The 57,671-nt window shown below is 53.6% G+C and carries 54 protein-coding genes and 4 tRNA genes (1 of these 58 running past the window's edge); 45 read left to right on the forward strand and 13 right to left on the reverse strand.

The window, feature by feature from the left end; translation table 11 throughout:
* Positions 1–272 precede the first annotated feature (272 nt).
* The 4 genes from HMPREF0574_RS00625 (at position 273) to HMPREF0574_RS00640 (ending at position 2,244) form a co-directional block, all read left to right on the forward strand.
* Positions 273–818, forward strand: coding sequence for a cytidine deaminase family protein (locus HMPREF0574_RS00625; protein WP_004006724.1), 546 nt, complete (start codon positions 273–275; stop codon positions 816–818).
* A gap of 306 nt (positions 819–1,124) precedes the next feature.
* Positions 1,125–1,292, forward strand: a complete 168-nt coding sequence (locus HMPREF0574_RS09745; RefSeq protein WP_236585973.1) for a CD1845 family protein — start codon at positions 1,125–1,127, stop codon at positions 1,290–1,292.
* 86 nt (positions 1,293–1,378) lie between these two features.
* Positions 1,379–1,741 (forward strand): DUF7010 family protein, encoded by a 363-nt coding sequence (locus tag HMPREF0574_RS09750; RefSeq protein WP_004006726.1) that lies wholly within the window; start codon positions 1,379–1,381, stop codon positions 1,739–1,741.
* Between the two features lie 299 nt (positions 1,742–2,040).
* Positions 2,041–2,244, forward strand: a complete 204-nt coding sequence (locus HMPREF0574_RS00640) for a hypothetical protein (protein ID WP_004006728.1) — start codon at positions 2,041–2,043, stop codon at positions 2,242–2,244.
* Between the two features lie 282 nt (positions 2,245–2,526).
* Here HMPREF0574_RS00640 and istB read toward each other — a convergent pair whose 3' ends face one another.
* The 3 genes from istB to HMPREF0574_RS09590 are packed head-to-tail and all read right to left on the reverse strand — an operon-like array spanning position 2,527 to position 4,485.
* The gene (gene istB / locus HMPREF0574_RS00645) at positions 2,527–3,279 is read right to left on the reverse strand and encodes an IS21-like element helper ATPase IstB (RefSeq protein WP_004006729.1); all 753 of its coding nucleotides are present in this window, start codon (positions 3,277–3,279) and stop codon (positions 2,527–2,529) included.
* 3 nt (positions 3,280–3,282) lie between these two features.
* Positions 3,283–4,023 (reverse strand): Mu transposase domain-containing protein, encoded by a 741-nt coding sequence (locus HMPREF0574_RS00650; RefSeq protein ID WP_236585893.1) that lies wholly within the window; start codon positions 4,021–4,023, stop codon positions 3,283–3,285.
* A 54-nt stretch (positions 4,024–4,077) separates the two neighbouring features.
* A complete protein-coding gene (locus tag HMPREF0574_RS09590) occupies positions 4,078–4,485 on the reverse strand; it encodes a hypothetical protein (RefSeq protein WP_115255749.1) in 408 nt (135 codons plus the stop codon).
* Positions 4,486–4,561: 76 nt separating this feature from the next.
* Between HMPREF0574_RS09590 and HMPREF0574_RS00655 the strand changes: the two genes are divergently transcribed.
* A complete protein-coding gene (locus tag HMPREF0574_RS00655; protein ID WP_236585892.1) occupies positions 4,562–5,131 on the forward strand; it encodes a GNAT family N-acetyltransferase in 570 nt (189 codons plus the stop codon).
* Here the strand turns inward: HMPREF0574_RS00655 and HMPREF0574_RS00660 are convergent.
* A complete protein-coding gene (locus tag HMPREF0574_RS00660) occupies positions 5,128–5,553 on the reverse strand; it encodes a hypothetical protein (RefSeq protein WP_245527314.1) in 426 nt (141 codons plus the stop codon). The two genes, HMPREF0574_RS00655 and HMPREF0574_RS00660, sit on opposite strands and share 4 nt — an antisense overlap.
* Positions 5,554–5,705: 152 nt before the next feature.
* On the opposite strand from HMPREF0574_RS00660, the gene acnA reads away from it, so the two are divergent.
* The gene (gene acnA, locus HMPREF0574_RS00665; protein WP_036324808.1) at positions 5,706–8,390 is read left to right on the forward strand and encodes an aconitate hydratase AcnA; all 2,685 of its coding nucleotides are present in this window, start codon (positions 5,706–5,708) and stop codon (positions 8,388–8,390) included.
* 182 nt (positions 8,391–8,572) lie between these two features.
* Positions 8,573–10,540 (forward strand): 1-deoxy-D-xylulose-5-phosphate synthase, encoded by a 1,968-nt coding sequence (dxs, locus tag HMPREF0574_RS00670; RefSeq protein WP_413230953.1) that lies wholly within the window; start codon positions 8,573–8,575, stop codon positions 10,538–10,540.
* Here dxs and HMPREF0574_RS00675 read toward each other — a convergent pair.
* From HMPREF0574_RS00675 to HMPREF0574_RS00700, 6 genes are all read right to left on the reverse strand, one after another.
* Entirely contained in the window at positions 10,524–11,762 is a 1,239-nt protein-coding gene (locus HMPREF0574_RS00675) for an HRDC domain-containing protein (RefSeq protein ID WP_236585891.1), read from the reverse strand. The genes dxs and HMPREF0574_RS00675 overlap by 17 nt on opposite strands.
* 104 nt (positions 11,763–11,866) lie before the next feature.
* Positions 11,867–12,442 (reverse strand): DUF3000 domain-containing protein, encoded by a 576-nt coding sequence (locus HMPREF0574_RS00680; protein WP_004010623.1) that lies wholly within the window; start codon positions 12,440–12,442, stop codon positions 11,867–11,869.
* An 87-nt stretch (positions 12,443–12,529) separates the two neighbouring features.
* Positions 12,530–14,674, reverse strand: coding sequence for a glycogen debranching protein GlgX (gene glgX / locus HMPREF0574_RS00685; RefSeq protein ID WP_004006738.1), 2,145 nt, complete (start codon positions 14,672–14,674; stop codon positions 12,530–12,532).
* A 52-nt stretch (positions 14,675–14,726) separates the two neighbouring features.
* A complete protein-coding gene (locus HMPREF0574_RS00690; protein WP_004006739.1) occupies positions 14,727–15,818 on the reverse strand; it encodes an SGNH/GDSL hydrolase family protein in 1,092 nt (363 codons plus the stop codon).
* A gap of 291 nt (positions 15,819–16,109) precedes the next feature.
* On the reverse strand, positions 16,110–16,307 hold the full coding sequence (locus HMPREF0574_RS00695; RefSeq protein ID WP_370446365.1) for a hypothetical protein: 198 nt from the start codon (positions 16,305–16,307) through the stop codon (positions 16,110–16,112).
* 37 nt (positions 16,308–16,344) lie between these two features.
* Positions 16,345–16,626 (reverse strand): hypothetical protein, encoded by a 282-nt coding sequence (locus HMPREF0574_RS00700; protein ID WP_004006741.1) that lies wholly within the window; start codon positions 16,624–16,626, stop codon positions 16,345–16,347.
* A gap of 313 nt (positions 16,627–16,939) precedes the next feature.
* On the opposite strand from HMPREF0574_RS00700, the gene HMPREF0574_RS09325 reads away from it, so the two are divergent.
* The 4 genes from HMPREF0574_RS09325 to HMPREF0574_RS00710 all read left to right on the forward strand — a co-directional run bounded on the left by HMPREF0574_RS09325 (position 16,940) and on the right by HMPREF0574_RS00710 (position 17,964).
* Complete coding sequence (locus HMPREF0574_RS09325; protein WP_004006742.1) at positions 16,940–17,170, forward strand: hypothetical protein; 231 nt, start codon at positions 16,940–16,942, stop codon at positions 17,168–17,170.
* 53 nt (positions 17,171–17,223) lie between these two features.
* Positions 17,224–17,361, forward strand: coding sequence for a hypothetical protein (locus HMPREF0574_RS09330; protein WP_004006743.1), 138 nt, complete (start codon positions 17,224–17,226; stop codon positions 17,359–17,361).
* A 71-nt stretch (positions 17,362–17,432) separates the two neighbouring features.
* Positions 17,433–17,708: a hypothetical protein gene (locus HMPREF0574_RS00705; RefSeq protein ID WP_004006744.1), complete on the forward strand. Its 276-nt coding sequence runs from the start codon at positions 17,433–17,435 to the stop codon at positions 17,706–17,708.
* A 25-nt stretch (positions 17,709–17,733) separates the two neighbouring features.
* Positions 17,734–17,964 carry a helix-turn-helix transcriptional regulator gene (locus HMPREF0574_RS00710; protein WP_004006745.1) on the forward strand — a complete coding sequence of 77 codons (231 nt, stop codon included), beginning with the start codon at positions 17,734–17,736 and terminating at the stop codon, positions 17,962–17,964.
* A gap of 313 nt (positions 17,965–18,277) precedes the next feature.
* On the opposite strand, the gene HMPREF0574_RS00715 is transcribed toward HMPREF0574_RS00710, so the two are convergent.
* Positions 18,278–18,352 (reverse strand) — tRNA-Val (locus HMPREF0574_RS00715).
* Positions 18,353–18,594: 242 nt separating this feature from the next.
* Here HMPREF0574_RS00715 and HMPREF0574_RS00720 point away from each other — a divergent pair.
* The 20 genes from HMPREF0574_RS00720 to HMPREF0574_RS00815 all read left to right on the forward strand — a co-directional run bounded on the left by HMPREF0574_RS00720 (position 18,595) and on the right by HMPREF0574_RS00815 (position 37,436).
* On the forward strand, positions 18,595–19,593 hold the full coding sequence (locus HMPREF0574_RS00720; protein WP_004006747.1) for a LacI family DNA-binding transcriptional regulator: 999 nt from the start codon (positions 18,595–18,597) through the stop codon (positions 19,591–19,593).
* 85 nt (positions 19,594–19,678) lie between these two features.
* Positions 19,679–19,751: transfer RNA gene (locus HMPREF0574_RS00725), tRNA-Gly, on the forward strand.
* A gap of 128 nt (positions 19,752–19,879) precedes the next feature.
* A tRNA-Cys gene (locus HMPREF0574_RS00730) sits at positions 19,880–19,950 on the forward strand.
* 4 nt (positions 19,951–19,954) lie between these two features.
* Positions 19,955–20,031: transfer RNA gene (locus HMPREF0574_RS00735), tRNA-Val, on the forward strand.
* 311 nt (positions 20,032–20,342) lie between these two features.
* Positions 20,343–22,352, forward strand: a complete 2,010-nt coding sequence (gene thrS / locus HMPREF0574_RS00740) for a threonine--tRNA ligase (RefSeq protein WP_004006748.1) — start codon at positions 20,343–20,345, stop codon at positions 22,350–22,352.
* 1 nt (position 22,353) lies between these two features.
* Complete coding sequence (locus HMPREF0574_RS00745) at positions 22,354–22,911, forward strand: HIT family protein (RefSeq protein ID WP_004006749.1); 558 nt, start codon at positions 22,354–22,356, stop codon at positions 22,909–22,911.
* Positions 22,912–22,954: 43 nt separating this feature from the next.
* Positions 22,955–23,428 carry a Cys-tRNA(Pro) deacylase gene (gene ybaK, locus HMPREF0574_RS00750; RefSeq protein ID WP_004006750.1) on the forward strand — a complete coding sequence of 158 codons (474 nt, stop codon included), beginning with the start codon at positions 22,955–22,957 and terminating at the stop codon, positions 23,426–23,428.
* 58 nt (positions 23,429–23,486) lie between these two features.
* On the forward strand, positions 23,487–24,386 hold the full coding sequence (gene pdxS, locus HMPREF0574_RS00755) for a pyridoxal 5'-phosphate synthase lyase subunit PdxS (RefSeq protein WP_004006751.1): 900 nt from the start codon (positions 23,487–23,489) through the stop codon (positions 24,384–24,386).
* Positions 24,387–24,445: 59 nt separating this feature from the next.
* On the forward strand, positions 24,446–25,072 hold the full coding sequence (gene pdxT, locus HMPREF0574_RS00760; protein WP_004006752.1) for a pyridoxal 5'-phosphate synthase glutaminase subunit PdxT: 627 nt from the start codon (positions 24,446–24,448) through the stop codon (positions 25,070–25,072).
* A gap of 23 nt (positions 25,073–25,095) precedes the next feature.
* Positions 25,096–25,737, forward strand: a complete 642-nt coding sequence (locus tag HMPREF0574_RS00765) for an NUDIX hydrolase (protein WP_004006753.1) — start codon at positions 25,096–25,098, stop codon at positions 25,735–25,737.
* A gap of 157 nt (positions 25,738–25,894) precedes the next feature.
* Positions 25,895–27,334 (forward strand): L-serine ammonia-lyase, encoded by a 1,440-nt coding sequence (locus HMPREF0574_RS00770; RefSeq protein ID WP_004006754.1) that lies wholly within the window; start codon positions 25,895–25,897, stop codon positions 27,332–27,334.
* Between the two features lie 149 nt (positions 27,335–27,483).
* A complete protein-coding gene (locus HMPREF0574_RS00775; protein WP_004006755.1) occupies positions 27,484–28,242 on the forward strand; it encodes a YebC/PmpR family DNA-binding transcriptional regulator in 759 nt (252 codons plus the stop codon).
* 11 nt (positions 28,243–28,253) lie between these two features.
* Positions 28,254–28,895: a crossover junction endodeoxyribonuclease RuvC gene (gene ruvC / locus HMPREF0574_RS00780; RefSeq protein ID WP_004006756.1), complete on the forward strand. Its 642-nt coding sequence runs from the start codon at positions 28,254–28,256 to the stop codon at positions 28,893–28,895.
* Between the two features lie 36 nt (positions 28,896–28,931).
* Positions 28,932–29,516 carry a Holliday junction branch migration protein RuvA gene (ruvA, locus tag HMPREF0574_RS00785; RefSeq protein WP_004006757.1) on the forward strand — a complete coding sequence of 195 codons (585 nt, stop codon included), beginning with the start codon at positions 28,932–28,934 and terminating at the stop codon, positions 29,514–29,516.
* The gene (gene ruvB, locus HMPREF0574_RS00790; RefSeq protein ID WP_004006758.1) at positions 29,509–30,546 is read left to right on the forward strand and encodes a Holliday junction branch migration DNA helicase RuvB; all 1,038 of its coding nucleotides are present in this window, start codon (positions 29,509–29,511) and stop codon (positions 30,544–30,546) included. The genes ruvA and ruvB overlap by 8 nt, the downstream gene beginning before the upstream one ends.
* A gap of 72 nt (positions 30,547–30,618) precedes the next feature.
* Positions 30,619–31,089 carry a preprotein translocase subunit YajC gene (locus HMPREF0574_RS00795; protein WP_236585890.1) on the forward strand — a complete coding sequence of 157 codons (471 nt, stop codon included), beginning with the start codon at positions 30,619–30,621 and terminating at the stop codon, positions 31,087–31,089.
* A 51-nt stretch (positions 31,090–31,140) separates the two neighbouring features.
* Complete coding sequence (secD, locus tag HMPREF0574_RS00800) at positions 31,141–33,306, forward strand: protein translocase subunit SecD (protein ID WP_004006760.1); 2,166 nt, start codon at positions 31,141–31,143, stop codon at positions 33,304–33,306.
* A complete protein-coding gene (gene secF, locus HMPREF0574_RS00805) occupies positions 33,303–34,418 on the forward strand; it encodes a protein translocase subunit SecF (RefSeq protein WP_004006761.1) in 1,116 nt (371 codons plus the stop codon). Before secD ends, secF begins: the two co-directional genes overlap by 4 nt.
* The gene (locus HMPREF0574_RS00810; protein WP_004006762.1) at positions 34,415–34,960 is read left to right on the forward strand and encodes an adenine phosphoribosyltransferase; all 546 of its coding nucleotides are present in this window, start codon (positions 34,415–34,417) and stop codon (positions 34,958–34,960) included. The genes secF and HMPREF0574_RS00810 overlap by 4 nt, the downstream gene beginning before the upstream one ends.
* Before the next feature lie 133 nt (positions 34,961–35,093).
* On the forward strand, positions 35,094–37,436 hold the full coding sequence (locus HMPREF0574_RS00815; protein WP_004006763.1) for a RelA/SpoT family protein: 2,343 nt from the start codon (positions 35,094–35,096) through the stop codon (positions 37,434–37,436).
* 60 nt (positions 37,437–37,496) lie between these two features.
* Here HMPREF0574_RS00815 and HMPREF0574_RS00820 read toward each other — a convergent pair whose 3' ends face one another.
* Complete coding sequence (locus HMPREF0574_RS00820; RefSeq protein ID WP_004006764.1) at positions 37,497–39,011, reverse strand: DUF349 domain-containing protein; 1,515 nt, start codon at positions 39,009–39,011, stop codon at positions 37,497–37,499.
* 150 nt (positions 39,012–39,161) lie between these two features.
* On the opposite strand from HMPREF0574_RS00820, the gene HMPREF0574_RS00825 reads away from it, so the two are divergent.
* From HMPREF0574_RS00825 to HMPREF0574_RS00850, 6 genes are all read left to right on the forward strand, one after another.
* Entirely contained in the window at positions 39,162–39,872 is a 711-nt protein-coding gene (locus HMPREF0574_RS00825) for an MBL fold metallo-hydrolase (RefSeq protein WP_004006765.1), read from the forward strand.
* Between the two features lie 19 nt (positions 39,873–39,891).
* Positions 39,892–41,211 carry a histidine--tRNA ligase gene (gene hisS / locus HMPREF0574_RS00830; RefSeq protein WP_004006766.1) on the forward strand — a complete coding sequence of 440 codons (1,320 nt, stop codon included), beginning with the start codon at positions 39,892–39,894 and terminating at the stop codon, positions 41,209–41,211.
* Complete coding sequence (locus tag HMPREF0574_RS00835) at positions 41,204–42,901, forward strand: dynamin family protein (protein WP_004006767.1); 1,698 nt, start codon at positions 41,204–41,206, stop codon at positions 42,899–42,901. Before hisS ends, HMPREF0574_RS00835 begins: the two co-directional genes overlap by 8 nt.
* Positions 42,901–44,772 carry a GTPase family protein gene (locus HMPREF0574_RS00840; protein WP_236585889.1) on the forward strand — a complete coding sequence of 624 codons (1,872 nt, stop codon included), beginning with the start codon at positions 42,901–42,903 and terminating at the stop codon, positions 44,770–44,772. Before HMPREF0574_RS00835 ends, HMPREF0574_RS00840 begins: the two co-directional genes overlap by 1 nt.
* Positions 44,773–44,914: 142 nt before the next feature.
* Complete coding sequence (gene aspS / locus HMPREF0574_RS00845) at positions 44,915–46,714, forward strand: aspartate--tRNA ligase (RefSeq protein ID WP_004006769.1); 1,800 nt, start codon at positions 44,915–44,917, stop codon at positions 46,712–46,714.
* Positions 46,715–46,825: 111 nt separating this feature from the next.
* The gene (locus tag HMPREF0574_RS00850; protein WP_004006770.1) at positions 46,826–47,449 is read left to right on the forward strand and encodes an L-threonylcarbamoyladenylate synthase; all 624 of its coding nucleotides are present in this window, start codon (positions 46,826–46,828) and stop codon (positions 47,447–47,449) included.
* Positions 47,450–47,452: 3 nt separating this feature from the next.
* Here HMPREF0574_RS00850 and HMPREF0574_RS00855 read toward each other — a convergent pair whose 3' ends face one another.
* Entirely contained in the window at positions 47,453–49,795 is a 2,343-nt protein-coding gene (locus HMPREF0574_RS00855; RefSeq protein WP_236585888.1) for an MMPL family transporter, read from the reverse strand.
* 50 nt (positions 49,796–49,845) lie between these two features.
* Here HMPREF0574_RS00855 and HMPREF0574_RS00860 point away from each other — a divergent pair, with 50 nt between their 5' ends.
* From HMPREF0574_RS00860 to HMPREF0574_RS00895, 8 genes are all read left to right on the forward strand, one after another.
* Positions 49,846–51,183 carry a replication-associated recombination protein A gene (locus HMPREF0574_RS00860; RefSeq protein ID WP_004006772.1) on the forward strand — a complete coding sequence of 446 codons (1,338 nt, stop codon included), beginning with the start codon at positions 49,846–49,848 and terminating at the stop codon, positions 51,181–51,183.
* Between the two features lie 138 nt (positions 51,184–51,321).
* Positions 51,322–51,942, forward strand: coding sequence for a 30S ribosomal protein S4 (gene rpsD, locus HMPREF0574_RS00865; RefSeq protein ID WP_004006773.1), 621 nt, complete (start codon positions 51,322–51,324; stop codon positions 51,940–51,942).
* A gap of 59 nt (positions 51,943–52,001) precedes the next feature.
* On the forward strand, positions 52,002–52,415 hold the full coding sequence (locus HMPREF0574_RS00870) for a DUF948 domain-containing protein (protein ID WP_236585887.1): 414 nt from the start codon (positions 52,002–52,004) through the stop codon (positions 52,413–52,415).
* Positions 52,416–52,423: 8 nt separating this feature from the next.
* The gene (locus HMPREF0574_RS00875) at positions 52,424–52,717 is read left to right on the forward strand and encodes a hypothetical protein (RefSeq protein WP_004006775.1); all 294 of its coding nucleotides are present in this window, start codon (positions 52,424–52,426) and stop codon (positions 52,715–52,717) included.
* A gap of 105 nt (positions 52,718–52,822) precedes the next feature.
* Positions 52,823–55,510: an alanine--tRNA ligase gene (gene alaS, locus HMPREF0574_RS00880; protein ID WP_004006776.1), complete on the forward strand. Its 2,688-nt coding sequence runs from the start codon at positions 52,823–52,825 to the stop codon at positions 55,508–55,510.
* Positions 55,511–55,569: 59 nt separating this feature from the next.
* Positions 55,570–56,028 (forward strand): Holliday junction resolvase RuvX, encoded by a 459-nt coding sequence (gene ruvX, locus HMPREF0574_RS00885; RefSeq protein WP_004006777.1) that lies wholly within the window; start codon positions 55,570–55,572, stop codon positions 56,026–56,028.
* A 24-nt stretch (positions 56,029–56,052) separates the two neighbouring features.
* Positions 56,053–57,531, forward strand: coding sequence for an endolytic transglycosylase MltG (gene mltG / locus HMPREF0574_RS00890; RefSeq protein ID WP_004006778.1), 1,479 nt, complete (start codon positions 56,053–56,055; stop codon positions 57,529–57,531).
* Positions 57,532–57,537: 6 nt separating this feature from the next.
* On the forward strand, positions 57,538–57,671 hold the beginning of the coding sequence (locus HMPREF0574_RS00895) for a shikimate dehydrogenase family protein (RefSeq protein ID WP_004006779.1). It continues 709 nt past the right edge of the window; 134 of the gene's 843 nt are visible here — the first part of the coding sequence; the start codon lies at positions 57,538–57,540; its stop codon lies beyond the right edge, outside the window.

Genomic DNA, 57,671 nt, shown 5'->3' on the forward strand with positions numbered 1-57,671 from the left:
GCAGAAGAGTTGAGAATATAGGTTTGGACAATGGTGAGCACGTTGAGAGCGTTGTGTTGATGTCAAGAGTCGAAGGGAAATAGTCGTGAAAGATTAAGTATCCGGCGGTTTTTGGGCAATCGGGCAAATTTGGCGTTGGGCAGGACGAACGCTTCTCGGAACTTATCCACGGGCAGATCAGGTCAAAAAGTGTGAGAGTTGAGTTGCCTTAATAGATGTCACTATGTTGAGTTGTCGAGTTAGATGTTGGGGTAGTTGTGGCTGTGAGATAGATGTCTAATTCGGATAATAGTTTTCGGCAGGAAAGACATGATGAAACTGTAGTATATGCAAATAGGAAGGTCTATGCGATAAATTCAGGTATTTTAGGAGAAAAGGAATATATGGATATTTGGGATACAATGTATGAAAAGGTGAAGGCACAATTTCATCCGGAGGAAGTTTCTCCATTCATTTACGCACATCATGTTGTATGTGCAATAGAAGCTGAAAACGGAGAAATTTTCAGGGGTTTCTGCATTGAGAGCTGCAGTGGTGTTCTTAATTTGTGCGCAGAACGCGTGGCCGCTCTTAATATGTATGTGAATAGTGGACAGACGAAGGTGAAGCGCCTGATCGCATTCCGCGACAAGGCACCTTATGGAGCGGGAAGCGGTATGCCTTGTGGAGCGTGTAGAGAATTCTTTTATCAATTGAATGAAGAAAATGAAAAAATGGAGATTATGGAGGACTTTGAACAGCGGAAGACTGTCACATTGAAGGAGCTCATGCCAAATTGGTGGGGCAAAGATAGATATGCTGAAGCAAAAGCAAAATGACCGTCCCGCTTGTATAGACAGATTAAGTCTCCCGCACTGCCATCCCGGTTTCAAGCCTTCGTCATGATCTTATGGATCGAGCAAGGAGAATGGCGAGAGTGAATACTGAGCACCATCTGTGGGTTGACATGACGGATGAGGAAATGCTCAGAAGCTGCGGACTCATACTTGAGAATCCGGAAACGAACAAGGAAGGTATCACACTTGCGGCAGTCTTACTCTTTGGTACGAATAGCCGTATCATGTCCGTGTTACCTCAGCATAAGACAGACGCTATTTTCAGAGTGTTCAATGTTGATCGTTATGATGTTCTGCATATTTGGGGCGTTAGCTTCTTTTATTCAAGGAGAAGTTGGAATAGGTATATCTGGCTTTGTTATCGGTTTCCTATTTATTCCCTATGGGCTTCCGATGATAGGAGCGACTGTGATAGAGTTTATTGAATTGATAAATTATAAGATTAAGTCGGTGTAGACAAATTTGAATTTCTGGAGGAGAAAATGGTGGATGAATTAAGAAAAGAAATTGCAATTTAGCAGAAAAAAGGATTGCCATTTATCATGGCATCGGTGATTATATGGCTTCTGATAGTACTTGTGTCAGTTTTAGATATCAATATGGATATGAAAAATTTATTGGTATTTTGCTGTTCATGCCCATTATTACCGCTGGCTTGGCTCATTGGTAACCTTATAAAGGTGGATATCTTTTCAAAACAAAATCCACTTGGACAATTAGGCTTCATTTTCACCTTAAATCAAATGATTTATTTATTAATCGTTATGTGGGTGTTTAGTGCGGTTCCGGAAAAGATGATTATGGTATACGCTATTGTGTTTGGAGCACATTTATTTCCCTATTCATGGTTGTATCAATCAAAGGGATATACAGTTGCTGCAATTTCCATTCCGATGATTCCTTGATTTTAGGATGTGCATTAAACGGTACAACGGTTGCTGTTGTGGCATGTATTATTAAGATAGTATTTGCTTGTGTATTACATATGGAATTAAAGAAAATGGGAGATAACTACAACAAATCCCAGTTTGTAGAGCTTAGCAAGGATCAAGTTTCTATGAAATAAAAATCTAAATCTAAATACGTTATGTGTAAATAATTAAGGCGGTAGTAATACCGTCTTTTTTGATGCCTAAAAAGGTTTCAGAATTCAAGGCTAAAGTTTCAGAGTTCAAAGCTAAGGTTTCATTGTATCCAACACGTAATGAAACTATATACGAAAACTGTCAACGAGATTGATGAACTGAAAGGTAAGAAACAGCAGCTTCTTATAGAAAAAGCAGGTCAAGAAGATGCTAAAAGACGAATCAGAGAAATGGAAGATTTTCTGAAAAGCGAGCGACACGAGCTTAGTGAATATGACGAGAAGCTGGTAAGAAAGAGCATCATAAAAGTCAAAAGGCTGTAAGCGTCTGAAACGTTACACAATCCAACCTAGGGGGAACCCTCTCTAGGCTGTTTTTATGCTCAAAAACCAAGTTATCAAGCCAATCTTAAACCTTTTAACGATAGCTTTTCCTATCGTTAAAAAGTGCACCCACTATCAATAGTGTGCACTCAAAAAAGTGTAGCTATACTTGGGTTCTCTCAATCCATGTGGAGAGTTTATGCTTGCTATCGGCTCAGGTTAGGTAAATTGTCGGTGGCAGTTGAAAATGGTGCGTTTTTGGCTGTTGAATTTTGAGCAGTTTTATTTTACTGGGTTTGGTTGGTCGTGGTTGCGTAGTCGGTAGGATTTTCCGCTGGTTTGCAGGACTTGGGCGTGGTGGACTACGCGGTCGATTATTGCTGTGGCTATGGTTGTGGAGCCTAGGATTTCTCCCCATTGGCTGAATGGTAGGTTGGAAGTGATTATTAGCGAGCCTTGTTCGTAGCGGTCTGAGATGAGTTGGAAGAACAGGTTCGCGGCGTCCGCATCGATTGGGAGGTACCCGAACTCGTCAATGATGAGAAGGGGGTATTTTTTCAACCGTTTTAATGCTTGGGCTAGCTGTGCGTGGTTGTGCGCGGTTTGCAGGGTTTCTATCCAGCCTTGAGCGGTGTTGAACAAAACGTTAGTGTTTTGTTCTATCACTTTCATTCCCAGGCTTACAGCGAGATGGGTTTTCCCGGTCCCGGGCGGGCCTAGGAGGATAATGTTTTCCGCTTTAGCGATGTAGGCTCCTGAAGCATTGGGGAGTATCTCGTTCCTGATTTGGGGCTGGTAGTCAAAATCGAACTCTTCCATGGTTTTGCGGTACGGGAAATGGGCTCGTTGTAGCTTGTTCTGGATTCCTGCGGCTTGACGTGCTGAGACCTCGGTCTCGAGTACGGCCGCGAGGAATTCTTCCATGGACCAGCCCTGGTCTTTAGCCATGTCTATCATGTGTTGGAAGGTCTTGGCTATGCGAGGTGTTTTCAATGCGTGAGTGTAAAAAATGATGTCTTTAGTTACCTGGGTCATTGGTTATGCTCCTATCTTGAAAACCCGGTCGTATTCTTCTAACGTTGTCTGCGCAGTGAGGACAGGCTTGGGATTGTGTTCAATCAGCCGGAGTTTCTCCCTTAACTGGCGGGCTTTAGCCACATGGGCTGGGTCTTTGATGGTTATCCCAGAGCCCCACGCTCGCCGGTGTTTAGCAACCAGGCTTCCTTTGCAGGTAACGCTAACAGTGTTCAGGTCAGCCCTGACCTGGACGAGAGCGGCTATGCATTCCGGACTCACGGAATAATGGTTCCCGTCCAGGGAAACATAATAATCCCGTCCCAGCCGGACTTCTTTGAACCAGCCACACTGTGGTTTCACGGGTGGTAACGACGCGAAATGAGTCAGTTCCTCCTGATACATTTCAGCAGGTATAGCATGTAACGTGGCATGCGTACGACCGTTAGCTTTCACCATCCAATCATCGAGCTGAGCCTGTAAATCCTGCGGGGAAAGAAAATGCCGTCCTGGCATGAATGATGTTTCTGCGTACCTATTAAACCGCTCGATAATCCCTTTGGATTCCGGGTCTCTGGGAGGGAGCTGTTTGAGCGTGGCTCCAAGTACTCCCATGAACCCGCTAACCCCTGCAGCGTGATGATTACCACGCCCGATACCAGACTCGTTATCCCAAATGAACCGGCGTGGTACACCACCAAAGCGCTGCACCCCTTCCCACATACCCTGTAACAGGTCAGCAGTTGTACGTGTAGGAATCACCACGCATACCGTGTAACGTGAATACGCGCAAGCCATCACCAAAACCGGAACTAGACATTACCGCCCGTCATCCAACGGCACTTTGTACGGAGGAAACCACAAATCACACTGGACAGCGTCCCCGATATCCCATTCCAGCCGGTCTGCCGGATCAATAGGTAAGAACTCAGGACGTATCAAAGCAACATGATAACGTAACAGCCTCCCAGACCGCGGCCAGCCAATCCGTTCCGCGATAACCGTTGCCGGCATACGCGGTGTTTCCTGAAGCAACGAGCGGACCCTGGCCTCGTAAGCATCAAAACACGAACCCCTCCCAGAACGTTGATAACGCGGCGACGAATCCGCCCCAACAGCACGCGCCACCGTGTTACGCGCCAACCCCAAATCCCTAGCAATCTGCGCTTTCGGAACACCCGACCGCGCCAAAGACCGAATAACTTCCCAATCATGCAACGAAATCACACTCCTAATCTGACAGAAGTGCTCAATTTTCAAATGCCAAAACTGCTCAAATTTCAGATGCCACTAACATAAATGTATGCAGCTTATCGAAACACCCCGCATGGTACTGCGGAAACCTGAACTATCTGATTTAGAACCCTTATTTCAAATCCATTCGGATCCAGCTACTAATCGCTATAACCCAGCCGGACCAGTGCGTGACCGTGAGACTTTTCAACAAGAATTGAAGACGTGGATTGAACACCATGAGAAGTACGGTTTTGGGTATTATGTCATTATCGATAAAAGCGATAGTGGTTACGTGGGTGTCTGTGGGCTTAAACACGTCTTTATTCAAGAGCAGCGCTATTTGAATCTCTATTACCGGATTACTCCAGAAAAAATGCGCCGCGGATATGTTAAGGAAGCCGCCAGAACGATTATTGATACTGTGCTTCAATCTGATGGGTCAGATAGGGCTGGCGAGGCGGAATGTCCTTCGCCGCAATCTCGTATAGTTGTTGCCTTGACCTTGAATACAAATCTACCTTCCATTCGTACCGCGATGTCACTCGGTCTGAAACATTATCCTGGATTAGATGATTATGACGGTGATGGGAACGTCTATTATTTTAACTCTGAATATTTTGAACAAAAAGAATCTTAAATGACGGGAAACGGGTAATACCTGAGTTTCACGATTTTAGTGCCCCAGTACGCTTCAACCTGCATTATGTTATGCAATCGTGTAGCAGAAACCCATCTTCCATAATGATAGGTGCGCGGGAAAATATTAATGGCATCGGCGACAGGGATACGAAAGCTGCTGAATAATTTGTCGGCTTCAGGTTTTATTTCAGGTTCTCTACGAAGGATAATATTTGCGGTTTTGGCCCTGAGTTCTTTGACTGGTACCCCTTCAGGGCTTTCTTTGAGCTGGTTTTTAGAGTCTCGAACCCGGACCCAGAACATTTGCGCAACAACAGTTTTGCGTATTGGGTGCACTTCAGGAACGTGAAAACGTCTCGCCCCACCCTCGTGAAGTTGGTCGATGATTGCCCCAGAAGCTGTATGTGCCGGGCATAACACCAGATGGCAGGCGATTCGACGCTTGAGGTCTGGCAGTATTCAAAAAATGTATGCCAACCAGAATTGTGTGTGTTGTGAATTTGCCAAATAAAATATATCTTGATGTCGAGATAAATTTTGTGGCGTTGGCGCCACCTCAGAGGAGGTTATTAATGGCCAGTTTGAACAGCTTAAATGCTCGCAAGACATTGCAGGTGGGAGATAAATCCTACGAGATTTTTTCTCTCGATGCCGTGGAAGGCTTAAAACAACTTCCTTACGCCCTGCGCATTTTGGGTGAAAACCTGCTGCGTAACGAGGACGGAGCCAACATTACGGCAGACCAAATTAAGGCTTTGGCAGCATGGAATCCTGACGCGCAACCCAGTACGGAAATTCAGTTCACCCCGGCTCGCGTGGTGATGCAAGACTTTACCGGCGTGCCCTGCGTAGTTGATTTGGCAACCATGCGCGAAGCCGTGAAAGAGCTGGGCGGAGATCCCAAGAAAATCAACCCGTTAGCTCCGGCGGAAATGGTCATCGACCATTCGGTCCAGATTGACTACTTCGGGCGCGTTGACGCGCTGAAACTCAACACAGACAAGGAATACGAACGTAACTCGGAACGTTACAAGTTCTTGCGCTGGGGACAGGGTGCCTTTAACAACTTCCGCGTAGTGCCGCCGGGGACCGGCATCATTCACCAGGTCAACATCGAGTACTTGGCGCGTTCCGTGTTCACCAAAGAACTGCCCGATGGCACGGTACAGGCTTATCCTGACACCTGTGTCGGTACTGATTCCCACACCACCATGGTCAACGGGTTGGGTGTGCTGGGCTGGGGAGTCGGCGGTATTGAAGCCGAAGCCGCTATGCTCGGGCAACCGGTGTCCATGCTGATTCCGCGCGTGGTCGGCTTTAAGCTCAGCGGCTCCATCCCTGCCTCCGCTACCGCTACGGACGTGGTGCTGACCATCACCCAGATGCTGCGCGAACACGGCGTGGTCGGCAAGTTTGTGGAGTTCTATGGCGAGGGTGTCACGCAGGTGCCGCTGGCTAACCGCGCCACCATCGGCAATATGTCTCCCGAATTCGGCTCGACGGCAGCCATCTTCCCCATCGACCAGGTCACCGTGGATTACCTGCGCTTGACCGGACGTGACGAAGAACGCTGCGCTCTGGTGGTGGCTTACGCTAAGGAACAGGGTCTGTGGCACGATCCGAGCTTCGAGCCGAAGTATTCGGAGTACCTGGAACTCGATTTGTCCACCGTGGTGCCTTCCATTGCCGGTCCGAAGCGTCCGCAAGACCGCATTAAGTTGAGCGATGCCAAACGAACTTTCGAGCAGACCCTGGTGCCCACGTATGCTCCCGAAGCGCATAAGCGCGTAGAACTAACCACCGCTGACGGCACCAAGACCGACCTGGATCATGGTCGCGTGGTCATAGCCTCCATTACATCTTGCACGAACACCTCCAACCCCTCGGTGATGATGGCTGCCGGACTGCTGGCTCGCAACGCTCGTGCTAAAGGACTGAAGTCGAAGCCCTGGGTTAAAACTTCGGTGGCTCCCGGCTCCCAAGTCGTCACGGACTACTTTGATCAGTCAGGTCTGTGGAAACCATTGGATGAGATGGGATTTAACCTGGTAGGTTACGGCTGTGCGACCTGCATCGGTAACTCTGGTCCTCTTTCTCCCGAAATCTCGAAGGTCATCAACGACAATGATTTGGCAGTTACAGCGGTGCTATCAGGTAACCGTAACTTCGAGGGACGCATCTCTCCTGACGTAAAGATGAACTACCTGGCTTCTCCGCCACTGGTTGTGGCATACGCCCTGGCTGGCACCATGGACTTCGATTTTGAGACGGAGCCCCTGGGACAGGATCAGTATGGCAACGACGTGTTCTTGCGTGACATTTGGCCCGACCCCACTAAGGTGCAACGGACTATCGACGAAACCATCAACCGTGATATGTACACGAAAGATTACGCAAACGTGTTTGCTGGTGACGAACGCTGGCAGTCCTTGCCGACTCCGGAAGGCAGCCGCTTTACCTGGGACGATGCCTCGACCTATGTGCGCAAGGCGCCTTTCTTTGACGGAATGAAGATGGAGCCCGAACCGGTTCGGGACATCCACGGGGCTCGGGTTTTGCTGAAACTGGGCGATTCCGTCACGACTGACCACATCTCTCCGGCTGGCGCCTTTAAGCCCGAAACTCCCGCTGGTCAGTACTTGACCAGCAATGGGGTGCAGCCCAAGGACTTCAACAGCTACGGTTCGCGTCGTGGCAACCATGAAGTCATGATGCGCGGCACGTTCGCGAACATCCGCATTAAGAACCAGCTGCTGGACGGGGTGGAGGGCGGTTTCACCCGCGACTTTACTAAGGATGGCGGTCCCCAGGCTTATGTGTATGACGCCTCGATGCACTACCAGGCTGAAGGAATTCCACTGGTCGTGTTGGGGGGCAAGGAATACGGTACGGGGTCCAGCCGTGACTGGGCTGCAAAAGGCACGCGCCTGCTGGGCGTGAAAGCCGTTATCGCGCAGTCCTTCGAGCGTATCCACCGCTCCAACCTGATTGGGATGGGAATTCTGCCGCTGCAGTTCCCGGAAGGAGAATCTGCGGACTCGCTGGGGCTGGACGGGACGGAAACCTTCGATATCAGCGGTGTAACTGTCCTGAACGAAGGAAAAACTCCAGAGACGGTGAAAGTCTGTGCCACTAAGGCAGATGGTTCCAAAGTTCAGTTCGACGCGGTGGTGCGTATCGACACCCCCGGAGAAGCTGACTATTACCGTAACGACGGCATTTTGCGTTACGTGCTGCGTAACTTAGTAAAGGCCTAAGTCGCCGCGGCACAATCGTCAACAGCTCCCCGAATTGACTTTTGGTCGGTTCGGGGAGTTATTTTTGACAAATTCATAGCAAAAACGTTGCCGTGCCACCGTTCCACACTGGAAAGGTATGAAAGGAAACACAGAAACCGGATAGAATGAAGCAGCATCTTTTTGAGGAGTTTCACGATTCTATGTCCCAATTTGAACCCGTACGTGCGCAAAATGCCGACTTGGTGTCCCTGCGCCTGTTGCCGACGATTTCTTCGCCACGCGATTTGCGGCACCTAAACCACCAGGAACTCAATCGTTTATCTGGGGAAATTCGTCAATTCCTGGTGGAATCAGTCGCCAAAACGGGGGGACACCTGGGACCGAATTTGGGCGTAGTCGAGCTGACCATAGCCTTGCACCGCGTGTTCGATGTCACTCGAGACACTTTCGTTTTTGACACGGGACACCAAACTTACGTTCACAAGCTTCTGACAGGGCGGCAAGATTTTTCTCGACTGCGTCAACGCGGAGGGCTATCAGGTTATCCTTCCCGGGCAGAATCCGAAACTGACGTGCTGGAAAACTCTCACGCCTCAGCCGCGCTGTCCTGGGCGGACGGGATTACCAAGGCAAACCGTCTGACCGGAATTCAAGGCTGGGTCGTGGCGGTCATCGGTGATGGGGCGATGACCGGCGGCATGGCTTGGGAAGCCCTGAACAACATTGCCGAACAAAACGAAGGTCGGCTGATTATTGTTTTGAACGACAACGGGCGTTCCTACGCTCCGACTATCGGCGGACTGGCACATCACCTCGATGCGCTGCGAGTTACCCCCCAGTATGACAAGGCTCTGAAATGGGGTAAACGAACTCTGAAAGGTGGCGGACCCGTAGGGAACCTGGTGTATTCCGGGCTGCACGCCGCGAAAGCCGGGTTGCGTGACATGGTTGCCTCCGCTGAGGGGGTCTTGTTTGACGAGCTGGGGATTACCTATACCGGTCCGATTGATGGACACGATATTGCCGCCCTAGAATTTAGCTTTACCAGGGCAAAAGCCGCCAATAAGCCCGTATTGGTGCATGTCATCACGCAAAAAGGGCGTGGCTACACCCCGGCGGAAGAAAACGACTCTGACCACTTCCACGCAATTGGACGGATTCACCCGGAGACAGGACTGCCCATCGAACCGAAGCGATTTGAATGGACACAGGTTTTTGCCGACGAAATCTGTAAGTTGGCACGTGAGAACGAAAAAATTGTCGCTTTGACCGCCGCCATGCTCCGTCCGGTGGGGCTGTGCCCAATGCAACGAGAGTTTCCGAACCGAGTTTTCGACGTGGGCATTGCCGAAGCAGACGCCCTCGCCACCGCTGCTGGTCTGGCTTACGGCGGGATGCACCCAGTTGTTGCGTTGTATTCCACGTTTTTAAATCGGGGCTATGACCAGTTGCTGATGGATATAGCTCTGCATCGGGCAGGGGTGACAATTGTGGAGGACCGTTCCGGTATCACGGGAAACGACGGTGCCAGCCACAACGGCATGTGGGACTTGGCTCTGGCGGGAACCGTGCCCGGTCTGCGTCTGGCTGCCCCGCGTGATGCTGTGACCTTGCGTGAAGAACTCCGGGAGGCTCTCCAGGTTGAGGACGGTCCCACCATCGTGCGCTATCCGAAAGGTTCGCTGCCTGAACCTTTACCTGCTTGGAAACGAGCTCATGGCTGTGACGTGCTGTGGGAATCTGCAGAGTTCGTGGACCCCACTACCCAAACTCGTGAGCCGAATGACAGCTCAAGTCGCCCCCAGAACATTCTGATTGTGGCAACCGGAGCATTTGCCCACTTGGGGGTGGAAGTCGCCAAACAGCTCGATGCCTCCAACGATTTGGCAGTACGCGTAGTCGATCCGCGATGGCTGATTCCCGTGCCTGCAGATTTAGTGGCGGCAGCAGGCGCCTACGACTGGGTCGTAACTTTAGAGGATGGTCTGGTAGAAGGTGGTTTTGGTTCTCAACTGCGCAATGCTGCAGCTGCATTGGACATCTTTACTCCGGTGCTGTCCTACGGGATTCCGAGACAATTTCTGCATCACGCCACCCGCGATGAAATCCGAAAAGAACTGGGTCTAACCCCGCAGGCGCTAGTCGATTCTATTAATTCTCGGATTTGAGGGCTTGCACCAGCGAATCCAAAGTATTTTCAATTTGCCAGGGTCGTGCCTGGCTGGCCTGCAGCACCTCTAGGACTTGGGACTTTGTGGCGTCATCAGGCAGCATCCAAGCCAGCCGGCGGATAGTTTTCGGTTCCAACATGGCTTCGTGGTTGACGTCTAGCTGGGCTGCCACGCCTGCCACGGATTCACGCAAACGTCGCCACCGGTCGGCTTCTTGCGGATGATTATGTGTGAAAGAGCGCGAATCTGGAACGTCACCGGGAATGCGTGGGGCGCGCCGTGGGGGGAGCTCTTGAGGGGACAATTGGTAGGACCTTCGCAAAGCTGCAAACCAACGGTCAGCTCGTTTTCGTCCGATCCGGTCATGGCGAAAATCCTCCAAAGCCGCCATGTAACGTTTCCCTTTTGGCAGCCCTACCGCGAGGGCAATCATGGCAGCGTTCGTCAACACTTTGGTCGGCGCCAAATCTTCTTGCTGTGCTAGGTCATCACGGGAATACCACAGTTCCCGCAAGGCGGCGAGATTGCGTGGGGCGTGAACCTTTCCAGAACCGGGGACGTGGCGCCACGGATCAGGTTTAGGAGCGGGTGGCTGAAAGTCCAGCAGAAAGTCGAATTCTTGCTCTGCCCAATCGTCTTTGTCTGCGTCTTGCAGCTGTAACCACAAATGATTGCGCAGGTCAATGAGGTAATCTACGTCCAGTGCCGCATAGGTTTGCCAATCGGAGGGCAGGGGACGGGTGGACCAATCCGCGGCGGAATGTTCCTTTGCCAAGCTGATACCCAGTACCTGTTCCAGGACCGCTGCCAAACCAAATCCCTGAAAATTCAGCAGCTTCGCCGCCAGCTCGGTGTCGAACAGCAACTGTGGACGCATCCCCAGTTCCAACAGATACGGCAAGTCTTGAGTGGCGTCGTGCAAAATCCACTCCGCCTTGCCAATAGCCCGGCTCAACGGCTCCAAATCGGGAAAGGCTATCGGGTCGATGAGGAACGTCCCCGCCCCTTCGCGGCGCAGTTGCACCAGGTAAGCGCCTTGTGAATAGCGAAAAGAACCGGCTCGTTCGGTATCGAGAGCCACCGGACCCGTGGCATCGGCGACAAGTTCACAGACTCGCGCCAGGGCTGCGGAAGTATTCACAATCGGAGCCAAAGGCTCACGAGTACGGGTAACCAGTCGCGGGGTACTGACTTGTGACATTGAGGTGGTGCTCGACATAACGGTTCTATGTTATATAACCTGTCGCGTTTACGCCCGTCTAGGCGCACCGTGTGAGTATTTCCGAGAATTCTGTTTAGTGCATAAGGGCGGTCGGGAAGGTCTTAACGGCGCAGTTGCGTGACGTTTTCCTCGGGGGAGAGCCCGGTTGCCTGCAGCATTGTATCCAACCACGCCAGGAAATGGGCGCTCAAATCGGGGCTGCCTGGAGTCCAAGAAGCGCGAATCTCCAGAGTGGCAGAGGTGGCGCGCAGTGCGAAGCCCTCAAAAGAACGGTTGATGGTGGTGGTGGCAGTGCCCACCAAGTGTCCGTAATCAGCGTCGCGACTCGCCAAACATTCCCGCAGCCACGACCAAGCGACTTCCCCCGCCAGGGGGTCTTCCCCTAAAGCTAGCTCCGTATCGGTCGCCACCAAAGCAATTACCCGAAACTCGCCGCCCCAACCTTCTTGGGTCTGCGGATCGTAGAGACACACAAACCTACCGGTAGCGGGAGCTTCCGCCTCCACATGCAGTGCGGTTTCCGCGCTTATTGCCACCGCGTAAGGGGCAATCTTTGTCGGGGCAGGAACCTCGTGAATGGAAACGCGGGGCGGCACAGACGCCTGTCGCAGTGACAAAAGAGCGAGCTTCCACGCCGGGGGTACCTGCGCCTGCGCCGCTGAACTCGCCTTGCTCACTCTCTCAGCGTAAGCGAGAGAACCGGAAAACCGACCGTACCACGCCCTACAGACCCGAAATACCTTCTGACCGGGAGACACCCCGACCTAGAGTGTGCGCTCAGCCATAGGTGACGCTAAAACCATAATGGAACGTGAACGCACCGTAATGGTCTCAGGAGAACCCAACAGTTCTGCCCGCACGAAATCTGTCTCAATAGGCTCTGGCGAGGTCGTGTCAATCACCCGATACCACTGCAAATCGTGGGTCCATCGCGGCATGGTGAACTCCAAGTCCTTTTCAGAGGCATTGAACATCAGGATAAAATCATCATCCTGCACGCGCTCGCCACGCTTGCCCGGCTCGTCAATAGACGCGCCGTTCAGAGAAATCGTCAGGGCTTTGGCGTAAGCTGTGGTCCACTCTTCATCGGTCATATGCTCACCGTTCACACTGAACCACTCGATGTCGCCGCGGTCTGATTCTCCGCCACGTGCCGCATCTCCAGCTAGGAACCGGCGACGGCGAAACACCGGATGCTCGTTGCGCAGGTGAATCAGGGTGCGGGTAAAGTCAAACATTTTTTGGTCGCGCGCATCCTCATCCCAATGGATCCAGGTGATTTCGTTATCCTGGCAATACCCGTTGTTGTTGCCGCCCTGGGTACGCCCTAACTCGTCTCCGTGAGAAATCATGGGAACCCCTTGGGATAGCAGCAGGGTGGTGAGAAAGTTGAAGCGTTGGCGCCGGCGCAGCTCATTGATTGACTCGTCGCTGCTGGGACCTTCCTCCCCGTAATTCCACGATTTGTTGTTATTGTCGCCGTCAACCCCGCCTTCGCCGTTGGCTTCGTTGTGTTTTTCGTTATAGGAAACCAAGTCCAGTAGGGTAAATCCGTCATGTGCAGTCACAAAGTTGATGGAGGCCACCGGCAGGCGCCCCGTGTGGGCATAGAGATCTGCCGAACCGCTGAACCGAGACGCGAACTCGCCCAGCTTTGCCGGCTCGCCACGCCAGTAATCTCGCACCGTGTCACGATATTTGCCGTTCCATTCCGACCACAGAATCGGGAATCCGCCCACGTTGTAGCCGCCTTCACCGACATCCCAAGGCTCGGCAATAAGCTTAACCTGGGAAATAATCGGGTCTTGGTGGATGATGTCAAAGAACGCCGAAAGTTTGTCGACCGAGCTGAGTTCCCGCGCTAGGGTCGATGCGAGGTCAAACCGGAACCCATCGACGTGCATTTCGGTAATCCAGTACCGCAGGGAATCCATAATCAGCTGCAGCACTGCGGGGGAGCGCATCAGCAGGGAGTTGCCGGTTCCAGTCGTGTCGAAGTAGTGTGCCCGGTCGCCTTCAACCAGGCGGTAGTACACTTCGTTGTCCAAGCCACGGAAAGACAGAGTCGGTCCCAGCTGGTTGCCTTCGGCAGTGTGGTTATAGACGACATCGAGGATGACTTCGATGCCTGCCGAATGCAGGTCTTTGACCATTTGCTTAAATTCTTCGACCTGGCGGTCGCCTTGACGATTTGAACAATAGGCGTTATGTGGAGCAAAGTAACCGATAGTGTTGTAACCCCAATAGTTTTTCAAGCCTTTTGCCTCTAGGGAAGGATCGGTAACGAATTGGTGCACGGGCATGAGTTCCACCGCGTTCACACCTAAATGTTTCAGATAGGCAACGGTGTTCGGATGCCCCATCCCCGCGTAAGTGCCCCGCAGAGGTTCGGGAATGGCAGGATTCAACATGGTCATACCCTTGACATGAGTTTCATAAATGACCAGGTCTGGGTAATCCAAACAGGGATGACGGTCATTGCCCCAATCAAAGAAGGGGTTGATGACGACGGAATGCATCGTGTGCGCGGCTGAGTCCGCCTCCGAATAACCGTCCGGTTCTCCGGCAGGATAAGCGAAAATCGACATGTCGCCGTCTAAGTCTCCGGCGATGGCTTTGGCATAAGGATCCAGCAACAATTTGCTCGGATTGAAGCGTTGCCCGTTAGCAGGGTTATAAGGACCGTAGACGCGATATCCGTAGTGTTGCCCAGGGCGGAGATTGGGGATGTAGCCGTGCCACACGTGACCATCAACTTCATCCAAAGTGAAACGTTCGGTTTCTCGTCCATCTTCGTCTACCAAACAGAGTTCCACTCTTTCAGCGTTAGCTGAATAAACTGCAAAATTTGTTCCGCTCCCGTAATAAGTTGCCCCCAGCGGATAAGGTTTTCCTGGCCACATTTCCATAACTTAAATATCTCATACTCCCCCTCGGTGCGCTGAATGGGGTTTGTTAGGGTTACTTTTCGTTCGGGGGGATGTCGCCTTTGTCGGCGGATTTAAGTTTCAGAAGTCCGCTCCACAGGTTAGCGCGATTGTCCTCAGTTTCGTCGGGCAGCGGGGGAATTTTGTCGGCAGTCGAGTCTTGCCACCAACCACGTTTCTGCAGCAGCGGTTCGACCATGCGGACGAACTCGGCGGCAATCTGGCGATAGGTGTCGGTGTTGGGGTGGAAACCGTCCTCGGCTCGAATCATGAGAGTTCGCCAGAGTGGCACATCTCCCAAGTGGCGAATGGGAACCAAAATATGGTCTGACTCGGAAACGACGCGAGTCAGGATATCGTTCATTTCGATGGCACGTTTATCTGCCGGTAGTGGTTTTGCCGGGGGAACTTCAGAGATAAGGGCGGGGGCAGGTAGGCTTTCAACGATAATTTCCATCTGCCGTTGGAAATTTTTAGGGTTTTGACCCTCCGCGGAAAATACGTCGTTACCGCCTATGTCCAGGGTGATGATGTCTGGCGTCAGACCCGTGGCCAGCATCTGCGGAATCTGCGCGTTCACCACAGTCGAGGCGACGGCCCCGGAAATGGAATAATTCAGCACAATCACCCGACGCTGTGTGGCACGTCGCAGATAAGAGGCAAACAAAGCCACGTAAGAGTCGTGTACGTCCTCGCACCCCACCCCTTGTGCAGCGGAATCACCTAGAGCAACGTAAACCAGGGGAGGAGCGTTTTTGATCTTGGAGGGACGGTGTAGTTTCTGACCGGTTTGCGGAAAGATGAGTTTGTTGGAGTACCAGTCGCTGCGGTGCAGATAGCGTTGCGCCCCGTTGGAGAGCAGCGCAAAGCTGGGGGCGTAGATTTCCGGGTTTGTCAGCATTCCCAGTTCGTTTAGTTTAGCTAGCCCGGAAATGACGTGGTCTTCCCAGAACCAGCGGTGACTGGAAACCTCTTGATGGACCTTCCACATCCCCGCCGCCGCAGTGCCCGCCCAGACCAGGGACGATGACGTTCCCAGTGCCGTGAGGGCAGAAACTTTTGCCGAAGCGGGCAATTCTCGAAACAGCTCGAGTACCGTCTCAACAGAAATTTTTTTGGCAGCCATAGTTTCAGCTTACTCGGCTCGCGCTGTTTTAAGCGCGCCAGAACATGTATGGTGGACCATACTGGGATCGAACCAGTGACCTCTTCCGTGTCGCCTGGTGTAACAACACACCCCTCCTAAAGGGGGCTGGTTGGGTAGTCACGGTATGCCCCGAATAAGCGGGCATAAGAAAACCGCCCTGGCGTATAGCCAAGACGGTTCAGATATGCGTTGAGGCGGTAAGCCTGCCCGTGCTACTGCGTAGCCTGGTGGGCTGGCCCCGCCTCAACGACTAAAGTATCTCATTAAACCCTAGGAAATGGCATCCAATATGTCTTGGTAGTATTCCTCGTCGAAAAAGGGTTTAAGAGCAAGGATTTCATCCAACACATCAGCAGGAATGTCTCTTGACGAGTTCTCTACCACGGCACTTATTCCTGCATGTGCAGCAAACGTTCCATCATTGTCGATGAAACTGTTCATGTCCTCTAGCTCTTTTTTGGTAATCACGTTTCGTTCATACATGTGCTGGAGGACAGCTCTTGTTTCAGATTCGCCATTCATGTTTCTCCATATGCTGTTGTATCCAGTTGAGGGTTCTTAGCTGAAGTTCTTCGTCCCACGATGTGTTCACTTCGTATTCGGTATCGCGTAAGAGTTTCTCGGGTACTTCAACGGAATCCAATAAAGCGAACTGAAGAAAGTCGTCTATCTCCATCCAGGAATCGCCTTCAGCGCGATCACTTTCGATTAGAGATTGTGCCTCGTCGGACAGATGACTGAATAAATAGGTGTCGTATTCTTTCAGGATTTGTATCAAGTTAGACATTGCGCTCACCTCTGCTGCGTTTTATCCCGGTTCGCAGGGTCTTTTCTATTTTACCCGATTGGGTATTGACGTAGAATCCCTTACCGGTTACCGGGAATGCTAATCTGAATTTTGTGTATGTGAACTGCACCAGAACGTGGAAAACTCGGGGATGACATCGTCGAAATCTTTATCAGTTTGCAACGCTCTCAGGGCGTGTCGCGACGTGGACTCTCCCGAGAGTCTGGCGTGAAGTTAGGTCGGCTTGGAAATATTCTGTCGCGCAACTACACGCTTACAATTGACGAAATCGGCGCTATCTCAACAGCGCTGAATGTGTACGCCTGGGAGGTTGTGGCTGCTGCGGAGTGGTGGTGTACGGGCAGCCCTCGGCAGGACTCACCAGCAAGGGCAAATCGATGTCGCAGCGCTCATCGAGGCTGCAGCCCGCTACCAAGATAAAGACTGCGCCCCAACCTCAGCAGCCCCGAAGACAACCCCACTATTCTCTGACCGGCGCAACGACGGCTTCTACGGCTACGAAGCCCTGCCCCGCAGGGCATAGCATCCAGGCAAGTTTTCTTGACGCTGGATACTTTTGTCAAGTATGATTGACGTATGGAGTTTAAGGAAAGCGCCTTCAAACACGGATACAACCGCACGGAAATCACCCACGCTATCCGCAACGCTTGGCGAATCCTTGACCTCGACGAAAGCGTAACCCTATTCCTTTGGGAAACATCCTTGAAATACTAACCAACAGAGACGGCACCGTATTCCATGCGATGCAAGCCAGACCAAAATTCTTCCAATAAAAGGTGATAACAATGGAAACCAAAACAAAACTAAGTGACGAAGAATACGCCTTACAGTTCATCAAGTCAGACCCGCAAGACATCATCCGAAACGCCAAGGCAATCCACGAGGGAGAAATCCTACGTCTTATACAGACCGCTCGCGAAAGGAAAGAAGCTGCCGAACATGACCTCGTAGACGCAGTACGCCAGGCTCGCGCCGAGGGTGTTACTTGGCAAGCCATTGGCGGGCTACTCGGCATGAGCCGCCAAGGCGCACAATCCTTTTACGCCGAACGCATCGCCTAATACTGTAAAGAAAGGACTAACATCCATGCCCGCCCGTTATCTGGCTCTCACTGACGTTGCCAATCGTATCGGCATAGCTGAAGGCACTATCCGCTCTTACTCGGCTAAAGGAATGCTCCCTGAACCTGACGCATACACAGGTACGGGTGCCCGGGCTGTGCGTGGCTGGCTACCCGAAACCATAGACGCGTGGAACCAGGCTCGCCCAGGACGCGGGAACTGGGGTAATAATCGGGGCGGCTCAGCGGATTTGTAATATTATGACCCGTTTTGAAACATTGCCATCGTAAATCTGACCTACCCAGTGGTCTCCGTTGTGTGTCATAGTAGAGACTTCCGGTGCCGTATGTGCGGTTTTTTCATGGTTGCCGCTTTTTCTTTTTTAGGAAGTGCTACCTTGACGCTCTGACTGGGGTTTTGGGAACGCTATTTTTGGGTGCCTCCACCGGTTTTGTGGTGCTATTGGTGGTGCTTTTTTAGCGATTATTTCCGACTATTTCCGATTATTTCAGAAATAAAAATAACAGCCCCGGAGCCCTTATTTGCTGGGGTTTCGGGGGTGTTTTTCCTGGTGGGCCATACTGGGATCGAACCAGTGACCTCTTCCGTGTGAAGGAAGCGCGCTACCGCTGCGCTAATGGCCCAAGGCTTATAAAGTTTAGCCTTATGTGGCTCGGAACGCAAAACGTTGACGCAATGCGGGAGAAAGGACGGTATCTGGCACTCGGTGGGGTTAGGGAACGTTGAGTCGAGCCGAAAAATCTGCGTGGAATCTTATTCACTAGTTTTAGCCGAAACTGGTCGCGAGAGAAACAAACTGGTACATGTTAAGAAAAATGCCCAGACAATTATCAGAATTTCTACAGCTATCGTTTAGAATTCTAATATGTGTGAGGTTTCAGATTCTGCTGTTCTCGTTAAAAAGCGCGTAACTTTGGATGATGTGGCAAAGGTGGCACACGTGGCGACCTCTACCGCTTCGCGGGCGTTGAATCGTCCGGGGCGTATCAATGCTGAGACAGAAGCCCTGGTGCGCCAGGTTGCGATTGAACTAGGTTACGAGAGGCCCGAAAATTTTTGGTTGCGGACGCACGTACTGACCCAAAAAGTTGGGGTCGTGATTGCGTTGGAGCAGTATCGCATGTTGGCTGCGATACAGGACAAATTGATTCTGGAGCATTACTTACCGGTCTTGTATCCCACTATTCCAAACCAAAGCGCACGAATCATCAAGCGGGAGTTCAATAATGTAGACGGTCTGATTATCGATAATCCGCAAACGCCCGGACGCATTCACTTGGAAATCCCTAATACTGAGCCACTGGTGGTGACGAATTGCGTGATTGACGAAGCGACTTGTGTCGTGCCGGATACGGAACAGGGAGTGGCGGTCTTGCTGACTCATCTAAAGTCATTGCGGCATCGGTCGATTACTTACTTTTACGCAAAGGATTGCTGGCTGGGCGAGAGCATTTTGCAGGCTTTGCAGTCTGGATGTGAGCAAGCGGGCGTGATTTTGCATCCGATGGGAAATGTGGGAAATAACCTGGAGGCTGGCGCTCGTGCAGTCGCGGCGTGGTGCCGGCACAAGGACAGTGCGGCGGTTTTTTGTGGAGATTATTCTGCCCTCGGGTTTATGCAAGAGCTGAACCGTTCGCTAAAGATGCTGGTGCCTGACGATGTTTCCGTCGTTGCCATCGGTGATGCCTTTATCGGACGTTTATGCCCTTCCGTCACCACGACTCTGGAGGTTCCGTACCGGAGAATTGGTACTGAAGCGGTGCGCCAGTTGCTCAGTCAGATTTATCATCCGTCCGGTCGCGAAAGGCGGGTGAAACCGATGAAAATGAGCCTCGTAAACGGTGGTACTACAGGCATTTCTTGATTTGAGTGCCGGCTGGCTCCGTGCCGTATTTGCAACCTCTGGTGACTTATGTATAAGATACTGGGGTTGGTTTTTCCAGCGTGTTGCGGATGTAGCTCAGTTGGTAGAGCATCACCTTGCCAAGGTGAGGGTCGCGGGTTCGAGTCCCGTCATCCGCTCGGTTTTTGGGGGAATCGAGCCTCGGTTCGGTTCCCCTCAAAAATTGGCTGTCTGAGGAGTCCTACCGGGTGCGTAACAGGTACTGGGTTTGGGCTTCTTTATAGAGTATGATACTCAAGACCACATTGGTGGGTTGGCCGAGTGGCTAGGCAGCGGCCTGCAAAGCCGTATACACCGGTTCGAATCCGGTACCCACTTCTACGGGCGGTTGGCGCAGCTGGTTAGCGCGTTTCCTTGACACGGAAGAGGTCGCAGGTTCGAGTCCTGTATCGCCCACCACGACGCAGGTCGAGGATAAAGCCACGACCTGCGTTTTTTGGTTTTATGAGCCGGGCAAGCTTGCTTGCAAAGGCTCATAAAACCAAAAAACGTCAGCGGGGGACCCGCTGGTGGTTTTATCCGAGACCAAGGAAGTGGCGCGCAATTTTGCGGAGCAAAATTGTTGGCACCTCGGCGCGGGTGTGGTTGCTATTTTGCGGAGCAAGATAGCTGGTACTTAACATGGCTGCTAAATCTCCCAGAATGTTTTTCCTATTATTTCCCGCGCGTATAAGATTGTCTCAGTAAACCAAGACTGAGAAAGGCGCAAAGTGTCCGAGATCAACGTCACTATTGACGGGAAAGCAACCCAGATTGAATCCACTATCACCGGTGAAGATTTGTACCGGGATCGTAAAGAAGTCATTGCTTACTTCATCAACGGTCAGGCACGTGACCTGTATCGCGAACTCCATGACGGGGACACAGTTGAAGCCATCACTATCGACTCTGAGATGGGCTTGAACATCTTGCGCCACTCCTGCACTCACGTGATGGCTCAGGCAGTCAAGCAGGTTCGCCCGAATGTGAAGTACGGCATCGGTCCTTTCATCGAAAACGGTTTTTACTATGATTTCGGTGTCGATGAGCCTTTCACTCCGGAAGATTTGAAAGCCATTGAGAAATACATGGCGCGGATTTGTAAAGAAGACCAGAAGTTCGTGCGCCGGGTCGTTACCGAAGATGAAGGTCGCGCTGAACTCGCCGATCAGCCTTACAAGCTGGAATTGATTGGCTTGAAAGGAACAGACTCGGACAATGACCAGGCTGCCGCCGGGGCTTCGGTGGAAGTCGGGGGCAATGAGCTGACGATTTACGATAACGTGCGCAAGAACGGTGAGGTGGCATGGAAGGACTTGTGCCGCGGTCCGCACGTACCTTCGACCCGGCTCTTAAACGGCGTGTTTAAGCTGATGAAAGTATCAGCCGCGTACTGGCGTGGTGACCAGGCAAATGACTCTCTGCAACGTATCTATGGCACCGCTTGGGCGACTAAAGATGATCTGAAAGAGTACGTGACTCGCATGGCGGAGGCCGCCAAGCGTGACCATCGCCGGCTGGGCAACGAGCTCGATTTGTTCAGCTTCCCGGAGGAAATCGGCTCCGGTTTGGCGGTGTTCCATCCCAAGGGTGCGATGGTGCGTATGGAAATGGAAAACTATTCTCGACGTCGCCATCTGGAGGAAGGGTACTCTTTCGTTTACACCCCGCATGTCACGAAGGGGCAGCTGTTTGAAACGTCGGGACACCTGGAGTGGTACAAAGACGGTATGTTCCCGCCCATGCGTGTGGATGAGGAATGCGACGATCAGGGGAATGTCACCAAGGAAGGTTTCGACTACTACTTGAAGCCCATGAACTGCCCCATGCACAACCTCATCTATAAATCCCGTTCGCGTTCCTATCGGGAGTTGCCGTTGCGCTTGTTTGAGTTCGGTACGGTTTACCGTTACGAGAAATCTGGCGTGGTTCACGGTCTCACTCGCGGACGTGGCTTCACCCAGGATGACAGCCATATCTATTGCACGCGCGAACAGATGAAAGACGAGCTGACAAAACTGTTGACTTTCGTGCTGGATTTGCTCAAAGACTACGGGTTGGATGACTTTTACCTGGAACTTTCTACAAAGAATCCGCACAAGTTTGTGGGGTCTGACGAGATTTGGGAGGAAGCGACCAATACGTTGGCGGAAGTTGCCACAGCTTCGGGCTTGGAACTGGTTCCGGATCCAGAGGGAGCGGCGTTCTATGGTCCCAAGATTTCCGTGCAAGCTCGAGATGCAATCGGTCGCACATGGCAGATGTCGACCATTCAGCTGGACTTTAACCTGCCCGAACGCTTTGATTTGGAATACACCGCGGCGGATGGAAGTCGGCAACGTCCCGTGATGATTCACCGTGCCTTGTTCGGTTCAATCGAACGCTTCTTTGGGGTGCTGACTGAGCACTATGCGGGAGCATTCCCGGCTTGGCTGGCGCCGGTGCAGGTGCGTTTGGTGCCGGTGGCAGAGGCATTCAATGACTACTGCGAAGACATTGCGAACCGTTTGCGTGCGGAAAACGTTCGGGTCGAGGTGGATACGACCGATGACCGTTTCGGTAAGAAAATCCGCAATGCTGCCAAGGATAAGATTCCTTTCACTCTCATTGCTGGTGGGGAGGACGCTGAGGCAAACGCGGTGTCTTTCCGCTATCGCGGTGGGGAGCAAAAGAACGGTGTCCCAATTGACCAAGCGATTGCGGAAATCCTGGAGGTTATCCGCAGTCGCAGGAACGACTAAGATGACTGACTTACCCGCGGAATCAAGCGAAAATTTCGGTGCGCAAACTGACGGGATGGAACGATTGTGGACCCCTCATCGCATGGTGTACATCGATGATGGACCGCATCGTGATGTGAAAGCCTGTCCGTTTTGTGAGGGTCCGAAAGGCGAGGACGAACAGAGTCTCATTGTGTATCGAGGCAAGACTTGCTTCGTGGTGATGAACCTGTTTCCTTACAATCCCGGTCATGTTCTGGTTTTGCCCTATCGGCATATTCCCGATTACACCGATTTGGACTTTGCGGAACGTGTCGAATTTGGCGAACTCACCGCGCACACTATGGAGGTCATCCGTCAGGTCAAAGCTCCGCAAGGGTTTAATCTGGGGATGAATCAGGGCGCGGTCGCGGGAGCAGGAATCGCGGGTCACCTACACCAGCACATCGTGCCGCGGTGGGCGGGGGACGCGAATTTCTTTCCCATCGTGGCGCGTACCAAGGCAGTTCCGGAGCTGTTGGGTCAGACTCGTCAGGTGTTGGCTGAGGCTTTCGGCGATTGGCAGCCGCGCGAAATCTGAAACTTTCCCGGTATGGGACTTGAGAAACTGTTGCTAGATCACAATGAAGACCACCAAGACTAACGCCATGCGACTGTTGGACGGTGCCGGAGTAGCTTATGAAACGTCGAGCTACTCCACGGAAGGGGACGTCGGCGCGCTCCATACTGCCGAAGTCCTGGGGATTCCCCCTGAACTCATTTACAAGACCCTGGTGTTGGAAGATGGGCAGGGCGGTCACTATGTCGCGGTCGTTCCCGCCGATGCTGAGCTGGACTTGAAAAAGACTGCCACGCATTTCGGCGTGAAACACGTCCAGCTCATCAATTGGCGGACCCTGCGGGAAGTGACCGGCTATATCCGCGGAGGATGTTCCCCTTTGGGAATGAAAAAATTGTTTCCCACGGTCATCGAGGAAACTGCCATATTGCTCGATAAGTTCTATGTTTCGGCAGGGCTGCGGGGCTTGCAAATTGTGGTTAATCCTCAGGATTTGGCACCAGTGGTGTCGGCCGGTTTCGCGGATATAGTGCAGTAATAGCTAAAATGGGGACGATTGAGAAATTTTAAGAGTATGTACAAGGAAAGAAGGAAAAATGTCTGATCAACTGGCGCAAGGCACTGGAACTGATTTAGTGAAGCGGGGTATGGCGCAGATGCTCAAGGGCGGTGTCATTATGGACGTCGTAAATGCCGAGCAAGCCAAGATTGCCCAAGATGCCGGTGCCGTGGCGGTGATGGCTCTGGAGCGCGTTCCGGCGGATATTCGCGCCGAAGGTGGAGTCGCCCGTATGAGCGACCCTGATTTGATTGATGAGATTATCAATGCGGTGTCTATTCCTGTGATGGCAAAAGCCCGAATTGGTCATTTTGCGGAAGCTCAGGTGTTACAGAGCCTGGGTGTGGATTACATCGATGAATCCGAAGTTCTGACCCCGGCTGACTACAAGCATCACATCAACAAGTGGGATTTCACCGTGCCTTTCGTGTGTGGCGCCACCAACCTCGGTGAGGCTTTGCGTCGTATCAGTGAGGGCGCTGCCATGATTCGTTCCAAGGGTGAAGCCGGTACCGGGGACGTGTCCAACGCGGTGACCCATATGCGCACCATGACTTCTCAGATCAACCGTTTGACCACCATGCGTCCCGATGAGCTCTTTGACGCCGCCAAGGAATTGCAGGCTCCCTATCCGCTGGTCAAAGAGGTTGCGGAAACCGGGAAGCTGCCGGTCGTGCTGTTCACCGCGGGCGGTATCGCCACCCCGGCTGACGCGGCGTTGATGATGCAGTTGGGTTCCGAGGGCGTGTTCGTGGGCTCCGGCATCTTTAAGTCCGGTGATCCGGCGAAGCGCGCGGCGGCGATTGTGAAGGCTACGGCTCGCTACAACGAACCGGAAGTGGTCGCTGAGGTGTCCCGTTCCTTGGGTGAAGCCATGGTCGGCATCAACGTTCACGATATTCCTGACGAGGCACGCCTAGCTCAGCGCGGTTGGTAAATCGCTGGCTCGGTCGTGAGCCAGCATGTTCGCGTCTTTAGGAAAAACCACAGAAAAGGATGATTTTGGATCAAAAACAATGGCGCGTAGGCGTCTTGGCTCTGCAGGGTTCGGTGATTGAGCATGTCCGAGCCCTGCAGGCTTTGGGCGCCCTTCCTGTGGAGGTAAAAGTTAGCGCTCACCTGCAGGATTTGGACGGTTTGATTATTCCCGGCGGGGAATCTACCACCATGTATAAGTTGGCGCGAGCCTTCGACCTGTTCGATTCCTTAAAAGCCTTTGTTCACAGTGGAAAAGCCATTTATGGCAGCTGCGCAGGCATGATTATGCTGGCTGACCATATTGTTGACGGTATCGAGGGGCAAGAGACGCTGGGAGGATTGGACGTGGTAGTGCGACGTAACGCGTTCGGTCGACAGGTCGATTCGGCGCAAAGTTTCGTCGACCCCGGTTCCTTCGGGGGCGACCAGCCCCTTCCGGCGGTATTTATTCGCGCTCCTTGGGTGGAGTCGGTCGGATCGGGGGTGGAAGTGCTCTCGACTTGGCAGCAAACTCCCCAGTCGACTCCGCGAGTGGTGGCAGTACGCCAAGGTCCCTTGTTGGCGACCTCATTCCACCCCGAAGTAACCGATGACCTGCGAGTACATAGCTACTTCTTGAACCTTGTGAAAGCTCAGACCAACTGAGAGCCACTAAAAGGGGAAAGATCATGGACGAAGTCTGGCGTTCGGCACAGCACTGTGATGCTGTGCCGAACGCGGGGTTCGAGAGTGATACGCAGACCTCTCTGGAGGACTATTTCCTGAATGAATGGCCCCAGGATGAGGACGGCTATAACCATCGCCAGGCCGCACGAGTCGTGGCTTTCAACAGTCGTGACGAGTTGCTATTGCTGCGTGGGCATGACTTTTCTGATTTCGACCACTGGTGGTGGTTTACCGTCGGCGGCGGACTGGAGATAGGGGAGGACCCGCGAGCTGGGGCAATACGGGAGTTCTTTGAAGAAACCGGTTACCGTCTGCAGCCAGACGCGTTGGTTGGTCCGGTGCTATGCCGGCACGCCACCTTCGAGTTTCACGCGTTGACTTGCCGCCAAGACGAGCTGTTTTTTCTGACCTGGCTGCCTGGAGAACCCGTGTTTGTGCGAGACGGGTTTACCGCCGTCGAACAGAAAGTCTTGGATGAAATGAGATGGTGGAACCTCTCTGCATTACAACGCGAAATAGCTGATGGTGCAGTGGTTTACCCGCAGGATTTAGTTTCCCTGGCGCGTGGCTGGGTGCGGGGCTGGGATGGGACCTGCCCGGAAATCAGTGAAGGTACCGTGGGGAAGCGCCGCCCTGCTGGTTAAACTTTTGGTGCCTGATCACAGAACAGGCACCAAAAGCATTTATTTTGACCGAAGTCAGTAATGAAAGGCGTTTTCGGTGCCTCCGATTGTGGAGTGTGCAGGTTCGCCGTGGCATGCCGCTATCCCTAGGCTAGCTTTCAGGCTAAAATTTGTAGCCATGCTCGCGTCCTCGCTTTCCGTGTTTGATGTCATCCAAGTCGGTGTCGGACCTTCCGCTTCACACACCGTCGGGCCGATGCGCGCCGGTGCGGATTTCGTGGCACTATTGCTTGATTCTGGGCAGCCTTTCCGGCGTCTGGAAGTTGAGCTCCAGGGTTCTTTGGGCGCCACTGGTCGTGGACACCTCAGCGATGGTGCGGTGCTGGGGGGTCTTTCCGGTTTCGTTCCCGCTACGGTACAGCCCGGCGCGGTAGCGCGTCTGTTGGACGCGGTGACTCCGGAAGGCGCACTAGTCTTGCCGGGCGGGGTGACGGTGCCGTTCTGCTTTGAGCGGGATTTGCTTTACCGACCGCAGACGATAGCCCCATTCCATGCGAATTCTCTCGTGATTAGAGCCTACGATGATGCTCAGGTTACCTTTTCGAAACGCTACTATTCCACCGGTGGGGGGTTCGTCACCCGTGACGAGGTAGATTCCGGGGAACCCGGTGAACTGACCTCCCTCGATGAGGGTACCGCCGCAGCTGACGTGCCCTACCCGTACAACTCTATGGACGACCTTTTGCAACTGGCGCAAAGCGAGGGAAAATCCCTCGGCGACCTGGTGCGAGCCAATGAGCTAAGTCGGATGACCAAGACTGAGCTGGGGCAAGGTCTGGACAACCTGCGCAAGATGATGAACAAATGCATAGATAACGGCTGCACCAGCACGGAAACCATTCTGCCTGGCGGATTGTCCGTGCCGCGCCGAGCGCACCGATTGTTCCTCCACTTGCGAGCTCGAGATGGCAAGCCCGGCACTCCGGCGATTTGGCGTAGCTTCGCGCAAGACCCTATGCGCGCAATGGACTGGGTGAACCTGTGGGCGCTGTCCGTAAACGAGGAAAACGCGGCTGGCGGAATGGTGGTGCGAGCCCCCACAAATGGTTCGGCGGGTATCGTGGCAGCGGTGGGGCGTTACCTGCAGTGGTTTTGTCCCGAAGTGGAACAGAAATGTGGCTCGGCGCAGCGCGACTATCTGACGGTGGCAGGGGCGGTAGGTGGAATCATCAAAACGAATGCCTCTGTCGCTGGGGCAGAAGTCGGCTGTCAGGGTGAAGTCGGATCCGCGGCAGCTATGGCAGCGGGAGGCTTGGCTGCCGCTTTGGGGGGCAGTCCTCACCAGATTGAGAACGCCGCTGAAATCGCGATGGAGCATCATCTGGGCTTGACCTGCGACCCTATCGGCGGTCTGGTGCAGGTTCCCTGCATCGAACGCAATGCTATCGCTGCCATCAAAGCTATTAACGCCGCCCGCATGAGCTTGTGGGGAGACGGAACACATCGGGTCAGCTTTGACGAAGTTATTGAGACTATGCACCAGACTGGTCTGGATATGAACTCAAAATACAAAGAAACCGCCACCGGGGGGCTGGCGGTCAACGTCGTGGAATGCTGAAAAATCAGCGTTTAGAAATCGAAATTTGGGTTTCATGCGGCTACGGTCCGATGATTGTGTCGGAATTGCGGTAATCTCAGTTGGACGATACGAGGAACGTTTTATTAAACTGTCTTCGTTATAGGCAAGAAGTTTAAGGAGATACACCAATGTCGGGTCACTCAAAATGGGCCACCACGAAACATAAGAAGGCTGCCATCGACGCCAAGCGCGGCAAGCTGTTTGCGCGCCTGATTAAGAATATCGAAGTGGCGGCGCGTACCGGCGGCGGTGATCCTGCCGGTAATCCGACCCTTTTTGATGCCATTCAGAAAGCCAAGAAATCCTCCGTTCCTGCGGATAACATCGATCGCGCGGTGAAGCGCGGCTCTGGTGCTGAATCCGGTGGTGCAGACTGGCAGTCCATTACTTACGAAGGCTACGGACCTAGCGGGGTGGGCTTCATCGTGGAGTGCCTCACCGATAATAAGAATCGCGCGGTGTCTGAAGTGCGGACTATTTTTAGCCGTAACGGTGGCAATATCGCCGATTCTGGTTCCGTTTCTTACCAGTTTGCCCGCCGTGGGGTCATCGAGGTCGCCAAAGTTGACGGCTTGGACGAAGACAAGATTCTGGAAGCGGTGTTGGCAGCTGGCGCTGATGATGTGGAAGATGCTGGTGAAATTTTTGTAATTGAGACTGAACCGACGGATTTGGTGGCGGTGCGTACCGCTTTGCAGGATGCTGGGATTGACTACGACTCGGCGGAATCCCAGTTCGTTCCTTCGGTCAAGGTGGGCTTGGACTTGGATGCCTATCGCAAGGTCATGCGCCTGTTCGACGCTCTCGAGGATAGCGATGACGTGCAGAACGTGTACATGAACGGCGATGCTTCCGATGATGTCATCGCACAATACGAAGCCGAATAGTAAACGTCTCTATGCGAGTTTTGGGCATCGACCCCGGTATCACCAGGTGTGGTATCGGGGTCGTTGACTTTGATACGAGCCGGCGGTGTACTTTGGTCTATGTCGATGTGGTGCGCAGTGACCCGAACACTGCCACACAGTTTCGACTCTTGAAAATTTCACAAGGGGTGGCTGAAGCTATCAATCGCTTTCAGCCGGACATTGTGGCTTTGGAGCGTCCTTTTGCAAAGGAAAATCGTCAATCTGTAGCTACCACTATGCAGGCGATGGGCATCGCCATGGTTGAAGCGGCGCGTCAGGGGCTCCCTGTAGCAGTACACACGCCCTCGGAGGTGAAAGCAGCTGTGAGTGGTAATGGGAGCGCCTCTAAAGCGCAGGTACAGGCTATGGTGGCACGGATTTTGCGCTTAGATAAACCACCAAAGCCCGCCGATGCGGCTGACGCATTAGCTATTGCTATCACTCAAGCCTGGCGTGGCACAGGGATTCTCGGAGCGGGTGCGGATGGAGATTTTAGCGTCAGTTTGAGTGGGAAAGTGAAAACGGCAGCCGGCACTCACTTGACTGCTGCCCAACGCTTGTGGGCAGAAGCGGAAGCAAAAACTCGACGTTCCGGCGCGGTGGATCCACGACGACACCAGAAACCGCTATAGTACAAATGTTCGAATTTTCAACCACGAGGACAATTAGTGATTTCTGTAATTAAAGGGGAGGTCGTCTCCAAGAAGCTGGACCGAGCTACGGTGCTGGTGGGGGGATTGGGATTGGAATTTCTTGCCACCCCCAATACCTTGGCAACTTTGGTTCCGGGAACGACCGCCACGGTGCAAACATACCTGGTGGTTCGCGAAGATTCCTTGACTCTGTATGGATTTGCTTCTCCCTCGGAACGTGATACTTTTGCGACTTTGATGCAAGTCAAAGGGATTGGTCCCAAGCTCGGATTAGCGGCCCTCTCAGTTTTGAGCCCCGAAGCCCTAGCTGCAGCGGTGGCTAACAGTGATGTGGCGGCGTTGCAAGGCATTCCCGGTGTGGGCAAGAAGTCCGCTGAACGGATGATTCTGGAAATCGGGGACAAACTCGGTGGCGTATCTGGCGTGGCAGCATCCACAGGTGCGACAGCCGGTTTTAACGCCAGTACCGTCGTCGAAGCGCTGAGCAATCTGGGTTACAACCAAGCTCTCGCTACCGAAGCGGTCAACGCGGTATCAGCCAGTGATGCTCCCACCGCATTGCGGGAAGCCTTAAAGTACCTGGGGAGCAAACGTGGCTGAAGATACAGATTTCTCTCATGAGCAGCGTTTGGTGGATTCCTCCGCGCCCGATGCGGAACGCGCCGCCGAAGCGGCTTTGCGCCCCAAGACGCTCGGTGATTTCATCGGTCAGGAAACTGTCAAGACCCAGTTGCAGCTGGTCCTTTCGGCAGCAAAAGAACGGGGTGAGGCTGCCGACCATGTTTTGTTAGCGGGTCCTCCGGGGCTGGGTAAGACGACTCTGGCAATGATTATCGCCGCTGAAATGTCATCTTCACTGCGACTGACTTCCGGTCCTGCCATCGGTCACGCTGGTGATCTAGCGGCGATACTGTCTTCTCTGCAAGAGGACGATGTCCTGTTTATTGACGAAATTCACCGGTTGGCACGTCCTGCCGAAGAAATGCTTTACCTGGCAATGGAAGATTTTCGAGTTGATGTCGTAGTGGGCAAAGGACCTGGCGCCACATCTATTCCTCTGACGCTGCCACCCTTTACCCTGGTCGGAGCCACAACTCGGGCGGGTCTGCTCCCAGCACCCCTGCGTGACCGCTTCGGTTTTACCGCGCATCTGGAGCCCTACCAGCCCCCAGATTTGGCACTCATCGTGAAACGTTCTGCCAGTTTGCTGGGGTCTGAGATTACCGAGGACGCTGCCAGCGAAATTGCCCGCCGTTCGCGTGGTACGCCTCGGGTAGCGAACCGTCTGTTGCGCCGGGTCATTGACTTTGCCCTGGTTCATGGTCATCCCCGGTGTGATTTGGAATCGGCACGTCGTGCCTTGGAACTGTTCGAGGTCGACGAGCTGGGCTTGGATCGCTTGGATCGCAGTGTTTTACGTGCGGTAATAGAGAGATTTGCGGGAGGCCCGGTTGGTTTGCACACCCTCGCGGTGTCCGTCGGGGAGGAACCAGAGACGATTGAAGAAGTCGTGGAGCCGTTCCTGGTGAGAGAAGGTCTCTTGATACGTACCAATCGAGGTCGCGCCATCACTCCGAAAGGTTGCGAACACTTAGGCGTTACTCCACCGGCGGAAAATGCTCTGTTTTAGCGGGTATATTTTCCGTTTTTGTCGTGCAGGCTTTAGACTTGGACGGTCGCCTAATTTAAGGAAGGTTTATCTGTGCTGCCATTTCAAAATGCCGCAAGCAATGCCCAAAATCCCATGATTACTTGGGGGATACTTGGTTTAGCGTTTTTGTTGATGATTATTTTTATGCGCAGGTCCGGTCAGAAACGCTTGTCTCAGATGGAAGAGCAGCGTAAGTCTATGGAACAGATGATGACTCCGGGGACTTGGGTGCGTACCACCTCCGGTTTCTTTGGCAAAGTCGTCGAAGTTAGTGGGGAAGTTATTACCTTGACTAATCTGACCGGTGAGGAAACCTTGTGGGATATTCGGGCTATCGCCAAAGTGGAGGATCCGAACTTTGGAACCGTTAGTGACTCTGATTCCGTGACGGAAACGGATTCGGTGGCTGCTGACCCGGAAGCACCTGAAACCAAGCCAGAGGAATCAGGATTTGGCTCCAACGTGGAAGATAATTCCACACCCGGTGAGGACACTGAAAAAGGTGAGGGTCACACCTTTTGACCCCGAGACTTTTACAACACACATTGAAAGCTAGATAAAGAAGGAAAATCTGTGGCTGCCAAGAAGACTAAGAACAAGGCGTTGCGCACACTCATATTTTTCGCCGTGATTGTGGTGGCTCTGGCGGGGACCCTGGTTGGTTCGACCATTTTCTCAAATGGCTCGTATGCCCCGAAGCTGGCTATCGATCTAGAAGGTGGAACCCAGCTGATTCTCACCCCGAAAAATACAGAAGCCAAGGCAAAAGCCATCTCCGACGCCGATATTGAACAAGCTATTGAAGTCATCCGCCAGCGTATCGACGCCTCCGGTGTCGCCGAGGCCGAGATTGCGCGGAATGGTCAAGAGAACATTTCGGTAGGTATTCCCGGCAACCCCAGCGAAGAAACTTTGGCATTGATTCAACAGTCCGCAGTCATGCGTTTCCGTACCGTGCTGCTGAGCGCGCCAGGTAATGCTACTAATAATGAGGATCCCCAAGCGCTTCTGGGACAGTTGACGGGGGCTGCGGCTCCTGCCGGACAGGGGCAACCAGCCGCCGGAGAAACCGGTGGTCAACAAACTCAGACCACGGTGGGCAAAGGCAATAATACCGTGACGATTCCGCCTTCTGCGCCGACAGAAAAGGGTAAAACGCAGTCTTTGGTCTTAAACTCTACGGATCCCAGCGCTACTCCTGCGCCGACAAGCAATCCGGGCAAGCCGGCACCCACACCGGCTGCTAAACAGCACCCCTCCGCGGCGATTCCTTTCGATGAACTCATGAAACAGGCGGAAAAATATCCCGATACTCCCGCCGGTGAGTCCAAAGTCATTAACGACCGGAAACACATCACGGTACGGGATATGTTCATCTTTAATCATTTGGATTGCACCGACCCGGCATCTCTCAAGGGTGGTTCCCTGGATGACCCGAAAAAGAATTTGGTGGCTTGCTCTAAGGAAGGTTACGAAAAGTACATCTTGGGTCCCGAGGTACTTTCCGGTACCGACTTGGTCTCCGCGTCTTCCGGAATGGGCACTAACCAGCAGGGTAACGCTACCGGTCAGTGGGAAGTTGCGCTGAAACTCGATGCCGATGGCGCCAAGAAATTCGATGCCGTGGCAAAGGTTCTCTACCCCAACCAAACTCAGGGTAGCAACCGTAATCCTGACAATAACCGTTTCGCGATTGTGCTGGACTCCCTGGTCGTCAGTGCTCCGGGGGTAAACGCTCCCGCGTTCGGTGGCTCGGCATCTATCTCCGGTTCCTTGACGAGAGAATCCTCCGCCACTTTGGCTAATCAGCTCCAGTTTGGTTCGCTGCCTCTGAACTTTGAACAGCAATCCAAGCAATCCATCTCGGCTACCTTGGGTGGGGAACACCTGAAAGTCGGGTTCTATGCCGCTATCGTTGGCTTGATTCTGGTCGTGCTGTATCTGCTCCAGCAATATCATGCTTTGGCAGGTTTGGCGACGGCATCCCTGCTTCTGGCTGGTGGCATCGTGTACTTGGCAGTGGCTATTCTGTCTTGGTCGATGGGATACCGACTCTCGCTGGCAGGGGTGGTCGGTTTGATTGTGGCAGTCGGCGTGACCATGGACTCGTTCATCATCTATTTCGAACGTATCCGCGATGAGGTTCGTGATGGCAAGCCCCTGGCAACCGCGGTGGAAACCGGATGGAACCGCGCGAAACGCACCATTGTGGTGTCCGATATTGTGAACATCGTGGCTGCGGTGGTTCTCTATGTTCTGGCTGTTGGTGGTGTGCAGGGCTTCGCATTTACCTTGGGTCTAACCACGTTGGTTGACTTGGGAATTATCTTCCTGTTCACTCACCCCATGATGTCGTTGCTCATCAAGACTCGTTACTTCGGTGAAGGTCGGAAGTTCAGCGGTCTCGATCCCCTGCACCTTGGTGCCAGCAGCGACCGCATCTATATGCGTTCCACCGCAACCGCGACTTCTTCTCGTAAAAAGAAATCTGCGCAAAAGGTCGCGTCGCCAACTATCTCTCTGGCTCGCCAAAAGGCTGGTTTACTGCAGACAGACGAGGAAGATACTGCAGATACAGCTGCCACTCCGAGCGCGAATCTAGAATCGGATACTCCCGCGACTGAGTCTGCAGCGGAAACTTCCTCGACTGAATCGCAGTCTGAGACTGCGAAATCTGATGAGAGCGGGGACACCACCTCGAAAGACGAACCCACTCAGACAGAGGAGGACGCGAAATGATGAGTTATGCCCAGTGGGGTAATGCGCTTTACTCCGGAAAAAAGTCTTATGGAATCATTAAAAATCGACGGATTCCGCTCACTGTCGGAGCTATTCTGATGGCAATATCCGTTATCGGAATCGCGATTTTCGGGTTGAACCCGTCTATTGAATTCACCGGTGGCGCTGAGTTTGTAGTTACGAACACCGTGAAAAATCCGCCTCAGCAACCTGCATATAACGCGGTCAAAGCTGCCGGTCTGAACGAACAGACTAAAGTCGCGCAGATGGGCACGAACGGTCTGCGCGTTCAAACCAGTCAGCAGCCCAACGACGTGGAGCTCAAGATTCAGCAAGAGCTGGCAAAGGCTTACCACGTGGACATTAAGAAAGTCTCCAAAACTTCCATTGGTCCGTCTTGGGGTGCTTCGGTTTCCAAGCAGGCTTTGGTTGGTTTGCTGGTATTCATGGGCATGATTGCTGTGCTGTTGATGGCGTACTTCCGCACCTGGACCATGTCCTTTTCCGCGCTGTTTGCCTTACTGCACGACTTCCTGATTACCTTGGGCGTTTTTGCCTACACACATATTGAGATTACTCCGGCAACGATTATCGGCTTGCTGACGATTCTGGGGTATTCACTCTATGACACGGTGGTGGTATTCGATAAAATCCGCGAAAATACTCGTGATATGTTCAATCAGTCGCGCTCCAAGTACAACGAACTGGCGAACCTCTCGATTAACCAAACCATGGTGCGTTCCATCAACACCTCCATCACCGGTATTCTGCCGGTGTCGGCGATTCTGTTCCTGGGAGCGGCGCTACTGGGTACATCCACTCTGTTGGACATCTCGATGCCGCTATTTATCGGCATGATTGTGGGTACCTTCAGCTCCATCTTTATTGCCACCCCGATGCTGACGCTGATTCGAGGGCGTTCCCAAGCTATCAAAGACCACAACGCCAAGGTGGATAAGGCTCGCGCTGCCGCGGTGGAATCCGGTGCCGCTACTCTCAAGGAAGACGGTTCTTTCCAAGAAATTACTCCCGCGGTGGTAGCCGCTCCCATGGTTCCCGGACACCATAAGGGACAAGCTTCTCAGCCGAAACGGAAGAAGAACAAGAAATGAATACGGCGGTTGATTTTGACCCGCGGCTGCACCAGATTATTACTTCGCATCTGGCAGAGATTCCTGATTTTCCTCAGCCTGGGGTTCTGTTTCGTGACTTTTCCCCGCTACTGGCTTCGGGGGATCCTTTTCGGGAATTGATTGCCGGGATTGCCCAGCATTATCGCGGTCGAATCAACGCGGTTGCGGGGTTGGAGTCACGCGGTTTTATCCTTTCCTCGCCTTTGGCTGTGGAACTAGGTGTGCCCATGATTATGGTGCGTAAGGCAGGGAAACTGCCCGGTCACGTAATCAGTGAATCCTATGACCTGGAATATGGTTCGGCGACAATTCAAGTCCAACCGGAAACAGTGCAAGGCTTTGACAGTATCTTGGTAGTGGATGACCTGTTAGCGACGGGTGGTACTGCCGCCGCGTCCGTGAAACTGTTGGAAAAAGCCGGGGGACATGTCAGCGAGATCTTGGTATTGATGGAGCTGAAAGCGATGAACGGACGCAAGCACTTGGGCAATACCCCATTCCACTCTCTCGTTGAACTGTAAACAGATTTATTCCTTTTGGGGTATTTCGAATTTAGCTGGTCAATTCGTTGAATTTACGTTTGATTTTGGAAAAAAATCCAGGTCACGCCCAATTCAACTAACGCTCATCGGGTAAAACAATTAGAATCTCTGTATGGAGCAAGCGCCGGAGATTGTCAATGAGCCCAGTGAGAGCACTGGCGCGTTGCGGGGTTCCCTGTTTCGTCTGGTTCGTTCCCGGAGTCCTTACCGGGAGCTAGAACCCGTAATCCGGGCAGTCAAAGAAAACCACCCGAAAGCAGACTTCGACCTCGTGGAACGGGCTTATACGACTGCTGAACGCTACCATCGGGGTCAGTTTCGAAAGTCCGGAGAGCCTTACATTACTCATCCGGTGGCAGTCGCGACCATCCTCGCTGAACTGGGTATGTCGGAAACGACGGTTGCCGCGGGTTTGCTGCATGACACAGTCGAGGACACCGACTATTCTCTGGAACAATGCCAGCGAGACTTTGGTGAGGACATTGCCGCTTTGGTTGACGGGGTCACCAAACTCGACAAAGTAAAATACGGGGATTCTGCACCTGCTGAAACCATCCGAAAAATGCTGGTAGCGATGGCGAAAGACATCCGGGTCCTGCTGATTAAACTCTCTGACCGTCTGCATAATGCGCGTACTTGGCGCTACGTTAGTAAAGAAAGCGCAGCGCGCAAAGCCAAGGAAACCCTGGAAATTTATGCCCCGCTGGCGCATCGGATGGGACTCAACGCTATTAAGTGGGAACTGGAGGATTTAGCATTTAAAACCCTCTATCCCCAGATTTATCAAGAAATCGACAAACTCATTCAGGAAGCTGCCCCCCGGCGAGAAGAACAACTCAGCGCCATTATCCAAACTATTGAAGGCGACTTGCGGGAAGCGAAGATTAAGGGGACAGTGAACGGTCGCCCGAAGCACCACTACTCGATTTATCAAAAGATGATTGTGCGTGGGCGTGACTTCAACGACATTTATGACTTGGTGGCAGTGCGTGTCCTGGTGGAATCTGTGCGAGATTGCTATGCCGTGCTGGGGCTGATGCACTCTCGATGGTCTCCGATGCTGGGGCGGTTCAAAGACTATATCGCGATGCCGAAATACAACCTGTACCAGTCGCTGCACACCACGGTGATTGGACCTAAGGGGAAACCCGTAGAGATTCAGATTCGTACTTTTGAGATGCACCGCCGTGCCGAATTCGGGATTGCTGCGCACTGGAAGTACAAGGAAAACCCGAACGCTAAATCCTTAAAGAAGTCCGAGGGCGGCAAGGTCTTGGACCTGGAAAATGAGATGGGTTGGTTGCGTCAACTGGTTGACTGGCAAAAGCAAACCCAAGACTCGGGGGAGTTCCTCGACTCACTGCGTTACGAAATTAACTCTGCGCAAGTTTACGTCTTCACCCCGAAAGGTCAGGTTGTGGTGTTGGCTGCCGGATCCACACCGGTCGATTTCGCCTATTCCGTGCACACCGAAGTAGGAAATAAGACGGTCGGCGCCAAAGTCAACGGCAAATTGGTTCCTTTGGACTCGAAACTGGAAAACGGCGACACGGTGGAAATCTTCACTTCTAAGTCTCCCGGTGCCTCTCCCAGTCGAGACTGGTTGTCATTTGTGGCGACCCCACGTGCCAAATCCAAAATTAAAGCCTGGTTTTCAAAGGAACGCCGTGAGGAATCCATCGATAAAGGCCGCGAAATCCTGGCAAAAGAGATTCGCAAACAAAAGTTGCCGTTACATCAACTCGCCAGCCACGAATTTTTGGAAACAGTGGCCAGTCAGCTGGGATTACCAAACGTTGATACTCTCTATGCGACCATCGGGGATGCCCACGTCAGCGCGCAGAATGTAGTGGAACGCCTGCTGACCTTTACCGGTACTCTCACCGATGATGATGATGAGGACACTTTGGCAGAGGAAGAAGTCGTCCCCACTCACGCGCCTACTTCTGAATCTCGTACCGGGGGATCCGGTGTATTGGTCGACGGTCAGGACGCCGATGACCTCTGGGTGAAGTTGGCAAAGTGTTGTACCCCGGTTCCCGGTGACGAAATTATGGGATTTGTCACGCGAGGGCACGGTGTTTCCGTGCATCGCGTGGACTGTGTGAATGCAAAGAATCTCGATGCCTCACAACCGGAACGTGTCATCAAAGTTAATTGGGCGCAACATGCCAAGACCCCGTTCCTGGTTCAGGTACAAATCGAGGCTCTGGACCGCGGGGGATTGTTGAGTGACGTAACCAGGGTTCTCACCGATAATCACGTGAATATTCTCTCGGGTAATATTTCCACCACTCGCGACCGGGTGGCGTATTCACGTTGGGCTTTTGAACTCGCCGAGCCTTCTCACCTGCAAGACATCCTCAATGACTTGGGACGTATCTCGGGAGTTTATTCCGCAACGCGCGTGACTCCTGGGAAAAACGGAACCATAGAACCAATCCCGCAGTCTTAAACTGCAGGGGAATCCCAGTTACGGGAAGACTTTATCTCTGGCTACGGTAATTCGGGGAGGTTACTCCGCCGCAGCTTTACGAGCCTGGTCCAGCCAACCCTTCCGGGCTTGCAAATCTTCTTCCAGTTTTTGGGTGTCCTTGCCGGCTTGTTTCGCGGCAGCAATCTTGCTTTCAAGTTTGGCGATTTTTTCTTCGAGCTGACCGACCAGACCCTCAGCACGGGCTTTCGTCTCGGGATTGGACTTTACCCAGGCATCGTTCTCAGCTCTCGCGATGGCCTGTTCCACGGAACGTAACCCGTTTTCCAAACGCTGCATATCTCCACGGGGGACCCGTCCAGCCTCGTCCCACTTATCCAGCAAGGCGCGGAATTTTGCCTTGGTGGTTTCCAGGTCCTTCACCGGCATGAGGGCTTTCGCTTGTTGCAGCAGCTGTTCTTTCGCCTCAAGATTAGCTTGTTCTTCGGTATTGGTCTTGGCATTGTCAGCGCTGCGAGCATCGAAAAAGACCTGCTGGGCGGCACGGAAGCGTTCCCACAGAGCATCGTCATCTTTTCGGGAAGCCCGTCCGGCAGCTTTCCATTCCGCCATCAAATCTCGGTAGGCGGCTGAGGTCCGCGCCCAATCAGTCGAGTTGGCAAGCTCTTCAGCACGCTTAATCAGGGCTTCTTTAGCATTTCGAACTTCCGCCCGCCGAGCATCAAGTTGGGAAAAGAAAGACTTGCGGTGTCGATCAAAAGACGTGCGAGCTGCCGAAAAGCGTTTCCACAAGGCATCCTCAGTGGTGCGATCGATACGTGGGCCCTTGCGTTGGGAGTCTTTCCACGATTCCAGCAATTCGCGCAAGCGTTCCCCGGATTGTTTCCACTGGGTGCGCTCCGGGTCTTGGGCAGCAATCTTTTCTGCCGTTTCCACAATCTTGGTACGGGCTTCCAGAGCCTGCGCCTTAGCGACTTCGCGTTCTGCTGCCAGCTGTTCTTTGCGTGCGGTACCCAGCTCCCGCAGTTTTTCAATACGCGAACGCAGCCCAGCCAGGTTGCCTACTACCATTGGGGATTCCATGGCCTTGTCCAAGGACTTCAGCGTGGCATCAATGTCGTGGGCCTTTAACGTTGCCAAACGTGCTTGTGCCAAATCGACTTGGGCTTGCAGGTCGAGGAAACGACGCACGTAAAGCGCTAGAGGCTGTTCTGGAATTCCGTCCGCGTATTGACCGACTTCCCGTTCGGTGTCGCCGTCTTTGACAAAAACTCGACCTTGGTCGTCAACACGACCGTATTTGGAGGCTTCGTCCATAGCAATTTTCTCTACCGACCCCACGGACTTGTTCTGATTAGCGTTCTCAAGATGTACCGGGGTGAGCTGCGCGGGTTTTTCTGCAGACTGGGGCGCTGGTGTTGCGGAGGATACTTCGCTGGCTGTTGATTCGGGAAGGGGAGCGGCTGGTGACTCAGTTTGAGGTTGGCTGCTCGCTGCAACTTCAGTCTGGGTAGGTTCTGTTGAGGTGTCACCAGAGAGATTTTCCTGGGGTTCCTTGATTCCGCTGGTGTTGGATTCCTGTTCAGACGTGACCATGAATTTTTCCTCCTGACGGGGTTAGTGCCGCGGCACTTTCCGTACGCGTTGGTAAGTATATTTCCAGGATTACTTTACTTGAAAAGACGCACTTTCGGGAAACTGGGTGAAAGAAAATTCGTGATGAAAAAAATCAGTTAGCCTTGAACCATGGACGTGTTACGGATTGTTTCGCCAATTTATGGGGAAAATTGCTATGTTGCAGTAACTGCTAACAAATCCGCGCTGGTCGTTGATCCCGGCGCAAAAACTGCCCCGCGTATCAAAGCACTCTTGTCAGAGCTCGAAGCCGAACTGGCTGCGGTATTGCTGACTCACGGTCATGCGGATCACCTGTGGAACACAGCCCAGGTGGTCGCCAGCAACCCGGAGGTTCCGATTTATTTGGCAAAACCCGATCATTTCTGGATGGATGCACCCGGTCCAGGGGTCCAGCTGGGAGTAGACAATTACTTCACAGAAATGGACGGAGCCTGGGAACCAGTGACGGTCCAGGCTCCCCCTGATGAATTATTCACGGGCGGGGGAGCACAAATTATTCCCGATTTGACGCTCCGCGCCTTGCCTGCCCCCGGTCATTCGCCTGGTTGCACCATGTTTTTTGGGGCGGCAAAAGGCGAAGATCACGGTCAAGGACTTGGCTTTGACGGTCGTGAGGACCAGACATTTTGCTTTTCCGGTGACGTGATATTTAAAGGCTCAATCGGACGCACCGACTTACCCCATTCTGACCCTGAGGTGATGACGGAAACCTTGCGAACCCTCAAAATCAGCATCAATCCGGACACCCTACTGCTGCCCGGTCACGGAGAAAGTACCACTTGGGCAGCGGAACTAGCGACCAACCCATTTCTGAGATGACATGGGAAAATGAGAGAATATGCCCATGATGACATCACTTTCAGGTTTTCCTGAGTTCACGCCGGAGGAAAAAATCCTTGAGGACGAGCTGATTTCTCGTCTGACCAAAGTATTTGAGCTGCACGGATTTTCTCATTTAGAGACGCGCGCTATAGAACCTCTCAGTGAGCTGGAACGCAAGGGAGAAACCTCCAAAGAGGTCTACGTCCTGTCTCGCCTGCAAGACAAGGAAGGCAAAGAGGACCGTAAGAACGGACTGCACTTTGATTTGACCGTGCCGTTGGCGCGTTACGTGTTAGAAAACTCGCACTTGCTGCGGTTCCCATTCAAGCGTTATCAGATTCAAAAGGTATGGCGTGGCGAGCGTCCCCAGGAGGGTCGTTTCCGCGAGTTTGTTCAGGCCGATATTGATATGGTGGCAGCCGAAACTTTACCGCCACAATTTGAGATTGAGGCTCCGTTGATTATGGCGCAGGCTTTGGACTCCCTGCCGATTCCCACCCCGGTGGTACACGTGAATTCCCGCAAGATTTTGCAGGGTGTCTGCAACGCCTTGGGTATCGCACACGTGGAGGGGGTCCTGCAAGTCATAGACAAACATGACAAGGTCAGCCCCGATGATTTTGCAGGAATGCTCAGTGAACTCGGTCTCGATACGTCCCAAGTACAGACCCTGGTGAACTTGGCAGACATTTGTGGTGCTGATGAAAGCGTCATCCAACAGGTGCGTGATCTGGGACTACAAGATGACCTGTTGGAGGAAGGCCTGGAGGACGTGGCGCGGATGCTGCGCAGCGTTCCCGACCACGAGAAAGGCAACGTGGTCGCTGACTTTAAGATTGCCCGTGGGCTCGATTACTACACCGGCATGGTTTACGAAACATTCATCACGGGAGCTGAATCTTACGGTTCCATCTGTTCCGGGGGGCGCTACGATAACTTGGTTTCGCAGGGTAAACGCCACTTTCCGGGGGTGGGTATGTCTATCGGCTTGACCCGTCTCATCTCGATTATTCTGGCTAACGATTGGGCGAAAGTGTCCCGTCAGGTTCCGACCTGTGTCTTGGTTGCGGTAGATAGTGAGGAAACCAGAGGACAAGCCGAGAACGTGGCTTGGAAGCTGCGGGCTCGCGGTATCAACACGGAAGTCAGCCCCACCGCTGCCAAGTATGGCAAACAAATCAAATACGCGGTGACTCGTGGTATTCCCTACGTGTGGTTTGTGGAATCCGGGGAAGTTAAGAATCTAATTAACGAAACCCAGGAAAGTGCCCAAGCCGACACGTTTACGCCCGCGCCCGACCTTCTGAAACCGCAGGTGATTGCCAACTATGAATAAATCGCCAGCGGTAGCTTTGGATGAGTTGGCTCAGCAGCTGGAGGACCTAACGTTTGGTTTTCCGGCAGCGCAGGCTGCCGCCACAAAGCTGCGAGACTCGGCGATTTCTCGGCTGCGCGAACATCTGTGCGCGAGAGGCACTGATTTGGACGGGCCTCTGGTAGCAGTGCTGGCAGGCTCCACCGGGGTGGGCAAATCGACCATCCTGAATTCCTTGGTCGGTTCCCAAGTCCCGACTTCCGTGAGACGCCCCACGACCCTCACCCCAGTGCTGGTGTACCATCCCGATGACGAGCTGTGGCTGGCGGCGGATCGTATCTTAGGGGGCTTTGAAAAGATACGTCTGTTAGAGGACGACACGTGGGACGACCCCGCAACCTTAGATTCCCCGACAGAACAGGCGAGAGCGGCTAGTGAAGACTCTGGGACGGCACCCCGACCCCAGCTGATTCTGCGCGCGACTCCAAAGATAACCCCAGGTATATGCCTCATTGATTGTCCCGACTTGGATTCCTATCTGGACACGAACCGAGATTTAGCACAGCACCTTTTGGAAGTGGCTGACCTATGGATTTTTGTGACTACCGCCAACCGCTACCGGGATGAACCAGGACTGGAACTGTTGCGGAAAGCTGCCAGGCGCGATGTTGCTATTGGCGCGGTGCTAAATCGGGTCGCCAAAGGTGCCCTCCTGACGACAAAGCAGGATTTCAGTGCGGAAATTGCAGGCAGCAACCTCAAAGATGTCCCGATTTTTGCCATCTTGGAGACACAAATCGCCGACGGAGAGCTGCCTGCCGAAGATTTAGTTCCCTTGCGTAACTGGCTGGATAATCTGGCGGGGGACGCCTTGCTACATTCCGCCATGGCTCGCCAGACCCTGTTCGGTTCTCTGCAGGAAGTCTTGGATTCGAGCGAAGAAGTGTTCGCTGCAGCCGCCGCAGAGACGCAGCTGCGCAGCGATGCGGAGCAAACCGTGGAGCGACTGGAACAACAGTTACGAGATTTTGTTGATGCGCAGATCGCGGATCCGACTTGGTTCCAAGGAGAGCCTGCGGATTTGTTGGAGCCTTGTGTGCGCCACCATCTCGAGGAATACCGGGCTGAAAATAACTGGGTACGCCAGCGGCTGAAATGGAAAAATGCTTGGCTCAAGCAGCAAACGCAATTGGATTTGGCGCTAGATTCAGTCCAGCGAGCAGTGGCAAGTAGCGTATCCAACCTGGACTTTCAGATGGAACAAATGATTGCCCAGAGCATTCAGCATTCCACTTTGCCAGTGCCAGACCAGCTTTTCGACAACACAGCCTCGCCCCTGGATGGGGGCGAACTCTTGGAACAGTGGTCTCTCACGCCGACGGAGTGCTATCGCCAAATGGGACAGAACCGGGATGAGGAGCTTTCAGCAGAGGAACTCCAGATGCTATTCTTGGCGATCCTTTTCGCGGGGGTAGCGTCACCCGAAACCTGCGAGTTCACCGGGGTCGACCAGCTTTTGGGAGATTATTTTGATACCGAAATTCTTATGCAGCTGCAATCGTGGAGCCTGGCGATGCTGCGCAATGGGCTGTACGCGCGGGTCAACCAGCATATTGTCGCCTTGCGCCAAAGCATTCCCCATCCCGCCAACTCAGAGGTAATCGCCACGGGACGAAAGACGCTGCGTATCCTGCGAGAGGAGTGGTCCTAGTGCCTCGGAACAATCCCGAACAACGCAAAAATCGGATGCAGGCATCCCTCCAACGTGCCTTGGAATGCCTTGCTGACGCTCAGGTTACGTCCAGTGCCGAGACCTTCCTGACCCGGACCCACGAAGACTTACGCCGTTTGGAGGAGCAGCTAGCACGCCGAGACGCCTTGGATCCTCAGGTCACGGTGGTGGCGGTAGCTGGACCAAGCGGTACTGGAAAATCCACGGTAGTCAACACCTTGCTCCGCCGCAACGGTCTGGTGCCGACCGGGACACACCGTCCCACCACGACGGAACTGGTCGCATATGTTGACGCGGAGGTGACTGGGGCACCATTTTTGGAGCTGAGTGGAATTTCTCGCAGCGTCAGTGTGGAGTTTTGCTCTACCGGGTCCAATCTTGTCGGGGAAAACCAGCGCGAGGCTGGCGAAGCTCATCAGGTGCGTTCGTCTCGGGGAAATCACTTGATTGTGGTTGAAGTGCCCGATACATTGTTAGTCCCGGAGCTGACCTCAGCAGTGTCGCAGGTATTGGAAACGGCGGATTTAATCTTGTGGACCACAGATTCCCAAAAATATGCCGACGCGGCTTTTCACCGCCAGATTTCCACCTTTCCGCGGCAGCAAAATTCGTACTTTGTTTTGACTCACACCGAGGGCTTGACCGCGAGTCAACAAGGGACTCTAAATCAAGAGCTTGCTGCTATTGCGGAACGGCTCGGGGTTAGTTCCGAAATCTTGCAAATTTCGGTTTATGAAGATTCAAGTTTGGCACGGTTCCGGGAAACCGTAGCTGAAATTTCTCGTGCGCCGGAAGCCCGTTGGAGGAGCGAACAAGCCGCGATCAGTCATATCGCCATGCGGTCGTGTCAAGACTTGGAACTGAAAATGAATGGAGAATCGTCTCCTCTGTCCGATTCATCCCCGTCTGACTCTGCGTCGCCGAGCACAGCCGAAAAAAAGCTGGTTGACCAGGTGGCTCAGGTCAGTGGTCTCGTGGCAGTGCAAACGAACTTTTTCAAACGGTACCTGCAGGCAGGAGGATTTTGGACCCTGTGGCCGGTGCTGAATTGGCTAGCCGGTATCAAACCGCTGGCTTCTTCCAGTGAGAATTCTGCAATCACGGTGGGCGAAACTGCTGCGGATGAACCCGTCGACGACAACTCTGTCCAGAGCTCTGCGGACTCTTCTGCAGAACACCCGTCAGAAGATAGCACAGCTGCAGCCTCCACGGACGCTTCGACAAGCACGGGTGAGGTCGAGGGGTCAGCAACCCCGCAAGCTGATTCGCTAAACCGAGTTTCCACCCAGGTCAACACCGCGGGAATTACAAGTGCAGCTCGTGCCTATGCCGTGGTTGTCAGCACGGATCGTCCTTCCAAATGGATTAACTTTGCCCAACTTAAGGCAATAGAACTGTCCGGCAATCTGGCTAGTGCTCTCACTTTGGCTCTGGAATCGTGGAAATTCCCGGCGCGTCCCACCCGGACCTGGTGGCGGATCTGGCGTATAGGACATTGGTTCTGGTTAGCAGCGCTGCTGGGGGGTCTGCTGTGGAGCCTCATTGCGGGGGTTGCCTTCCTCGGAGGAGCCGGCACTAGCGCGGTCGGACGGATGGTAGGACCGGCGCCGTTGCCCCTCGTGATTTTCGCCGTGGCCATCGTGGGTACCTTGGCATGGAGTTTGGCAGGAGCCAAAATGCTGCGCCGCGGGGCGCAAAACTACGGGAAAGAATGCGCTGATAAATTCCGCGCCCTCATTCTGGAAGTGACTCGTCAGGCGTTCCTGGTCAAAATGAATCAGAATTTGGATGTGTATCCCCAGCTGTCCGAGCTGTTTTTGGAAATGCGCGGGGAAGCGCAATCCTGTTAGCTTTCTCGGCTGCACGCCACAGGTTATTTTCTAGGGTTTTCCCTCAGCTCAGATAGGCGTTAAACTTTAGACAGCCCACTTGCTGGGGTCGGGGTATCGCCCCGGTGTTTACTTGAGACGATTTTTCAAAGGAAGGCATAAGTTGCTGCGAACTCACAAATGTGCGGAATTGAACCTGAATCACGATGGTCAGACCGTCACCCTCTGCGGTTGGGTGGATCGTCGCCGAGACCACGGTGGAGTAGCTTTCATGGACTTGCGTGATGCCTCCGGGATCGTGCAGCTGGTTGTCAGCGAAGAAGTGGTACGGGAAGTCCGTAATGAATACGTGCTCAAGGTCACCGGCAAGGTGCGCAAACGCCCCGAAGGTAATGAAAATCCCGATATTGCCACCGGAGAAATTGAGGTTATGGCGGACGATGTCGAGATTCTTAATTCTTGCGCGACCCTACCTTTCCAAGTTTCGGAACATGCTGAGGACTCCAAGGTAGGCGAAGACATCCGGTTGCGCTATCGTTTTGTTGATTTGCGTCGTCGTCAGCTGCATGACAACCTGGTGCTGCGTTCTCGGATTTCTCAAATCGCGCGGCGGGTCATGGAGGAACATGAGTTTCTTGAGATTGAAACCCCGACTCTGACGCGTTCCACTCCGGAAGGTGCGCGCGACTTTGTGGTTCCCGCGCGGATTCGACCCGGCTCGTGGTATGCCCTGCCGCAGTCACCCCAGCTGTTCAAGCAGCTACTGATGGTCGGTGGTATGGAACGCTACTTCCAGTTGGCCCGCTGCTACCGAGACGAAGACTCCCGTGCCGATCGCCAGCCTGAGTTTACTCAGCTCGATATGGAAATGAGTTTCGTTGATCAAGATGATGTCATTGAGGTGACCGAACACCTGCTGAAGGAGATTTGGAAAGTCATCGGCTATGACCTGACCACTCCGATTCCGCGGATGCCTTTCCAGGAAGCCATGGATCGTTTCGGCTCCGACAAGCCGGATTTGCGGTTCGGATACGAGCTTGTGGATTTGACCGACTTCTTTAAAGACACCCCGTTTAAGATTTTCCAAGCGCCCTACGTAGGAGCGGTAGTTATGCCCGGAGGTGGTTCCCAGCCGCGCCGTACTTTTGACAAGTGGCAAGAATGGGCGAAAGCCCGCGGCGCGAAAGGTCTGGCATACGTAACCTTGGACGAAAAAGGCGAAGCTGGCGGTCCGGTGGCAAAGAATATTTCCGACGCGGAAAAGGTCGGTTTGGCAGCTGCCACCGGAGCCCAACCGGGTGACTGCATTTTCTTTGCCGCGGGGGACAAGACCGCTTCACAAACGTTGTTGGGGGCAGCACGTTTGGAGATTGGCAGGCGCTGCAATCTCATAGATGAAAAGGCGTGGGCTTTTACCTGGGTGGTGGACGCGCCACTGTTCAAGCCCTCCGGAGAGGCAGAAGCGGAAGGTGACGTAGCCCTGGGACACTCCGCATGGACCGCTGTGCACCACGCGTTTACTTCGCCGAAACCGGAATGTCTCGACACTTTTGATACCGATCCGGGCAGTGCCTTGGCTTATGCATATGACATTGTGTGCAATGGGGTGGAGCTCGGCGGTGGTTCCATCCGTATCCACCGTCGCGATATTCAGGAGCGGGTGTTTAAAGTTATGGGCTTCTCGCAGGAAGAAGCGCAGGCTCGCTTTGGGTTCTTGCTCGATGCTTTCAAGTACGGCGCCCCGCCGCATGGCGGTCTGGCTCTGGGCTGGGATCGCATCGCCGGAATGCTGACAGGTTCTCCGTCGATCCGCGACGTTATCGCTTTCCCGAAGGCTGGCGACGGTTTGGATCCGCTCACCGGCGCGCCCGCTCCGATTACGGACGAACAACGCAAAGAAACCGGCGTGGACTACGTGCCGGAAGACGACGAGGACGACGAGTCAACCGAGGACAGCGAATAAACGCTGTAGACGGCGCTTGTGCAAAGAATCACCGCGAGTTGTCTCTCCACTGCCAGCTATCCCTTCTAAAATGGACGGGATAGCTGGCAGTGTTTTACCTAGGGGAAAATCATGAGTGCGAAAATTTTTGAACTGCATCCGGAAAATCCGCAGGCTCGTTCGTTGCGTCAAATTGTCGAGATTATCCAAGACGGTGGCATTATGGCGTATCCCACTGATTCTGGATATGCGTTGGGCTGTGCGTTGGCTAACGGGGCTGGTCTGGAACGCATCCGGAAAATTCGTCAGCTTGATGACAAACACCATTTCACGCTGGTATGCCACGACTTTTCCCAGCTGGGTCAGCTGGTGATGGTGTCTAATTCTCAATACCGTCTGATTAAATCGCTGACTCCGGGTCCCTATACGTTTATTTTGAAAGGCACCAAGGAAGTACCCCGCGCCACGTTGAACAAAAAGAAGCACACCGTAGGCGTGCGGATTCCCGCTCACAAGGTCGCGTTATCACTGGTAGAAGCCATGGGGGAGGCCATCTTGTCCTGCACCTTGTTGCTGCCCGGCGATGCGGAACCGTTGAGCGACCCGGTGGAAGTCATTGCCAAGCTGGGACATCTGCTGGATGTAATCGTCGACTCCCCAATTGGTTCGGATCAGGCAACTACCGTCATCAACATGGAGGACGATGTGCCCATCGTGACCAGGGAAGGTGCCGGTCCAGTTGATTTCTTGGAGTAGCGACTAGTCGCTTGCATCCGCAGCGTTATCGCTGGTTTCAAGGCTTTCAAGGGCAGGTGCGCTGTCTACTGCGCTGGGTTCGCTCTGTTCTGGAAGCTCATCTTCCCAGACCAATTCGGAGTCTTGTGACTTTCGCGCCGGGTAAGTCTCCAGCAGGGGAGAGAGGAACAGTCGGCTGAACAAAACGTTGAGCAGCACCACGATGACGAGGGCGAAAGCTGACTGTTTCACCGGCATAGCGTGCATCGGCAGGAAAGCCAGAAAAATCGCTAGGTGAACCACAGAGCGAGTCCATAGGGCGCCACGGGTTTGAGTTAATTCGTTTAGCAACGGGTCATCGTCCAAGTCCGCGAGTTCTTCAGGCAGGTGGTGTTTCGATTTATTCATGGCATAGAACTGATAATCCAGGGATAGCGCGAAACCGAAACCTGCCAATAAAACTGCCACGTTAGGGTCGACCCCCCCGGAACGCGCCAGTTTGGGCAAGAACGCGCCCCACCCGTCTTGGAAAACTAAAGCCGTCAGCCCTAACGCTACCAACAGATTCAAGGAGTTCAGCAAAGTCGCCCACACCGCCGCCCAGACATGCCTGGTGGCGCGCAAAATGACCAAGAAAGTAGCCAGGACCATAACTCCTACCAGCGGGGGGACAAACTTGATGAGCTCGGAGGCGAAATCGACCTGGTTGGCGGCCTGTCCAGTGGTCCATTTCGGAAATTCCGAAGGTAGTTTGCGGATAGTTTTCACGATCTCCCCGGCTTGCCGGTTGGTGATACCCGGTTTCAAATCAACGTTCAAAACGCTGTAGTCCCCAGCGATTTCGGTGTTACCCGCAGTCATTGCCGCCACACCGGGGATTTTCCCTACTGCCACCGACCAGCTTTGTATATTTGCGGCGGTAGTTTTCCCGAGAATCTGAATATCAGGGGTAGCCGCGGTGGTACCGTAATGGGCGGCACGCAAAGACTCAAATTTTGCGGCATTTGTGCCGGGAGGGAAAGTCGTTTGCCCGGATGTATGCCAAGTAATCCCAAAGGTGGGAACAGCCAGCACCAGCAGAAACACCACCAGGACACCCGTCAAAATCGGTCTGGCGGGCTTTCGTGAGGCAAATGGTGCCCACAACCGGGTGCCCAAAGAACGTATCCAGGAAGAAACGGTACTCAGAATCTGTCGATGCCATTGCGGACGAGGGCAATCCAACCAATTGATACCGAGGTACAGCAGCGAAGGAATTAACGTGGCCCCGATTGCGTAGCATTCCAGAATCGAGAACATGCTCACCAGAGCTACCCAGCGCAGGCTGCTGGCAGGGAATATGGCGACCATAATTAATCCCAGCACAATCAACGCCGTCGAAATCAGCATGGCAGGCGCCGAATGTGCGAAAACTTCATCTAAAGGGGTGAGCGAGTCGCGACGCTTGCGCAGCCGGCGTTCACGAGGCTTGGAAACGCGAGGAATCTCGGCAGTGTATTTCATGACTGCTAAACGAGAACGACTGCGACTGATGAGAAACACCGCATACCCGGTCACCACACCTAGTGAAAGCATAGTAACCAGGGCAGAGTCACCGGGAGCGGGTTTGACGACGAGGGAAACCAGCGTAGCGATGGTGCGCGTCACAATCCACCCGCAAAGGCTCGGAATGAAAGCGAGCAGAGTCAAGCGCAGACGTCCCATAGCCCCAAACAGCACCGTGAAAATCAGCAGCAAAGCAATCAGATTAGCCTGGAGAGAATCTTGATGCGCATTGAGAGCCACTTCGCGATTATTCAAGTCTTGATCTGTGACGAGTCCCGTGGCGTGGGGCGCAAATGAGCGCATGTCACCGGCGATTTGGCTTAAAGCGTGCTCAGTCATGGCACGGATGTCATCGGCACGTTGGGGAAACTGGGTCAGGTCCAGCAGCACCACCATCATGAAACCGTGTTTATCTTTTGCAATAAACTTGTCCATCAAAGTTTTCGCGTCGGGGTTATTGACATCGTCACCTTTCGCAAAGGGATACAGCACCCCTGCCGGAATTACCCCCGGAACCTCGCTGAAACTCGCCGCCGCGGAGTCCAGCACATTCTTAACTTCCGCACGTTGCTTATCCATGTCCACGCCGGTGACGATGAGGTAAGCCTGATAATTCGAGCTACGGCTGTCATTCAGGATTTGCGATGCCACGTAGGATTCTGAGCCGGGGATTGATACCAGGCGGTTTTCAACGCGATTCCACATGCTTCCAAAACCAAAACCGGTCAATGTAAAAACTGCACAGATAACTATCACCAGAGCCCAAATCAACACCGTAGGGAGGGGGCGTCGATTCAACCGGCGATATAGTTTGAAAAACATGTTATGCATTGTCTCACACACTTTGGGGTAATTTTCACTAGGGTGGTGGCATGGACTTGTTTGATTCCTTGAGTGATACCGGCAAGGGGGTTCCGGAGTTTCGCCCGGATGCCCCTTTGGCAGTGCGGATGCGTCCACGTAACGTCGAAGAATTGGTGGGGCAGTCGCACCTTTTGGCACCCAATTCCCCATTGCAGCGACTGTTGCGGGGAGACACCGAGATGACCTCCTCGGTGATTCTCTACGGTCCGCCCGGCACCGGTAAAACGACTTTGGCATATTTGGTGGCGCAGGCAGGAGGTCGAGACTATGCCCAGCTGTCTGCCATCAATGCGGGAGTGAAAGAAGTTCGAGAGGTTATCAATGCGGCGAAGCAACGGCTGAGCCTGAGCGGACAAGAAACCATATTATTCCTGGATGAAGTTCACCGGTTTTCTAAATCGCAACAGGACTCGCTGCTGCCGGCAGTGGAGAACCGGTGGGTTATCCTGGTGGCTGCCACCACTGAAAATCCGGCTTTCTCGGTTATTTCTCCGCTGTTGTCTCGGTCCCTCCTGCTGACCCTGCAGCCTTTAACGAACCGGGACATTGAGATCATCATGGACCGGGCTTTGGCAGATGAACGGGGACTGGGTGGGAAATACACCCTGACTCCGGACGCTAGGGAAATTCTCATCAGATTAGCCAGCGCGGACGGGCGCAAAGCCCTGACTCTGCTGGAGGCTGCTGCCGGAGGAGCGGATTCCCGAGCTGCTAGCGAGATTACTGAAAACGATGTGGCAGCGGCAGCGGACACGGCTGTGGTGCGCTACGGTATTGACGAGCATTATGACGTGGCGTCGGCGTTTATCAAGTCGATGCGAGGCTCTGACCCCGACGCTGCCCTGCACTATTTGGCGCGGATGATTAAAGCCGGGGAAGACCCGCGTTTCATTGCTCGCCGCGTCGTTATTGCGGCAGCAGAAGACGTCGGGTTGGCAGACCCCAGTGTGCTGCCCCTGGCGGTCGCGGCGGCACAAGCGGTGCAATTGATTGGGATGCCAGAGGGGCGGATTCCCTTGGCAGAGGCTGTCATCGCGGTGGCGACTGCCCCAAAGTCGAATCGGGCTTATGTAGGTATCAACTCCGCTCTAGCTGACGTGGAGTCCGGCAACATTGGAACCGTTCCGACCTATCTGCGGGATCAGCATTATCCGGGTGCCGCTACGGATAGGAAAATCATCGGTACTTATCGCTACCCTCACGATGACACTCGTGGTATAGTCACGCAGCAATACCTGCCTGACCCGCTGAAAGACAAGGTATATTACGAGCCTTCTGCCCACGGGTGGGAAGTCACTTTGGGGGATAGGCTCGCAAAAATACGCAAGATTCAAAAAATGGGGTAAGATAGCTAAGTTGCCCGGCGCTTTGGTCAACCTTCGGTTGCTTGGCGTCCGGACACCTGGGGTCTTAGCCATGAAGGTGACCCCTCCCCGTTGAGATGCCCTCGCGGGGTGACTTTGCGATAAGACAGGAAGAATAAAATGGGAAACCGTTCTCGGAAAATGGTGCGCTTGTCGCGCGCCTTGGGGATGCCGCTGACCCCGAAAGCTAAGCGGTACTTTGAACGTCGTCCGTATGGGCCCGGCGAACACGGTCGCGCTCGTCGTCGTAGTGAATCCGACTACGCGGTGCGTTTGAAAGAAAAGCAGCGTTTGCGCGCCCAGTACGCCATTCGTGAGGCTCAGCTGGTGAAGACCTTCCAGGAGGCTCGCCGGATGGAAGGTCAGACCGGTGACAACCTGGTGGAATTGCTGGAAATGCGGCTTGATGCCCTGGTGTTGCGTGCCGGCTTTGGTCGCACTATGTTCCAGGCCCGCCAAGCGGTGACACATCGTCACATTCTGGTTGACGGCAAAATTGTGGACCGGCCCTCTTACAAGGTGCGTCCCGGACAGACCGTGCAGATTAAGCCGACCTCCCAGGTGAAGGACCCCTTCGTGGTAGCAGCACGTGGTTCGCACCGCGATGTGCTGCCTCCCGTCCCTGATTACCTGAAGGTCGATTTGGAAAAGTTGCGTTTTACGTTGGAACGTAAGCCGAAGCGTGAAGAAGTTCCGATTCAGTGTGAAGTGCAACTGGTCGTGGAGCACTATTCCCGCTAAACCTTACAGTGGCCCTGGGATTTTCCCAGGGTCAATTGTTTAAAGTTAGAATACTTACGGTGCAAACTGCGCCGAAAGCGCGGAAATGGGTCGCTATACCGGGACAGGAGAATGACATGATTGGTGAAATTGCCGGGATTATTGCCGCCGTGACTTTTGCGGTATTGGTGCTGGTTTTGGCAGTGCCGCTGTGGAAACTGGGCGGAGTTTTTTCCCAACTGGAGCAATCCATCAAAGCAATCGGAGATGAAACGGTCGTGGCGGTCAAACAGGGGCAGACTTCTTTGGATCAGGTCAATAGCCAGTTAGAACGGGTCGATTCTATGACCTCGGCAGCGAATCGTTCCGTCGAGGATCTCTCGGCATTGACGACCTTGTTTACGGCGACGCTCGGTCGACCGCTGATTAAAGTCGCGGCGTTTAGCTACGCGGTGCGTAAAGCTATGGGTATTGACCGAAAGAATGCGAAGTAGGGGGAGGAATGTCGAATACGGCAAAAGTAGTGGGAACGACGCTGCTCCTTTCGGCAGGAGCGGCGCTGGCGGCATACTTCACCGTGACCCCGTTCCGGCAGACTGTTGATCAGATGACCGAGCGTTTCCGTGCGGATATGTCGCAGCGTGAGGGGGAACTCATCGAGGCTCTCAGCTCCAGTGATTCAGAAATCGAACAGGCTCGTGACACCTGGAACGCTCGGAAGGACGACGGCGCGGGTTTCAAAGTTGGACGCGGACGCCACCGTGACTCTGCTGCAGATGATGACCTGGACTTTTAATTACATTCATCGACAATAAACGAAAGCCACCCGGAACCAACCGACCGGGAGACTAGGACAGATAATTCCGGGAACAGCCCGGAGCTGAAAGAAAGAAACATATACATGCGTACTGCGGAAGTTCGTCAGCGTTGGCTGGATTTTTTTGCAAAGAATGGTCACGAGGTTCGTCCCTCGGTGCCACTTATTTCTCCCGACCCCTCGATTTTGTTCACTATCGCGGGGATGGTTCCGTTCATTCCTTACATTGTGGGGACTGAACCGGCACCGTGGCCGCGAGCCACATCGGTGCAAAAGTGTATTCGCACTAACGATATTGATGAGGTCGGGAAGACCACTCGTCACGGTACTTTCTTTCAGATGTGCGGGAACTTTTCTTTCGGTGACTACTTTAAGGAAGGTGCTTCGAAGTTTGCCTGGGACCTGTTGACCGGCAGTCAAAAGGACGGCGGTTACGGTCTGGATGGCGACAAGCTTTGGGTCACCATTTGGGAGCAAGACGAAGCCGCTTGGGACATTTGGACTCGGCAAATCGGTCTGGACCCCACCCACGTCCAAAAACTTCCGCGCGAAGAAATCTTTTGGGATACCGGTCAGCCCGGTCCTGCCGGTCCCTGTGCGGAGATTCACTTGGATCGCGGTCCCGAATACGGTCCCGAGGGCGGTCCGGAAGTTGACACGCAAGGCGACCGCTACCTAGAACTGTGGAACCTGGTTTTTGATGAATTTCTCCGTGGCGAGGGCACTGGGAAGGATTACCCACTGCTGGGTAAGCTCGACCAGACCGCTATCGATACAGGCTTGGGCTTGGAACGTCTGGCTTTCGTCCTCCAAGGCAAAGACAACATGTACGAAATCGACGAAGTGTTCCCCGTCATTGCCGCCGCTCAGGATATGTCTGGACGTCGCTACACCTCTAGTACTGACCAGATGGATGTGCATTTCCGTATCGTGGCTGATCATGTGCGTTCCAGCCTGATGTTGATTGGCGATGGGGTTCGTCCCGGCAATGAGGGGCGAGGCTACGTGCTGCGCCGCTTGATGCGCCGCGCAGTCCGTTCCATGCGACTGTTGGGCGTATCCGAGGCTGTCATGCCACAGTTGTTACCGGCTTCCATGAATGTGATGAAAGCCTCCTATCCGGAACTGGAAAAGGACTGGGATACTATCTCCGAAGTGGCTTATGCCGAGGAGGACGCTTTCCGTCGCACTCTCGATGCCGGAACCGTCATCTTGGATACCGCGGTGGCGAAAGCGAAACAGTCCGGTGCGGCTCTGAGCGGCGATGATGCTTTCCAACTGCATGACACTTATGGTTTCCCCTTGTCCCTGACCTTAGAAATCGCAGCGGAAGCCGGAGTTAAGGTGGACGAGAAACGTTTCACTGAGCTGATGAATGAGCAAAAGCAGCGTGCCCGAGCGGATGCCGTTGCCAAAAAGACCGGTCACGTGGACACACACGTTTATCACGAGTTGGCTGCGAAACTAGGCGAAAACAACACGGTGGAGTTCCTGGGATACACCGAAACCAGTGCTCCGGCGCGAGTGGTCGGCATCTTGCAGGACGGCAAACCGGTACCGGTCGCGACAGCGCCGGCTACCATTGAAGTCTTGCTAGATCGGACCCCGTTCTATGCCGAAGCCGGCGGGCAACTGGCTGACCAAGGTCAGATTACTTTCGCTGGTGGTGGCGTACTGGATGTGGCTGATGTCCAGGCTCCCGTGAAGGGATTGCCGATGCACCGGGGAACTTTGACGGAAGGTCAGGTCACCCTCGGTGAGGACGCTCAAGCCACGATTGATGTGGAGCGTCGTGGAGCGATTGCACGGGCGCACACCTCTACCCATGTCATTCACCAGATTCTGTTGGATTCTTTAGGACAAGGCGCGACTCAAGCGGGGTCGGAAAATGCTCCCTGGCACGTCCGGTTTGATTTCCGCAATGCGAAGGCTCTCCCCGATTCTTTAATGGCAGACATTGAGGCGGAAGCTAACGAACGGGTACAGACCAATATGACTGTTACCGACTACCAGATGCCGATTGAAGAAGCTCGCAAGACTGGTGCCCAGGCAATTTTCGGGGAAAAGTACGGCAAGATTGTGCGGATTGTTGATATTGGCGACGGTTGGTCCAGGGAGTTCTGTGGCGGCACTCACGTGCCGTTGACTGGGCATATTGGGTCTATTGCTTTACTGGGAGAATCCTCAATTGGCTCTGGGGTACGGCGTATCGAAGCGTTGGTTGGAAACGGTGCGTCGGGATTCCAAGCGAAAGAACACGCGTTGGTGTCTCAGGTCACGCAGCTGGTCGGTGCCAAGCCGGAAACCCTGGTGGAACGGATTACTTCCCTAATGGATCGGCTTAAGACCGCGGAAAAAGAACTCGAAAAGACCCGGTTGGCAGCATTGCTGTCCAATCTGGACGACTACGCTAAATCTGCTGAAACGCTGTGTGGCGTACAGGTCATTCACCAGTTCGCCCCAGCAGGTTCTGTGGACGACTTGCGTCAAGCAGCCACCACTTTGCGAGCACGATTCTCTAACGCAAATCCGGCGGTCGTTGCTTTGGCAGCCGTTATTGGCGGAAAACCAATGCTGGTTGTGGCAGTGAACGAAGCGGCTCGTGAAAAGGGCGTGAAAGCTGGGGCGCTGGTAAAGGCCGGTGCCGCTGCGATGGGCGGTGGCGGCGGCGGCAAGGATGACTTGGCGCAAGGTGGTGGAGCCCTCGCTGGGAAACCCGAAACCGGTCTGAATGCCCTCGTGGATACCCTGCGAACCATACTCACGAAGTAAGCAACTTGTCGGTTCGGGCTGGTCCCGAGCCGACAAGTCGAGAGGAGATAGCGCACAGGATGGTTGCCGGAAACTTTCTCGCCATAGACGTGGGCAAGGCGCGCATCGGAGTCGCCCGCTCGGTGTCGGGTACCTCCTTGGCTCTACCGGTGAAGACTCTACAGGTGCAGCTGGACGGTTCTGAACTGGATGAACTGTTGGCAATCATTACGGACAGTAACCCTGCAGCTGTGTTTGTGGGCTTGCCGAAACTGATGAGTGGCAAAGAAGGCGAGGCGGCGCGGATGGCACGGTCTTACGCCCGGCGTTTAGTGCGGCGACTTGGTGAGCTACCGGTGCATCTCATTGATGAACGATTGAGCTCGGCTGATGCGCACGCCAAACTGCAACAAGCGGGAGTCTGCGCCCGCCGCCAAAAGGAGATGGTTGACCAACTTGCTGCCGTGACCATCCTCACGCGAGCTTTAGAAACTTTAACTCAAACAGGAAACTTACCTGGTGAGTTGGTTATCATTTAGTAAACCACGGAACAAGGGAAGTACATGTCAGAAACTGAAGATTTAGCTTCGATGGGACCCCGACGCCGACGTCGGTATTTGGCTCAACACGGTCAGGCAGCCTTGAGTCAGCTTGACTCGCAGTCTCCCGCGACCTCGGCACTTCCACCCGAGGCGGCTCTTCCGCAGACTCCAATACCGGCGTCGCCTTTCGTCGCATCTCCGTACACAACGGTTCAGCCAGAACCACACGAACTTCCAAACTTTCGTGACTATCACGAGGAACCTCACCCCCCGTCTTTTCCCCGCGTGACCCCAGACATACCCCCAGCCGCAGACACGACCTGGGAATCTCTGTTACAGGACACGCAGGTTACTCCCGCCGAGCAACCTGAAGTTACTCTGAGTGACAATCGTCGGCGTGATAAGCGATCCCGAATTCGGCGCCGTAAAACTATGCGCAATCGCACTTTTATCATCCTGGCTATAGTCGTGACGCTGCTGGTGATAGCGATTGTTTTTGGTGCCATCATCTTCAACCGTTGGTTGAGCGCAAAGGGAGCCGATTATGAAGGCAGCGGCACCGGTCAGGTCATGGTGACCGTTCCCGAGGGTGCTCTGGGGTCAGACATTGGTAGCATTCTGGCTAAAGCGCAGGTCGTGGCCTCTTCACAGGCTTTCTTTAATGCCTGCCGTGACCAAGAGGCGGCGTGTTCTGCGATTCAGCCCGGAACTTATGCCATGGCTAAACACATGTCTGCCGTCAACGCTTTGTCAATCTTGATTGACAAAGCAAACCGGGTCGATGATCAAATTACGATTGGTCCCGGTCTGACAAAGTGGCAGGTCAAAGAGCAGCTAGTCAACACTGCTGGATTCAGCGATGCGGACGTGGAGGCAGCTTTTGCCAAAGCTCCAGGGCTACCCAAAGTCGCTGGGGGAAATATCGAAGGCTGGTTAGCTCCCGGAACGTACCTAGTGGGACCTGGTCAGGACGCGACCGAAACGGTGCGCCAGATGGTGGCAGCGAACGTGAAACGGCTGCGAGAGTCAGGAATTCCTGAAGACCAGTGGGAGACTTTCCTCACCAAGGCATCTATCGTCCAGCGTGAGGGCAGTGACCTGCAAAAACAGGACTATGCAAAGATTGCTCGGGTTCTGGAAAACCGCATGGATACGAGCAAAGAAACCGTCGGGTTCTTGAACATGGATTCCACGGTTATCTACGGCTTGGGTGAAGCCTCGAAATCGCGCAAAATTCCGACCTCCGGTGAGGTTGCTGACGCTTCCAATCCGTACAATACTTACCGTCACAAGGGGCTTCCGCCGGGACCTATCGGGGTCGTGGGTCAGGACGCTTTTGACGGTACCCACAACCCGCCACCGGGAGACTGGCTTTACTTCACCACGGTAGATTTGAACACTGGTGAAACCCGGTTCAGTGCGACCATGGAGGAACAGAAAGCCAATGTGGAGTTGTTGAAACAGTTCTGTAAGGATCACTCCAATATTTGTAAAGGGTAGCGGGTCGTGCCGTACTGTTTGGTCCTGGGAGACCCAATTTCACATTCTTTGTCTCCCGTCATACATCTGGCAGCGTATCGCGAACTGGGTTTGAACTGGGATTTTCGGCGCCAACAGGTTCAGCGGGGGACACTCAATGC

The organism is Mobiluncus curtisii subsp. curtisii ATCC 35241 (genome assembly GCF_000146285.1).
In the GTDB taxonomy this organism is placed as follows: Bacteria; Actinomycetota; Actinomycetes; order Actinomycetales; family Actinomycetaceae; genus Mobiluncus; species Mobiluncus curtisii.

What these genes read in the sequence shown, in the direction of transcription:
- HMPREF0574_RS00690 (WP_004006739.1), bottom strand. Translation starts at nt 15,818, where the DNA reads ATGGCTGCCAAAAAAATTTCTGTTGAGACGGTACTCGAGCTGTTTCGA.
- HMPREF0574_RS00815 (WP_004006763.1), top strand. Translation starts at nt 35,094, where the DNA reads ATGGAGCAAGCGCCGGAGATTGTCAATGAGCCCAGTGAGAGCACTGGC.
- ruvC (WP_004006756.1), top strand. Translation starts at nt 28,254, where the DNA reads ATGCGAGTTTTGGGCATCGACCCCGGTATCACCAGGTGTGGTATCGGG.
- HMPREF0574_RS00855 (WP_236585888.1), bottom strand. Translation starts at nt 49,795, where the DNA reads ATGTTTTTCAAACTATATCGCCGGTTGAATCGACGCCCCCTCCCTACG.
- HMPREF0574_RS00835 (WP_004006767.1), top strand. Translation starts at nt 41,204, where the DNA reads ATGAATAAATCGCCAGCGGTAGCTTTGGATGAGTTGGCTCAGCAGCTG.
- HMPREF0574_RS00655 (WP_236585892.1), top strand. Translation starts at nt 4,562, where the DNA reads ATGCAGCTTATCGAAACACCCCGCATGGTACTGCGGAAACCTGAACTA.
- HMPREF0574_RS00810 (WP_004006762.1), top strand. Translation starts at nt 34,415, where the DNA reads ATGAATACGGCGGTTGATTTTGACCCGCGGCTGCACCAGATTATTACT.
- HMPREF0574_RS00820 (WP_004006764.1), bottom strand. Translation starts at nt 39,011, where the DNA reads ATGGTCACGTCTGAACAGGAATCCAACACCAGCGGAATCAAGGAACCC.
- dxs (WP_413230953.1), top strand. Translation starts at nt 8,573, where the DNA reads ATGTCCCAATTTGAACCCGTACGTGCGCAAAATGCCGACTTGGTGTCC.
- HMPREF0574_RS09745 (WP_236585973.1), top strand. Translation starts at nt 1,125, where the DNA reads ATGTTCTGCATATTTGGGGCGTTAGCTTCTTTTATTCAAGGAGAAGTT.
- HMPREF0574_RS00700 (WP_004006741.1), bottom strand. Translation starts at nt 16,626, where the DNA reads ATGTCTAACTTGATACAAATCCTGAAAGAATACGACACCTATTTATTC.
- HMPREF0574_RS00825 (WP_004006765.1), top strand. Translation starts at nt 39,162, where the DNA reads ATGGACGTGTTACGGATTGTTTCGCCAATTTATGGGGAAAATTGCTAT.
- HMPREF0574_RS09330 (WP_004006743.1), top strand. Translation starts at nt 17,224, where the DNA reads ATGGAGTTTAAGGAAAGCGCCTTCAAACACGGATACAACCGCACGGAA.
- istB (WP_004006729.1), bottom strand. Translation starts at nt 3,279, where the DNA reads ATGACCCAGGTAACTAAAGACATCATTTTTTACACTCACGCATTGAAA.
- HMPREF0574_RS00745 (WP_004006749.1), top strand. Translation starts at nt 22,354, where the DNA reads ATGACTGACTTACCCGCGGAATCAAGCGAAAATTTCGGTGCGCAAACT.
- HMPREF0574_RS00770 (WP_004006754.1), top strand. Translation starts at nt 25,895, where the DNA reads ATGCTCGCGTCCTCGCTTTCCGTGTTTGATGTCATCCAAGTCGGTGTC.
- HMPREF0574_RS00860 (WP_004006772.1), top strand. Translation starts at nt 49,846, where the DNA reads ATGGACTTGTTTGATTCCTTGAGTGATACCGGCAAGGGGGTTCCGGAG.
- hisS (WP_004006766.1), top strand. Translation starts at nt 39,892, where the DNA reads ATGCCCATGATGACATCACTTTCAGGTTTTCCTGAGTTCACGCCGGAG.
- alaS (WP_004006776.1), top strand. Translation starts at nt 52,823, where the DNA reads ATGCGTACTGCGGAAGTTCGTCAGCGTTGGCTGGATTTTTTTGCAAAG.
- HMPREF0574_RS00850 (WP_004006770.1), top strand. Translation starts at nt 46,826, where the DNA reads ATGAGTGCGAAAATTTTTGAACTGCATCCGGAAAATCCGCAGGCTCGT.
- HMPREF0574_RS00705 (WP_004006744.1), top strand. Translation starts at nt 17,433, where the DNA reads ATGGAAACCAAAACAAAACTAAGTGACGAAGAATACGCCTTACAGTTC.
- HMPREF0574_RS00720 (WP_004006747.1), top strand. Translation starts at nt 18,595, where the DNA reads ATGTGTGAGGTTTCAGATTCTGCTGTTCTCGTTAAAAAGCGCGTAACT.
- pdxT (WP_004006752.1), top strand. Translation starts at nt 24,446, where the DNA reads ATGATTTTGGATCAAAAACAATGGCGCGTAGGCGTCTTGGCTCTGCAG.
- rpsD (WP_004006773.1), top strand. Translation starts at nt 51,322, where the DNA reads ATGGGAAACCGTTCTCGGAAAATGGTGCGCTTGTCGCGCGCCTTGGGG.
- HMPREF0574_RS00675 (WP_236585891.1), bottom strand. Translation starts at nt 11,762, where the DNA reads ATGTCGAGCACCACCTCAATGTCACAAGTCAGTACCCCGCGACTGGTT.
- HMPREF0574_RS00625 (WP_004006724.1), top strand. Translation starts at nt 273, where the DNA reads ATGTCTAATTCGGATAATAGTTTTCGGCAGGAAAGACATGATGAAACT.
- HMPREF0574_RS00775 (WP_004006755.1), top strand. Translation starts at nt 27,484, where the DNA reads ATGTCGGGTCACTCAAAATGGGCCACCACGAAACATAAGAAGGCTGCC.
- secF (WP_004006761.1), top strand. Translation starts at nt 33,303, where the DNA reads ATGATGAGTTATGCCCAGTGGGGTAATGCGCTTTACTCCGGAAAAAAG.
- HMPREF0574_RS00765 (WP_004006753.1), top strand. Translation starts at nt 25,096, where the DNA reads ATGGACGAAGTCTGGCGTTCGGCACAGCACTGTGATGCTGTGCCGAAC.
- HMPREF0574_RS09750 (WP_004006726.1), top strand. Translation starts at nt 1,379, where the DNA reads ATGGCATCGGTGATTATATGGCTTCTGATAGTACTTGTGTCAGTTTTA.
- pdxS (WP_004006751.1), top strand. Translation starts at nt 23,487, where the DNA reads ATGTCTGATCAACTGGCGCAAGGCACTGGAACTGATTTAGTGAAGCGG.
- HMPREF0574_RS00710 (WP_004006745.1), top strand. Translation starts at nt 17,734, where the DNA reads ATGCCCGCCCGTTATCTGGCTCTCACTGACGTTGCCAATCGTATCGGC.
- HMPREF0574_RS00640 (WP_004006728.1), top strand. Translation starts at nt 2,041, where the DNA reads ATGAAACTATATACGAAAACTGTCAACGAGATTGATGAACTGAAAGGT.
- ruvX (WP_004006777.1), top strand. Translation starts at nt 55,570, where the DNA reads ATGGTTGCCGGAAACTTTCTCGCCATAGACGTGGGCAAGGCGCGCATC.
- glgX (WP_004006738.1), bottom strand. Translation starts at nt 14,674, where the DNA reads ATGGAAATGTGGCCAGGAAAACCTTATCCGCTGGGGGCAACTTATTAC.
- mltG (WP_004006778.1), top strand. Translation starts at nt 56,053, where the DNA reads ATGTCAGAAACTGAAGATTTAGCTTCGATGGGACCCCGACGCCGACGT.
- HMPREF0574_RS09325 (WP_004006742.1), top strand. Translation starts at nt 16,940, where the DNA reads ATGTGTACGCCTGGGAGGTTGTGGCTGCTGCGGAGTGGTGGTGTACGG.
- ybaK (WP_004006750.1), top strand. Translation starts at nt 22,955, where the DNA reads ATGAAGACCACCAAGACTAACGCCATGCGACTGTTGGACGGTGCCGGA.
- HMPREF0574_RS00875 (WP_004006775.1), top strand. Translation starts at nt 52,424, where the DNA reads ATGTCGAATACGGCAAAAGTAGTGGGAACGACGCTGCTCCTTTCGGCA.
- acnA (WP_036324808.1), top strand. Translation starts at nt 5,706, where the DNA reads ATGGCCAGTTTGAACAGCTTAAATGCTCGCAAGACATTGCAGGTGGGA.